Here is a 56,186-nt window from a genome sequence, read left to right as displayed (position 1 = left end):
TCTGGCCGCGATCCCGAACCGCCTCTGCGACCCGCTGTTGTCAAAGGGAAAATTTACGGGGGCCGGTTTGGTGTTTAACGTTCGCTTGACTACACTCCAGTTCCCCGGCGTTCGTTGCGCACGCGCGTGCCGCCGGAGCGCAGTCAACCTGTCGTAAGCCGTACCTCCCGCCTGAACTTTTTGCGGACCACCTGGCAATGGCCCTGCCATGCGATGCCAGTCGCCGTCGAGGCCGTCCGCGCTTGCTTGACATGGAGAGAAACGATGCTGAGTCCGCACGAATTCGCCACGTTGTTGCTCGTCAAGGACGCTCCGAATCAAGTCGACATGGAGCGAGAAGAACTCGACGCCCTCCTCGAACGTCAGCTCGTGCAACTGGAGCGGCTCGCCTCGGGCAACGAACAATGGCGTGTAACGGAATCCGGCGATAGCGCACTCCGAGCCATCAAACGTCTTTCCTGAGAACAACCCGCGCATCGTCGGGGCTTCATGCCAGCCGTGGCCGGCGCACGACTGACGGCAGTGCCGAGCCGCGCGCACGGCTGAGCTGCAAGCCTCCTGTATCCGAATGCTTGTTTCGAACGGGCGCCCTGGCGGCGCCCGCTTTCGTTGCGGGCGATCTGTAAATGCCCGCGGCGCTCCCCTTAGCGCCCTTGCCCCCTTAGCCGCTACGCAACGTCGGATCCACCGCGGCGCGCCAGCTAATCGCTCTCGCGCGCTGCTCGGTAAAGAACGCGACCCACTGATTGCGAACCTGCGGGTCGCCGCTCGTACCCTGGCTGGTATAGCGCTCGGCAATCGCCGTCTGGAACGCGCAGTATTCGTCCTTCGACAAGCGCCCGCGCCGGTTCGCCACATAAGCGTCGAAGAGCGTCGCATACACGCCTTGCGCGTCGTTGCCGTAGTCGACTGTCTGCGCACTGCACATCTGCTGCAATGAGACAAACGACGGCGCGCCCATCGTCCCGGTCAGGCTCGGCGAAGCGACACACCCCGCGAGCAGCGCAGCGGCGCCCGCCATGAAAAGTCCACGCATGAATTTCACCCTGAAATGGCCACCGCAAGAGTATCGTCCGTGGCCGCGCGGCGCGCCACACCTCTCGCCATCCGGCATAGGGCTCGCCCGGCGTCGCGAACTTTACTTTTTCGAATATGTTCATTAAAGTTCGAAAACGAACACTATCGGTTCGATAGCTTTTCAGACAGCTTCGCATATTCCGTCAACGACGCAGGAGACGCAGCAGGTGACGCAAGGCACGAAATACGATTTGCTCGTCGTGGGCGGCGGGATCAACGGCGCGGGCATTGCGCGCGACGCAGCCGGCCGCGGCCTGTCCGTGCTGCTGTGCGAACAGCACGACCTGGCCGCGCACACCTCGTCGGCGAGCACCAAGCTGATTCATGGCGGCTTGCGCTATCTGGAGTACCGCGAGTTCGGCCTCGTGCGCAAGGCGTTACAGGAGCGCGAAACCCTGCTGCGCGCCGCGCCGCACATCATGTGGCCGCTGCGCTTCGTGATGCCGCACATGCCCGACCTGCGCCCCGCATGGCTGATTCGCGCGGGGCTGTTCCTTTACGATCACCTTGCCCGGCGCGAACTGCTGCCCGGCTCGCGCGGCATTGTGATAAGCGATCATCCGGCCGGCGCACCGCTCGTCGAATCGATCAAGCGCGGCTTCGTGTACTCGGACGGCTGGGTCAACGACGCACGCCTCGTCGTGCTGAACGCGCTCGACGCTGCGGAACACGGCGCAACGGTCTTCACGCGTACCAAGCTGCTGAGCGCCGTGCGCGCCGGCGGCGAATGGCGCGCGCAACTCAGGCGGCCAGACGGCACGCTTCTCGACGTGCGGGCCGCCTCCATCGCGAACGCCGCCGGCCCGTGGGTCGGGCAACTGCTGCAAGGCGCGCTGGGCCGTCCGGCGTCGCACAGCGTGCGGCTCGTCAAAGGCAGCCACATCGTCACGCGGCGCCTGTTCGAGCACGACCACGCATACATCTTTCAGAACCCCGACAAGCGGATCATCTTTGCAATTCCGTACGAGCACGACTACACACTGATCGGCACGACGGACATCGAATATCGTGGCGACCCTGCGCAAGTCGCGATCAACGCCGACGAAACGCAGTATCTGTGCGATTCGATTAATCGCTACTTCAAGCAGAAAATCTCGCCGGCCGACGTGCGCTGGACGTACTCGGGCGTGCGGCCGCTGCTCGAGGAAGAAGGCGCCGACAACCCGTCCGCGGTCACGCGCGACTACTCGCTCGAACTGGACTCGCCGGCTGGCGAAGCGCCGCTGCTGTCGGTGTTCGGCGGCAAGATCACTACCTTTCGCAAGCTCGCGGAAGAAGCCGTCGACAAGCTCGCCGCCGCGCTCGGCAAGAGCGTGCCGTCCTGGACGTCGGGCGCGGCTTTGCCCGGCGGCGACATCGCGCAGGCCAATTTCGAGCGCTTTCTCGCCCAGTTGAGGCAGCAACACGCGTGGCTGCCCGCAGATCTCGCGCACCGCCTTGCCCGTGCTTACGGCACGCGCGTCAAAAACGTGATCGGCCGCGCGCAGTCGCTTGCCGATCTGGGCCGCGCTTTCGCGCCGGGTCTCTACGAAGCCGAACTCGTCTATCTGCGCGATACCGAATGGGCGCGCAGCGCGCAAGACGTGCTGTGGCGACGTTCCAAACTCGGCTTGCACGTCGAGCCGGGCACGCTCGATTCGATCACGCGCGACATCGACGCATGGTTCGCGCGCGAACCCGAGCGACAGAGCGCATAACAACAAGACCGCTTCACCCCTCGGCCCGCCCGGCCGGCCGCATTCGCCACCCCGGCTGCGGCCTGCCCGAAACGGCGAGCCGTTCCCGTCGCCGGTATGCTCTGCAGGCTGCACGGCGATTCATAACATGCATGGAGAAGAGACAATGCAGGACCAGTACATCCTCGCGCTTGACCAGGGCACCACCAGTTCACGTGCGATGCTGTTCGACCGCCTCGGCAATGTCGTGTCGACGGCACAAAAGGAGTTTGAGCAGATTTATCCGCATCCGGGCTGGGTCGAGCACGATCCGCAGGAAATCTGGTCCACGCAAGCCGGCGTGGCAGCAGAAGCGGTGACGCGCGCGGGCATGAACGGCACGTCGATTGCCGCGATCGGCATCACGAATCAGCGCGAAACCACCATCGTGTGGGATCGCGAAACCGGTCATCCCATCTACAACGCGATCGTCTGGCAGGACCGCCGCACCGCCGACTTTTGCGACCAGCTCAAGGCGCAAGGCCTCGAAGAGAAAGTGCGCGCGAAAACCGGCTTGCCGATCGACTCGTATTTCTCGGCCACCAAGATCCGGTGGATTCTCGACAACGTGGAGGGCGCGCGCGAAAAAGCCCGTCAGGGTCGCCTCGCGTTCGGCACGGTGGACAGCTGGCTCGTGTGGAATTTCACCAAGGGCGGCCTGCACGTCACCGACGTGACCAACGCATCGCGCACGATGCTCTTCAACATCCACACGCTGACGTGGGACGACGAACTGCTCGACGCGCTCGACATTCCGCGCAGCATGTTGCCGGAGGTCCGGCCTTCGTCGGAAGTGTATGGGCCGACCAAGACGACCGTGTTTGCGTCGAAGATTCCGCTCGCGGGCATTGCCGGCGATCAGCATGCCGCGCTCTTCGGCCAGATGTGCACGCAATCGGGCATGGTGAAGAACACCTACGGCACCGGCTGCTTTCTCGTGATGAACACCGGCGACAAGCCTATCGAATCGAAGAACAACCTCGTCACCACGATTGCGTGGCAGATCGGCGACCAGATCAATTACGCGCTGGAAGGCAGCATCTTCATTGGCGGTGCAGTGGTGCAATGGCTGCGCGACGGCCTCGGCATCATCAAGAACGCGGCTGAAATCGAAACCCTGGCGCGCGGCGTGCCGCATTGCGACGGCGTCTATCTCGTGCCCGCGTTTGCTGGGCTGGGCGCTCCGCACTGGAATGCGCGCGCTCGCGGCACGCTGTTCGGCGTCACGCGCGGCACCACGTCCGCGCATATTGCCCGCGCCGCGCTCGATTCGATCGCCTACCAGTCGCTCGACGTGCTCAAGGCAATGGAAGCCGACTCCGGCATTCGCATCGGCGAATTGCGCGTGGACGGCGGCGCCTGTGCGAACAACCTGTTGATGCAGTTCCAGGCCGACATTCTCGGCGTGGACGCGGTTCGCCCGAAGGTGTCGGAAACCACCGCGCTCGGCGCGGCGTATCTGGCGGGCCTTGCGGTGGGCTACTGGAAAGATGTCGACGAACTCCAGAGCCAGTGGAAGCTCGACCGGCGCTTCACGCCCGCGCTCGGGCAAGAGGACGTCAACGAATGTCTGAACGGCTGGAAGCGCGCGATTCGCGCCGCGAAAGCATGGGCCGACACGCCCTGAACTGCCGCGCCCGGACGTTCATGCACGAACGTCCGGCAGGGCTCGCACAAACCTGAGATAAACCGCAGGGAGGCGCCGCGTCGCGCGGCTTTCCCGACAACAATACTTTGGATACCAAACGATGTCTCCATACATTGCGGAATTCATCGGCACGGCACTCGTCGTGCTGCTTGGCGACGGCGCTGTCGCCAACGTGCTGCTCGCACGCACCAAGGGCAAGGGCGCGGATCTGATCGTGATCGTAATGGGCTGGGCGATGGCCGTGTTCATCGCTGTCTACGTCACCGCCTCGTTCAGCGGCGCGCACCTTAATCCGGTGGTGACGGTCAGCCTCGCGCTCGCCGGCAAGTTCGCATGGGCCAAGGTTCCCGGCTACGTGGCCGCACAAATGCTCGGCGGAATGGCGGGCGCGCTGCTGGTCTGGGTCGCGTATCGCCAGCACTTCGCGAAAGAAGGCGACGCCGACGTGAAGCTCGGCGTGTTCTGCACCGCGCCCGCTATTCGCAGCGTCCCGCACAATCTGCTTACCGAAATGATCGCCACGTTCGTGCTGATTCTCGGCGTGTTGTATCTGGCTGCGCCGCAAGTGGGCCTGGGCGCGCTGGACGCGCTGCCGGTCGGCCTGCTGGTGCTGGGCATCGGCATTTCGCTCGGCGGACCGACCGGTTACGCGATGAGTCCCGCGCGCGACCTGTCGCCGCGTCTGATGCACGCGCTGCTGCCGATTCCCGGCAAGCGCGACAGCGACTGGCGCTACGCATGGATTCCGGTTTGCGGGCCGCTGTTGGGCGGCGCGGTGGCGACGGGCCTTTATCTGTATCTGCACGCGCGCTGATAGCGCCCTACGGACGCGCGGCGGGGTCGCCCCACGCCGTCGCAAACCTAGTGCGTCCGAATCGACGGAAAGCGGCGCCGCGGCGCGCGCCGCGTCAAAGCACGTATCATGGCGCTTTCACGCGGCGCGCGTGAGCCGGCGATCGGTGGTTTTCATGGCCCTTCGCGGCCATTCACGGCCATTCGTGCTTGCACGCGCCCTCCGCTTTTCCGTTCCTTCAGGCATGATCGACCACCTCATCTGCGACTGCGACGGCGTGCTCGTCGACAGTGAAGTCATCGCCGACCGCGTCATGTTCGAGACGCTCTCGGCCACTTTTCCCGGCCTCGACTTCGAGCCTGTCGTCAAAACCGCGTTCGGCCAGCAAACGTCGCGCTTTCTCGAAGGCATAGAAAAAGCGTTCGACATCGCGCTGCCGTCCGATTTTCTCGACACGATCGAGCACAATGTCGAGCTCGCGCTCGCAGCCTCGCTCAGTCCCGTCAACGGCGTGCGCAACGCGCTGGAGCGCGTGACGCTGCCCGCCGCCGTGGTGTCGAACAGCCGCATGGCCCGCGTGGCGGCGTCGGTGCGACGCGCCGGCTTGCAGCAGATTTTCGGCGAGCGCGTATTCAGCGCCGAACAGGTCGCGCGGCCCAAGCCGTTTCCGGATGTATATCTGTTCGCCGCGCAAACGCTCGGCGTCGAACCGTCGCGATGCATCGTGGTGGAAGACAGCGTGGCGGGCCTGAACGCAGCGCGCGCGGCGGGCATGAAGACGATTGCGTTCGTCGGCGCGAGCCACATTCCCGATGGCTATGCAGATGCGCTGCGCAAGATGGGCATCACGCGCATCATGATGCATATGGACGAACTGCCCGCGTTGATCGAAGCGGGCGTGCGCGGCGAGTTCGGCAACGTGCAGTCGTAAGCGTTTCGAAAAGCGCCGCGCCTGTGAAAAAGGCCCGCTGCATGCAGCGGGCCTCGTGCTTCAAGCATCACCTGCCGCGTCGCGAACGCCTGTCAGGCGCCGCGCATGAGCAGCGCCTCGAACCGTGTTCTCAAGCCTCTTCGACGCATTCGCGCGCCTGCGCCAACGCCTGACGAAACTCCACCAGTTCCGCAATCGTTAGCATCGGCAAATTGTGTTGCGCGGCAAAGCGCTCGACATCGGCGCCGCGCGTCATGGTGCCGTCCGCGTTCATCAACTCGCACAGCACACCGGCGGGCTTGAGCCCCGCGAGAATCGCCAGATCCACCGTGCCTTCGGTGTGTCCGCGGCGCGCCAGCACGCCGCCGGGCATCGCGCGCAGCGGGAACACGTGGCCGGGCCTGACGATGTCCGCCGGTTTCGCCGTATCGGCAATCGCGGCTCGAATCGTCGTCACGCGGTCGAGAGCCGACACGCCAGTGGTCACGCCCTCGCGTGCCTCGATCGACACCGTGAACGCGGTGCCGTGACGGCTCTCGTTGTTGACTACCATCGGCGGAAGTTCGAGCGCGCGTATTTTCGCGTCCGGCAGGCACAGGCACACAATGCCGCTGCATTCGCGAATCAGCAGCGCCATGGTTTCGACGGAAAGCCGTTCGGCCGATACGATCAGATCGGCTTCGTTTTCACGGTCGTCATCGTCCTGCAGCACGACGGCGCGGCCCTCGCGCATGGCCTGCAGCGCAGCAGCGATACGCGGCGGCACGGGTTCGGTGGCGAGCAGCGGGAGATCGGCGAAAGCGTCGTCCGCAATCGTCGAAGGGGCAGGAAAAGTTGCAAAAGACATGGTTGAAACGCTCATCGCAAAAGTTGGGCGAGAAACGTTTCAGGGCATTGCAAACAGGCAAAGACGCGCCGTGAAGCGCCGCCTCGCGACGGAAGCGGCGTTCGCGCACCGCCCCGAACCGGCAGGCGATGCAACGGGAACGAATATGACTATCTGCACATCTTCTTCCATCCGGACTGTGACCGTCGGCTCTGGCTTCGCACCAGATCTGCTGACCCCGCGGCGGCTTTCGATTTGCAGAAAACCGCCTCACTGCGGGCGCTCGCGGGCTCGCCGGCCTGCGCTTTCGCGCTGCCGGCATACCGCCGGTGGGGAATTCCGCCCCGCCCTGAAGACGCACTGATTGCCGGACGAACCGGCGAGCCAAGCATACAACAGCGGCGCGCGAACCGCAGTGCAACCCCTACTGGCCGGACGGGATTGACACTCGCGCGCCCCCGTCGCGGCGAAACTGCCGCAGCCGATACGCTCAGACCGGTGCCGCTGCGCGCGCCGGGTCTTGCGGCGCGGGCACATCCCAGCGCGGCGGCGTCTCTGCCTTTAGCGTCACGCGAAACGCGCGAGCTTCGGTGTCGCCGGGATTGCGCAGGCTGTGCGGCTGATCGGCGTCGAAGACGATCGCATCGCCCGTTGCCAGCAACTGGCGCTGGTCGTGCACGCTGACTTCGAGCGTACCCTCGCTGACCACAAGGTTGACCGTCGTGCCCGGCGCGCGGCGCACGCCGGCTTCCGTATGCAACGGCGCAATGCGCAGTTCGTGGAATTCGGCGGCAGTGGGTTCGTTGTCCGGATAGAGCGGCCGGGCAGAATAGCGCCCGTTCGAACTGACGATGCGCGACGAGCGCTCCGCCGGCAAATGCTCGAAGCCGTTGGTCGCGTGGCGGCGCAGGAAGGCGGCAACCGAGACCCTCAGCGCGGCCGCTACCTTGCAGAGCACCTTGATGGACGGCACGCTGCGCGCCGACTCGATCTGCGCGAGCATCGCGCGCGATACGCCGGATGCTCGCGCAAGAGCGTCGAGCGACAACTGGCGCTCCGCGCGCAAACGCGCGAGGTTCACGCCAACCAGATGTTCGAGTGCATCGAAAGGTTCGGCGACACGCGGCGGCGCATCCGCATCAGCCGTAGGATCGCGAACCAGAGCAAGCGGGGAATGCATGATTGCCTCCAGAAGCGCCGGCAAGCGGCGCGCAAGCAGTGACTGGAAGCAAGATAGCATCGCACCCCGCTGCGCCCAACGAAGTTATCTTCACACTGTTATCAGCATTGCAGATGCCTTCCTGCGAGGCTCCGCATGCCGCTAGGCGCGCTCGCGCACTTGCACGTCACGCTGCGCGCTTGCCCGGCCGAGCGGTGTGTCCATGCGCGAGGCAAACCACGTCAGCAGCAAGGCGGCGACGCTTACCGCCGCGGCGACCCACGGCAACGTATCGAGCGAATGACCATGATCGATGACGAGCCCGCCGAGCCACGCGCCGCCCGCATTGCCCACGTTGAAGGCGCCGATGTTCAACGTCGACGCAAGATTGGGCGCCTTTGCCGCCTTCTCGACCACGCGCATCTGCAACGGCGGCACGGTAGCGAACGCGGCAATGCCCCACACGAAAACCGTCAGGGCCGCGGCAACCTGCGAATGGCTGGTGCGAGCGAAGAGCGCCATCACCACGGCGAGCGCGACGAGAATGCCCATCAGCGAAGGCATCAACGCGCGGTCCGCGAGCTTGCCGCCGACCGTGTTGCCGATCGTCAAGCCCACGCCGAACAGCACGAGAATGAGCGTAACGCCGCGCGGCGAGAAGCCGCTCACCTGCTCGAGAATCGGCGCGATATAGGTGAAGACGACGAACACGCCGCCGAAACCGAGCACCGTCATCGCGAGGGCGGTCCATACTTGGGGGTCCTTCAGCACGCGCACTTCGTGGCCGAGTCCGGCGGGACCGGCGTCGTGGCGGTTCGGCACGAGCGCCGTCACACCGGCAAGCGAGAGCACGCCGAACGCGCTGACAATCCAGAACGCGGTCCGCCAGCCGAACTCCTGGCCGACGAACGTACCGAACGGCACCCCGAGCACGTTGGCAAGCGTGAGCCCGGTGAACATCAGCGCAATCGCGCTCGCGCGTTTTTCCGCGGGCACGAGCGACGCGGCCACTACGGCGCCGATGCCGAAAAACGAGCCGTGCGCAAACGAGGTCACCACGCGCGCGACCATCAGCAGCGAATAGCTCGACGCGATCGCGCACAGCGTATTGCCGACGATGAACACTCCCATCAGCAACTGCAGCGCGAGCTTGCGCGGCATCCGGCTCGTGACGACTGCGAGCAGCGGCGCGCCGACCGCGACGCCGAGCGCATAGCCGCTCACCAGCAATCCCGCCGACGGAATCGACACCGCGAGATCGCGCGCGACCTCCGGCAACAGGCCCATGATCACGAACTCGGTGGTCCCGATAGCGAAGGCGCTGATCGCGAGCGCGAGTAATGGAATAGGCATGATGGTTCTCCAGGTTTTACGGTTGAGCGTGATGCAGCGCCGTCACGAATTCGACGACGACGCCCGGCGCCAGCGCGACAAAAATCTGCATGGCCGCCTCTTGCGGCCCCATCGGCGGCACTCGTGCTGTCTGGTAGCCGACGCCGCTCGCGTTCAGGCGGTCGAGCAGCGCCTGCCATTCGGCGGCGCTGTCCAGACGGAACGCGATGTGGTCGATGCGCGGCGCCGTGCGAAGCGACCCGCCTGCGGACGGCGCTGTCGCCTCGACCAGATGCACCACCGGCCGTCCGTCGGCATAAAGCCAGTACCCTGCGACCGAAAACGGCGGCCGCGCGCCCTCGGTCAAACCGGCGACATGGACGAAAAAGCGGCGGGCCGTCTCGAGATCCGCTGTCACTACGGTCGCGTGATCCAACTGCATGATTTCCGGCGGCTGTGGGGCCGCATCGTTTTTAAGAGCCGAATTGTGCGGGCGCGGCGAGCATTTGATAATTGGCGTAGCATTTGAAGCATTTTCAAATGCCGTTTGAAATTCGCTATGGATAACCTCGGCGACATCCGCCTTTTCGTGGAGGCTGCGCAGCAGGGCAGCCTGTCCGCCGCGGGCCGCAGGATGGGACTCACGCCCGCCGCCGCCAGCGCGCGCCTCGCCAAGCTCGAAGCCGGCCTGAAGGCGCGGCTATTCGAGCGCACCACCCGCCAGTTGCGGCTCACCGACGAAGGGCGGCTCTACCTGAACTGCTGCCGCCAGGCGCTGCAATCGCTCGATGACGCCAAAGCCGCACTGCAGGCCGGGCAAGGCGTGGTGCGCGGCAAGGTGCGAGTGTCGGCCACCTCGGACTTCGGGCGCAATCTGCTGATGCACTGGCTCGACGAATTCAACGCGCTGTACCCGGAAGTGACTTTTGCGTTGACGCTATCCGACTCGCTGACGAACCTCGTGCAGGAAGATATCGACCTTGCAATCCGCTTCGGCGTGCCGCAGGACAGCTCGCTCGTCGCCCGCAAGCTCGCGCGCAACCGGCGCGTGTTGTGCGCGTCGCCGGAATACATCGCGCGCAAGGGCGAGCCGAAAGACCCGAACGACCTCGCCAATTTCGATTGCATCGTGCTCAGCACCGGCTCTGGCCCCGTCAACGAATGGCGTTTTACGCGCGGCGACGAAGTGCAGCACTACACGGTGCCGCTCGAAACCGCGCGGCAGACCAACGACGGCGCCGTCGCGCGCGAATGGGCGCTGCGCGGCTACGGCATCGCGGTCAAGTCGATGTGGGATGTGGAGGCGGATTTGCGCTCCGACGGCCTGAAGATCCTGCTGCCCGACTGGCGCTATCCCGACGCGCCGCTGCACGCGCTCTACCACCGTAACCGCTTCATGGCGCCGCGCGTGCGCGTGCTGCTGGATTTTCTGAGCGAGCGCTTTGCGCACGTGTCAGACGAACTGGAGCGCCTGCTTGGCTTGCCGCCAGAGCCGCCTCGCGCGCAAGCGGTGGACGAAGCCTTCGGCGGTGAAGGGCTATAATATTGCGCTACACGGCAAGCGTGCGCGAGCAGCATCCGTTCACGGCCGGGCGGGCCGCCGCAATCGGCTGAAAGCGCGACTCAATGCGCCAGATGCCACACGAAGCAATCAAAGGCGGCCGGTGCGGGCCCGAGCGGACCCGGGCGGACCAAAATGGGCCCAAAATGGGCCGACGCAGGCCCGAAGCGGGCGCAAAACCAGCGGCGCACCAGCGCCCCGAAGCGCCGTCCCGCAGACATCCCGCACGCTCTCGCCTCTCCTTCACCCTTTTACCGCGCCCCCAGGTTAACCACTGCGACCGGCGAAATTCGATGACCAAGAAAGTTTATGTAAAGACCTTTGGCTGCCAGATGAACGAGTACGACTCCGACAAGATGGTCGACGTACTCGGCGCGGCGGAAGGCCTCGTGAAGACCGACACGCCCGAAGACGCGGACGTGATCCTGTTCAACACCTGCTCCGTGCGCGAGAAAGCACAGGAAAAAGTGTTCTCCGACCTTGGCCGCGTGCGCGAGCTCAAGGAAGCGAATCCCGATCTCATCATTGGCGTGGGCGGTTGCGTGGCGAGCCAGGAAGGCGCGTCGATCGTCGCGCGCGCGCCGTACGTCGATCTGGTATTCGGGCCGCAAACACTGCACCGTCTGCCGCAAATGATCGACAAGCGCCGCGCGAGCGGCCGCGCGCAGGTCGACATCACGTTTCCCGAGATCGAAAAGTTCGACCATCTGCCGCCTGCGCGCGTGGAAGGGCCGAGCGCGTTCGTCTCGATCATGGAAGGTTGCAGCAAGTACTGCAGCTATTGCGTAGTGCCGTACACGCGCGGCGAAGAAGTGTCGCGTCCGCTCGACGACGTGCTGACGGAAATCGCCGGCCTCGCCGATCAGGGCGTGCGGGAAGTGACGCTGCTGGGTCAGAACGTGAACGCGTTCCGTGGCGCGCTCACGCTTGGCTCGTCGGAAATCGCCGACTTTGCGACGCTGATCGAATACGTCGCCGAGATTCCGGGCATCGAGCGCATTCGCTACACCACGTCGCACCCGAAAGAATTCACGCAGCGCCTGATCGACACTTACGCGAAGGTGCCGAAGCTCGTGAGCCACCTGCATCTGCCGGTGCAGCACGGCTCCGACCGCATCCTGATGGCGATGAAGCGCGGTTACACGGTGCTCGAATACAAGTCGGTGATCCGCAAGCTGCGGGCAATTCGCCCGGACCTGTCCCTTTCCACGGACATGATCGTCGGATTCCCAGGCGAGACGGAAGAAGATTTCGACAAGATGATGGCGCTCGTACATGAGATGAAGTACGACACCAGCTTCTCGTTCATCTACAGTCCGCGTCCGGGCACGCCGGCTGCCAACCTGCCCGACGACACGCCGCGCGAGGTGAAGTTAAAGCGCCTTCAGCATCTGCAGGCGACCATCGAAGAAAACGTGCAGCGCATCAGCGATTCGATGGTCGGCAAGGTCGAGCGCATTCTGGTGGAACGCCCGGCGCGCAAGGATCCGAACGAGCTCGCGGGCCGCACGGAGAACAACCGCGTGGTCAACTTTCCGGCGCCGGTGGCCTCGCATGCACGGCTGATCGGTCAGATGGTCGACGTGAAAATCGTCAAGGCGTACCCACATTCGCTGCGTGGCGAGCTCGTGCTGGTGCACGACCATGCAGAGGACGGCGCGAGCGCCACCACCCACTGACTGCCCAACTCACATCGACGCAGGCGCGCGGCGCCGCGCAAAACGGCTCACAGGCCCGCGCCGCCGCCCGCGTACTGAAACCGACAGGATCGACTCATCGCCTTGAAAACCACTCAGCCGCATCTGGAATTCACCGCTCCGCGCGACGACAATGCGCGGCTTGCCAACCTCTGCGGACCGCTCGACGAAAACCTGCGGCAAATCGAGCAGGCGCTCGACGTGACGCTGCAACGCCGCGGACACCGCATTACCATCCGCGGGCGCGGCGCGAAACTCGCGCTCACGGCGCTCGAAAACTTCTACAACAACGCGCGCGATCCGCTGTCGGTCGACGACATTCAGCTTGCGCTCGTCGAAGTGCGGCACCCGGCGCGGCATCGCACGAACGGGAACGGCAATGGCGACGAAGCGGGCGAGCCGGGCTTTCCCGGCAATCCCGACCACCCATTCGACCAACCCGCCGACAGCGGCGACGACGACCTCGAGGAACTCGGCCCCAAGCTGTATACGCGGCGCGCCGATCTGCGCGGCCGCACCCCGGCGCAGCGCGAGTATCTGAAGCAGATCGTCTCGCACGACGTCACCTTCGGCGTGGGCCCCGCCGGCACCGGCAAGACCTATCTCGCGGTTGCCTGCGCGGTGGACGCGCTCGAGCGCGATCAGGTCAAGCGCATCGTGCTGACACGCCCGGCCGTTGAAGCCGGCGAACGGCTCGGCTTTTTGCCGGGCGATCTCGCGCAGAAAGTCGATCCGTACCTGCGTCCGCTGTATGACGCGCTGTACGATCTGCTCGGCTTCGACAAGACCGCGAAGATGTTCGAGCGGCAGATGATCGAAATCGCGCCGCTCGCGTACATGCGCGGCCGCACGCTGAACCACGCGTTCATCATTCTTGACGAGGCGCAAAACACCACGCCCGAACAGATGAAGATGTTCCTGACGCGCATCGGCTTCGGCTCGAAAGCGGTGGTGACCGGCGACACGACCCAGGTCGATCTGCCGCGCGGCCACAAGAGCGGGCTCATCGAAGCGCAGCAGGTGCTCTCGGACGTGCGCGGCATTGCGCTCACGCGCTTCACGAGCGCGGACGTGGTGCGGCATCCGCTCGTCGCGCGAATCGTGGAGGCGTACGACGCGCATTCGCAGAAAACCGCGAGCCCGGCGGATTCCCGGTGAATCCGCCTCGACCGTGGGCACCTGCCGCCGGACCACACTTCGCCTGAAACATCGAACAAGATGAGCCGCGCACCGAAACTGACGCTGAATCTGCAATTTCCCGCCGCCAAGGCGTGGCCTGAACACAAGGCGCTGCTGCCGCGCGCCACGGTGGCCGGCTGGATCAAGGCCGCGCTTTTCGCCGACGGCGAGCTGACCGTGCGTTTCGTCGACGCCGAAGAAGGCCGCACCTTGAACCGCACGTATCGCGGCAAGGATTATTCGACCAACGTGTTGACTTTCGCGTACGCGGAATCCGAAGACGATCCGGTGACGGGCGACCTGATTCTGTGCTGCCCGGTGGTGGAGAAGGAAGCCGCCGAGCAGGGCAAGCCGCTCGTCGCTCATTACGCGCATCTGCTGGTGCACGGCACGCTCCATGCACAAGGCTACGACCACGAAGCCGAAGAAGAAGCCGAGGAAATGGAAGCGCTCGAAACCGAGATTCTTGGCAAACTGGGCTTTGCCGACCCTTATCGCTAACCGCCGCCCGGACTGAACCGTGAGCACCTTTGCCTCCGACGACGATGGCCGAACCCCGTGCCCGGACTACCCGCCCGCACTCGGCGAGTCGCGGCTCCTGACGGACGAGGAACTGCGCGCGTCGCTCGAATGCACGCTGCGCGACTGGGACCGGCGCAGCGACTTGTGGCTGTTCGGCTATGGCTCGCTGATCTGGAATCCGGGCCTGCCTACTGTCGAAGCGATGCGCTCGAAAGTGCATGGATACCACCGCGGCCTGTACCTGTGGTCGCGCGTGAATCGCGGCACGCCCGAGGTGCCGGGGCTGGTGCTGGCGCTGGATCGCGGCGGCTCGTGCACGGGCATTGCGTTTCGCCTCGCGGCGCAAGGCGCGATGCCGCACCTCGAAGCGCTGTGGCGTCGCGAAATGGCGATGGGGTCATACCGGCCCGCGTGGCTGCCTTGCGTGCTCGCCGACGGCCGGCGCGTCGACGCGCTCGCGTTCGTGATGCGCCGCGACGTGCCGACCTACACCGGCAAGCTCGGCGACGACATCATTAGAACCGTGTTCGGCTGTGCGTGCGGCCGCTATGGCACCACGCTCGATTACGTGAGCCGCACGGTGCACGCGCTGCGCGAAAGCGGCATGCCCGACCGCGCGCTGGAGGCGCTGCTGGAGCGCTGCGGCGCAGGCCATCCCGACCCGGACACAGCCGGCGCCGCGCCGCCTGTCGCGCAGCCGCAAGCCAGCAAATAAACACGCTGTACCGCGGCAAAAGGGCCGCAGCAAGGCCCGCAGGCCGCATCTGGAACTCGGGTCGGATAGCGCCTCTTTTGCTTCGCCATTTTTTCCTGGCAACGCTTTTCACTGCGTAATCAGTTACGATTGACCCAAGGCCCGCGTCTTGCGGCGCTCCGGCGTCAGCCTTTTCATTCATCGCCCGGCCGGGTGGGACACGGTCCCGCCATGTGCCTGGTGTATCCTTAATGCTCCGCAACAGCGCGCCCAGTCTTGCCGGGCGCACTACCATGAACGACACGTATCCCAGTCGACGCCATACCGACAAACCTCACGAAAAACGCTCGCTGCTCGAGCGTCTGACCGATTTCATCTCGCCCGAGCCCGACTCGCGCGCCGAACTACTGGAAATCCTGCAGGACGCGCACGAGCGCAACCTGATCGACGCCGACTCGCTGTCGATGATCGAAGGCGTATTCCAGGTCTCCGAACTGAGCGCGCGCGACATCATGGTGCCGCGCGCGCAAATGGACGCGATCAACATTGCGGACAGTCCCGCCGAATTCATCCCCTACGTGCTGGAAAAAGCGCATTCGCGCTATCCGGTCTACGAAGGCAACCGCGACAACGTGATTGGCGTGCTGCTCGCGAAAGATCTGCTGCGCTACTACGCCGAAGAAGAGTTCGACGTGCGCGGCATGTTGCGGCCGGCCGTGTTCATCCCCGAGTCCAAGCGCCTGAACGTGCTGCTGCACGACTTTCGCGTGAACCGCAATCACCTCGCGGTGGTGGTCGACGAATACGGCGGCGTGGCCGGCCTGATTACGATCGAGGACGTGCTCGAGCAGATCGTCGGCGACATCGAGGACGAATACGATTTCGACGAGGAAAGCGGCAACATCATCGCCTCGCCGGACGGACGCTTCCGCGTGCGCGCGCTGACCGAAATCGAGCAGTTCAACGAGGCATTCGGCACGGAATATTCAGACGAAGAAGTGGATACCATCGGCGGACTCGTCACGCATCACTTCGGGCGCGTGCCGCACCGGGGCGAGAAGGTTCGTATCGACGATCTGATCTTCGAAATTCTGCGCGGCGACGCGCGCCAGATTCACATGCTGCTCGTGCGGCGCGATCCGCTTGCCGGTCAGCGCGAGCGCGAGGCGCAGCACGTGCAGAGCTGAGCGGCGCACCGCCGCAGGGCTTTGGCCCGAGTTTCTTCCACCCGCCACATCTCACGCCGACCGCGCAACAATGGCCGACCCGATTACTTCCTCTTCGCGCCGCGGCGTGAGCGCGTCCGCCGCGCAAGCCGCGCGCGCGCGTACTCTGCCTCGCTGGCATTACCTCGTCGCGCTGGCGGCGGGCGCGCTCAACACCTTGTCTTTTGCGCCCACGCCGCACGGCGGCTGGCTCGAGGTGGCCGTGTTCGTGTTCCTGTTCGCGTGGCTCATGCGCACCACCGGCTGGAAAAGCGCCGCGCTCACCGGCGGCGCGTTTGGCTTTGGCAACTTCGTGACCGGCGTGTGGTGGCTCTACGTGAGCATGCACTATTACGGCGGCATGCCCGCGCCGCTTGCCGGCACGGCGCTCGTGCTGTTTTCGTTGTATCTCGCGCTGTATCCCGCTTTGGCCGCCGGCGTCTGGTCGTTTTGCGCCGGTCACGCGCGCAACGGCAAGGCCACGGACGACCTGCCGTTTTCACCGACCTGGCATGGGGCGCTCGCGTTCGCGAGCGCGTGGGCGGTCGGCGAATGGCTGCGCGGCACGGTATTCACCGGCTTTCCGTGGCTCGCGAGCGGTTACGCGCAAGTGGACGGCCCATTCGCCGGGTTCGCGCCGCTTGCCGGCGTCTATGGCGTCGGCTGGGTGCTGGCGCTCGCGGCCGCGCTGCTCGTGCAGGCGCTGGTTCCGCTCGTCGGGACACTGCGCGGGTCGCGCGGATCCGCCGATACGGCGCCGAACGGCGCCGCGAAGCGTGGCCATGCTGCACAGGTTGCGCTGCCGGGCGGCATCGCGCTCGCACTGATCGCCGCCGGCCTGCTGCTGCCGCTCGCCACCTGGACGGTGCCGGCGAACGCGCCGCTCGCCGTGCGTCTCTTGCAAGGCGACGTCAAGCAGGAGATGAAGTTCGAGGAAGCAGGCGTGCGCGCCGCCATCGACCAGTATCAGCAGATGATCACGTCGAAACCGGCCGATCTGATCGTCACGCCCGAAACCGCCATTCCGGTGCTCGCGCAGCAGTTGCCGCTGCCGTTCGCGACTGCCGTGCGCAACTTCGCGGACTCGACGGGCAGCGCGATCCTGTTCGGCGCGATTGGCGGCTCGGTGACGCCCGAAGGCCGCGTGGTGGACTACACCAACAGCCTGTTTGGCGTCACGCCGGGCACGCGCGACGTGTACCGCTACGACAAGCATCACCTCGTGCCGTTCGGCGAATTCGTGCCGTGGGGCTTTCGCTGGTTCGTCAACCTGATGAACATTCCGCTCGGCGATTTCGCGCGCGGCGGCCCAGTGCAAAAGCCGTTCGTCGTGCATAACCAGCCGGTTGCGGTAGACATCTGCTACGAAGATATTTTCGGTGAGGAGATTGCGCGAACCCTGCGCGAAAGCGACACCCCGGCTGGCGTGCTGATCAACTCGACGAACCTCGCATGGTTCGGCGACACCATTGCGCTCGACCAGCATCTGCAGATCGCGCGCATGCGCTCGCTCGAAACCGGCCGCCCGATGCTGCGCGCGACCAACACCGGCATGACGGCAGCAATCGACGCCAACGGCAAAGTGCTCGGCAAGCTCACGCCGTACACCATCGGCTCGCTGGACGTCACCGTGCAAGGCACGGCCGGCCGCACGCCTTATGTGACGAGCGGCAATAACACGGTGCTCGCCGTTTCCCTGTTGCTGCTGGCCTTCGGCTTTGCATTCGGGCCCGGCATTACGCGTCGCAAAAACGGCAAAGCTGCAAACGGCGCTGAATAAACAGCACCAGGGCCGCAATGAAAAACGCGCGCTGCGGCGATAAACCGACAGCGCGCGTTCAGAAGCCAGATACTCGTTACTGATTCGACGCAATGCGTTGCTGAATATGCTGCGCACGCGCCGGCGACGCCGGATGCGAACTCAACATACTGGATTGGCCGCCATCCATTTGAGCGAGTTTGTTGAATGCCGTGACGAGGCCAGACGGGTCCAGGTTTTTCTTTTTCTGCAAATCGAACGAATAATCGTCAGCCGCGCTTTCCTGCGACTGCGAGAATTGCGCGTTAATCAGCTTCTCCGAAAATTCGCCCAATTGCGAACCGGACAGCGCGCCGGCAATACCGCCCGCGGAAGAGGTCACCGAGCGCACCGCCGAGGTTGCGTACGCCACCTGCATTGCCTTCTTCGTGTGGCCGAGCGCCACGTGGCCCATTTCATGGCCGACCACGCCGCGCACTTCGTTGTCGTTCATCATGTCCATCAGGCCGCTGTAGACTCGCACGCAGCCATTGGCCATGGCCCACGCATTGACTTCCTTGGTCATGTAGACCTTGTAATTCACCGGCGTGCCGTTAATGTTGTCGCCCAGTTGCGCGGCAATCTTGTTCAGGCGTTTCTGGTACTTGCTATTGGCGGGCGCCACGGTGTTTTCCTTGTCGAGCTGCGCGCAGGACTTGTCGCTGAGCGCGCGGACGTCCGAGTCCGACAGCATGGCGGCCTGCGTGGCCAGTTGGCCCGACTGGACCAGCGAGGACGGATCAAGGCTGCTGACATTGGAACATGCGGCGAACAGCGAGCACGCGGAAGCAGCAATAACAAAGCGATACGGTTTCATCGTGAAAGTCTCTTTGTGGTGTTATTCGTTCGACGGCGCGATCAACTCGCCGCCCATTCGCAATGGCCGCATTCGACGCTAAATCATGCCGGACAGTTTGACTGCATAACCATTGCCCCACATTGCGGGCGAAAAAAAAGCGCCTGTGGAAGGCGCTTTTTACCACAACTGAAAGCATTATTTCATGATTTCGTAATTACGATTAACGGTATTTTGCAAACTTGCCGTAATCTTCAGCGGCCCGGCTTGAGCCGCTCAGCCAGCCGGCACCGTGTCGATAAACGACTGGCGCAGCGAGAGCTTCTGAAAATGCTTGTCGAGATTCGGGTGCGCGTCGCGCCAGTTCAACTCCGGCATGCGGAAGTCCAGATAACCTAGCGCACAGCCCACTGCAATGTCGGCGAGCGTGTAGTGGTTGCCCGCGCACCAGGGCTTGGCGGCGAGGCCTTGTGACATGGCGAGCAGCGCTTCGTCTATCTTGCGCTGCTGGCGCGCGACCCACGCGTCGACGCGCTGCTCCGGCGCGCGCTGCGTGCTTTCCAGGCGAATCAGCACGGCGGCGTCGAGCAGGCCGTCGGCAAGCGCTTCCCAGCACCGCACCTCGATGCGCTCGCGCCCCGACTGCGGGATCAGCTTGCCGACCGGCGACAGCGTGTCCACGTACTCGCAGATCACGCGCGAGTCGAACACCGCTTCGCCGTCTTCCATCACGAGGCACGGCACCTTGCCGAGCGGATTGAAGGTATGGATGCGGGTATCCGGCGCCCAAACGTTCTCGGGCACCAGCTCGTAGTCGATCTTCTTGTCGGCCAGCACGATACGCGCCTTGCGCACGAACGGGCTGGCGAGCGAACCGATGAGTTTGATCATTGCCATCTGCCTTTTCCTGAATCCGGCGAAAGTATAAGTGCTTGGCGGCGTGCGCGAGAGCCGCGCGCGCTCTTCGCGAGCCAGTCGCGCGCCGGCTGTGGATGGATTGCAACATTGCCGTGCGGCGCGGGTGCTGTCCAGACGGCCGAATGGCCAGGGACGGTGGCGGGCGCGCGCCGCGTAGCCAGGCGCTGAGCGCGGCGACAGCCCCGCCCCACCCGAGCAAGCACCCAGCGCCAGACAAACCGCGCCCGCTGCTGCGTGCCCGCGCGAAATCCGCCGATGCATTGGGCGCTACAATCGCACGATGAACCAGCCGACCGAACCCACTATCGCCATCGACGTCTACCGCACGCGCCGCGAGCGCGTACTCGCCGCGCTGCGCGCTGCGGGAGGCGGCGTCGCCATCGTGCCGACCGCGCCCGAAGCGTTGCGTAACCGGGACGCCGATTACCCGTACCGGCACGACAGCTACTTCTACTATCTGACCGGCTTCACCGAGCCTGAGGCGCTGCTCGTGCTCGACGCCAGCGCGGCGCCGGGCGAACCCGCGTCGATCCTGTTCTGCCGCGAGAAAAACGTCGAGCGCGAAATCTGGGAGGGCTTTCGCTTCGGGCCCGACGGCGCGCGCGTCGCTTTCGGCTTCGACGCTGCATTCCCCTTCGGTGAAATCGACGCGCAGCTGCCGCGGCTTCTCGCCGACAAGCCCTCGCTGTACTACGCGCTCGGCGCGTCGGACAAGCTCGACGGCCAGGTGCGCGGCTGGCTGGAGGCGGTGCGCATGCAGGGCCGCGGCGGCGTCGCGGCGCCCACGGCGGCGCACGATCTGGTGCCGTTGCTCGACGACATGCGTCTCATCAAGGACGACCACGAGCTCGCCATCATGCGCCGCGCCGGGCAGATTTCGGCGCAGGCGCACCGCCGCGCAATGGCCGCGTGCCGGCCCGGCGTGCGCGAGTACGAGCTAGAAGCGGAACTGCTCTATACGTTCCGCAAGTTCGGTGCGCAGGCGCCGGCTTATACGTCGATCGTCGCGGCGGGCGCCAACGCGTGCGTGCTGCACTACCCGGCCGGCAACGCGATTGCGCAGGAAGGCGATCTGATTCTGATCGACGCGGCGTGCGAGCTGGACGGCTACGCGTCCGACATTACCCGCACTTTTCCCGCGAGCGGCCGCTTCACGGCGGCGCAGCGCGAACTCTACGACATCGTGCTGGCCGCGCAGCAGGCGGCGGTCGCCGCAACGCGCGCCGGCGCCAGCTTCGACGACCCGCACCAGGCGGCGCTGCGCGTGCTGTCGCAAGGCTTGCTCGACACGGGCATCGTCGAGCGGACGAAGTTCGCTTCTGCCGACGACGTGATCGCCGAGCGCGCCTATGCGCCCTTCTATATGCACCGCACGGGCCACTGGCTCGGCATGGACGTGCACGACGTGGGCGACTACCGCGAGCGCGGCGCGCCGCGCGACGAAGCGGGCGTGCTGCCGTGGCGCACGCTGCAGGCTTCGATGACGCTCACCATCGAGCCGGGCCTGTACATCCGTCCGGCGCAAGGCGTGCCCGAGCGCTACTGGAACATCGGCATTCGTATCGAAGACGACGCGATCGTCACGCCAACGGGCTGCGAGCTGATTACGCGCGACGTGCCGGTGGCCGCCGACGAAATCGAGGCGCTCATGCAGGAAGCTCGCACGGCTCACGAAACAAGGAAGTAATCCGCAATGAACGATGTTTCCCCGTCGACGGTCATTCTGAAGCCGCGCGCGCTGGAGCAGACCTTCGATTTCGACGTGACGATTGTCGGCGCCGGTCCGGTCGGACTCGCGCTTGCCGGTTGGCTCGCGCGGCGCAGCGTCACGCGCGAGCTGAAGATCGCGCTGATCGACGCCCGCGAGCCCGAGGATTCGGTTGCGGACCCGCGCGCGATTGCCGTGTCGCACGGCAGCCGCATGATTCTCGAACCGCTGCGCTGGCCCGCCGACGCCACCGCGATCCAGCGCATCCACGTGTCGCAGCGCGGACATTTCGGCCGCACGCTGATCGACCACAGCGAGCACGGCCTGCCCGCGCTCGGTTACGTGCTGCGCTATGGCTCGATCGTGCACGGTCTCGCCGAAGCGGTGCGCGCCACGCCGGTCCACTGGTTCCGTTCGACCTCCGCCGGAGCGCCGGTCCAGGAAGAAGACGGCGTGACGCTGCCGATCGAAACCGCGGGCGTCACGCGGCGGCTGCGCACGCGGATTCTGGTAAGTGCCGAAGGGGGTCTGTTCGGCGATCAGAAGGGCGACAGGCACCAAGGGCGGCACAGCGCAAAAGGCGGTGACGAGCACGCCGCACACGGCCCTGGCGCTGATGCCGCAGATGGCCCCGCCGCCGCGAGGGCCCAAGCTGCAGAGCCCGATACGCTGAACGCCCGCGCCGAAGAAGGCGACTTCGGCGCGCATGCACACAACGAAAGCGCGAATCACGGTAACGGCAAGCACGCCCGGCGCCGCGACAAATCCGGCACGCGCGACTACGGCCAGACGGCGCTGGTCGGCACGGTCAGCGTGTCGGCGCCGCAACCGCACGTCGCGTGGGAGCGCTTCACGCCGGAAGGCCCGATCGCCCTGCTGCCAATGGGCGGCGTGCGCGGCGCCGACTACGCGCTCGTCTGGTGCTGCGCGCCTGACGAAGCCGCGCGCCGCGCGCAACTTCCCGACGACGCATTCCTGCGCGAACTCGGCACCGCGTTCGGCACGCGCATGGGACGCTTCACGCACATCAAGGGACGCGCGTCGTTTCCGCTCGGGCTCAACGCGGTCGACACGCTGGTGAAGGGCCGCGTCGTCGCAATCGGCAATGCGGCGCAGACGCTGCATCCGGTGGCGGGCCAAGGCCTGAATCTCGGCTTGCGCGACGCGCATGCGCTCGTCGACGCATTGTCGGCCGAAGGTCCGACGCCGCTCGCGCTGGCTACCTTCGCACAGCGCCGCGCACTCGACCGACGCATGACGATTGGCGCCACCGACACGCTCGCGCGCCTGTTCACCGTCGACTTCGCACCGCTCGCGATCTTGCGCGGCCTTGCGCTGACCGCGCTGGAATTCGCGCCGCCGGTGAAAACCGCGCTGGCGCGGCAGATGATGTTCGGCCAACGCCGCTGAGCGTGGCGCGCTTCTCGAGTCATGCGGCCGGCGGCACATCGGTGTGGCCCGCCGGCCCGGCACCCGCCTGAGCCGCGGTAAAAAGCAGCGGGCGAATCCGCTTTCGGGCGCAAAGTAAAGCGCACCGCGCGAGCCCCCATTCTCTATGACGACGGCCACTTTCATAGGCAATTTAACGACTTACAGCACCCGTCACCGAAGTGCGGGCCATCCGTTAACGCTAAAATAGCGGTTTTCCCTCGCATTTCGCGAACGCTCCGATTGACACTTTGCGCAATCGGCACTGCGCGCGTCCACGTACGTCATGCCCACCATTGGCTCGCACAATCTGCGCAATAACCTGTTCGTCGCGCCCATGGCCGGCGTGACCGACCGTCCGTTCCGGCAGCTTTGCAAGCGGCTCGGCGCGGGCTATGCGGTGTCGGAAATGGTCGCGTCAAACGCGCAGTTGTGGAAGAGCGAGAAGACCATGCGCCGCGCGAACCACGCGGGCGAGGTCGAGCCGATCGCCGTGCAGATCGCCGGCGCCGACCCCGCAATGATGGCCGAAGCCGCACGCTACAACGTGGCGAACGGCGCGCAGATCATCGACATCAATATGGGCTGCCCAGCCAAGAAGGTGTGCAACGTGGCGGCGGGCTCGGCCCTGTTGCAGAACGAGCCGCTCGTGCAGCGCATCGTCGAGGCGGTGGTGGGCGCAGTGGGCGTCGGTCCCGACGCCGTGCCGGTCACGCTGAAAATTCGCACCGGCTGGAATCGCGAGAACCGCAACGCGCTGAACGTCGCGCGGCTCGCGGAGGCCGCCGGCATTTCCATGCTGACCGTGCATGGCCGCACGCGGGCCGACCTGTACCACGGCGAGGCCGAATACGAGACCATTGCCGCCGTGAAGGCCGCCGTGCGTATTCCGGTGGTGGCCAACGGCGACATAACGTCGCCGGAAAAGGCGCGCCACGTGCTCGCCGTGACCGGCGCGGACGCCATCATGATCGGCCGCGCGGCGCAGGGGCGCCCGTGGCTTTTCCGCGAGATCGAGCATTTCCTGCAAACGGGCGATCTGCTGCCGCCGCCGCGCATCGACGAAATCCAGCAGGTCATGAACGAGCACCTGGAAGATCACTACGCGTTCTACGGGGAATTTACAGGCGTTCGCACTGCGCGCAAGCACATCGGCTGGTACACTCGCGGCCTTTCTGGCGCCAACGTGTTCCGGCATCGCATGAATACGCTCGACACCACGCGCGAACAACTCCTCGCCGTCAACGAATTTTTCGACGCACAGAAGGCGATCTCCGAGCGCCTCGTCTACGTCGACGAAGCCGTTGGCAACCCGGAAGCGGGCGCGAGCGGCGAGGACCACACCGACCGACTAGCAGCATGAGCAAGAACAACATCGAACAATCTGTCCGCGACAGCCTGGGCATTTACTTCCAGGACCTCGACGGCTCCAATCCGCACGACGTCTATGACATGGTGATTTCGTGCGTGGAAAAACCCCTGCTCGAAGTGGTGCTCGAGCAGGCCGGCGGCAATCAGTCGCTGGCCGCCGAGTATCTCGGCATCAACCGCAATACGCTGCGCAAGAAGCTGCAACAGCACGGCCTGTTGTAGCGCAGGTAGTTTTCTCGCGCCCTGCCACGTTTCCCTTCGGCTTTTCGTCTTCATCATGATCAAGCAAGCGCTCATCTCCGTTTCCGACAAGTCCGGCATCGTCGACTTCGCCAGGTCGCTGTCGGACCTCGGCGTCAAGATCCTGTCGACCGGCGGCACCGCGAAACTGCTCGCGGACGCGGGCCTCTCCGTCACCGAAGTCGCCGACTACACGGGCTTCCCGGAAATGCTGGACGGGCGCGTGAAAACGCTGCATCCGAAGGTGCACGGCGGCATTCTGGCGCGCCGCGACCTGCCGGAACACATGGCCGCGCTCGAAAAGCACGACATTCCGACCATCGACCTGCTCGTCGTGAACCTGTACCCGTTCGTGCAGACGGTCTCGAAAGAAGAGTGCTCGCTTGAAGACGCTATCGAGAACATCGACATTGGCGGCCCGACCATGCTGCGCTCGGCCGCGAAGAATCATCGCGACGTGACCGTCGTGGTCGATCCGGCCGACTACGCGCTGGTGCTGGACGAAATGCGCGCGAGCAACAACAGCGTGTCGTACAAGACCAATTTCCGTCTCGCGACCAAGGTTTTCGCGCATACCGCGCAGTACGACGGCGCGATCACGAACTACCTGACGAGCCTCACCGAGGAATTGCAGCACACGTCGCGCAACACGTACCCGGCTACGTTCAACCTCGCCTTCAGCAAGGTGCAGGACTTGCGCTATGGCGAAAATCCGCATCAGAGCGCCGCGTTCTATCGCGATCTGTCGGTGCCGGCCGGCGCGCTCGCGAACTACAACCAGTTGCAGGGTAAGGAACTGTCGTACAACAACATCGCAGACTCCGACGCCGCATGGGAATGCGTGAAGACCTTCGACGTGCCGGCCTGCGTGATCGTCAAGCATGCGAATCCGTGTGGCGTGGCGGTGGGCGCCAACGCGAACGAAGCGTATTCGAAGGCGTTCCAGACCGACCCGACGTCGGCGTTCGGCGGGATCATCGCCTTCAATCGCGAAGTGGACGAAGCCGCGGCGCAAGCGGTGGCGAAGCAGTTCGTCGAAGTGCTGATCGCGCCGTCGTTCAGCAGCGAGGCGCGCCAGGTGTTCGCGGCCAAGCAGAACGTGCGGCTGCTGGAAATCGCATTGGGCGACGGCCATAACACATTCGATCTGAAGCGCGTGGGCGGCGGTCTGCTGGTTCAATCGCTGGATTCGAAGAATGTGCAGCCGCGCGAACTGCGCGTGGTCACGAAGCGTCACCCCACGCCGAAGGAAATGGACGACCTGTTGTTCGCATGGCGCGTCGCGAAGTACGTGAAGTCGAACGCAATCGTGTTCTGCGCCAACGGCATGACGCTCGGCGTCGGCGCGGGCCAGATGAGCCGTGTGGACTCGGCGCGCATCGCCAGCATCAAGGCGCAGAATGCCGGCTTGACGCTGGCGGGCTCGGCCGTGGCGTCGGACGCATTCTTCCCGTTCCGCGACGGCCTGGACGTGGTCGTGGCTGCGGGCGCGACCTGCGTGATCCAGCCGGGCGGCTCGATGCGCGACGACGAAGTGGTGAGCGCCGCCGATGAGCACAACATCGCGATGGTGCTGACGGGCGTGCGTCACTTCCGGCATTGAGTTTCGCTTGAATTGAGGTTCGCTTGAACGGGGGCTGGCTGGTGCAGCCGCTGTAAGAGACATTGGAACGGCCTGGCGGGAATTTCCGCTGGGCCGTTCTGTTTTTGTGGGGGTTGGCGGCGGCGGACGCAAGTCCGCAACACGTGCTCGCGGCATCAATCCGGCGGGTCCTTGCGCTCGTAATGGTCCCTCACTTCGGGATGCTGGCTGATGTAGGTGCCGAGGCCCTCGCCCCGCTTCGCGAGTCGCTTGAGCGCCGCGACATGTGTTTCGCCGACGCTGCTTTCGGAGTACCAGTACGTCGTGCCCGAGTTGAAGCGAGCGGCGACGAAGTTGTCGCCGATCTCATACGCGACGACGCCTGACTTCCCACTTCTGTTTCCATAGCGCTGCATACGCAATCACCTCCGGCTGACAGCACCAGCAGTTTTTATTCCGCTTGCGCCACGCTTTGCGGGCCGCCGGGCGGCGTGTCTGTTGTAGTATCGCAGGCACTTGGCCTTAACCGCATATGCGGCATTTCATGAGAATTCTCGGCATCGACCCCGGCTTGCGCGTCACCGGCTTCGGCGTGATCGACCAGAGCGGACACACGCTCAGCTATGTGGCGAGCGGCGTCATCAAAACTGCCGACGCCGACCTGCCGTCGCGGCTCGGCACTATTTTCGACGGCATTTCGACACTGATCCGCCAGCACTCGCCGGATCAAGCGGCGATCGAAAAAGTCTTCGTCAACGTCAACCCACAGTCCACCTTGCTGCTCGGCCAGGCGCGCGGCGCGGCGATTTGCGGCCTCGTCGCGGGCGGCGTGCCGGTTGCCGAATACACCGCTTTGCAGTTGAAGCAGGCCGTGGTCGGCTACGGCCGCGCGACCAAGGAGCAGATGCAGCAGATGGTCGTGCGGCTATTGAGCCTGTCCGGCGTGCCGGGCACCGACGCCGCCGACGCGCTCGGCATGGCGATCTGTCACGCGCACGGCGGCACGACCTTGGGCACGCTCGGCGGGATCGCACCGTCGCTGGCGAAAAAAGGATTGCGCGTCAGACGCGGGCGCCTCGTCGGATAATCTCGCGGCGTCTTCTCACGAAGCGCCGCCGCGCGCATGCGGCAAGCGTTTTTTCGCGTGGTGCATGCCGCCGCGATCGGCGGCGCGCACGCGCTGCGCTACACTCGCCCTTTCTCACAAGTTCGAACTCGCCATGATCGGTCGCATTGCCGGCGTTCTGCTGGAAAAAAACCCGCCGCATCTGCTCGTCGACTGCAACGGCGTCGGTTATGAAGTCGATGTACCGATGAGCACGTTCTACAACCTGCCGTCCACCGGCGAGCGGGTCGTGCTGCTCACGCAAATGATCGTGCGCGAAGACGCGCATCTGCTGTACGGCTTCGGCACCGCCGAGGAACGTTCCACCTTCCGCGAGCTGCTGAAGATTTCCGGCATTGGCGCCCGCATGGCGCTCGCCGTGCTCTCCGGCATGAGCGTGCACGAACTCTCGCAGACGGTCACGCTGCAGGACGCCGCGCGCCTCACGCGCGTGCCCGGCATCGGCAAGAAGACCGCCGAGCGGCTGCTGCTCGAACTGAAGGGCAAGCTCGGCGCGGACCTCGGTGCAATGGCCGGCGCCGTGTCGGCGTCCGACCACGCGTCCGACATTCTCAACGCGCTGCTCGCGTTGGGTTACTCGGAGAAGGAAGCCCTTGCCGCGATCAAGAACGTGCCGGCCGGAACCGGCGTGTCGGACGGAATCAAGCTTGCGTTGAAGGCTTTGTCCAAGGCGTGAGCGTTGGGCGGGCGGGAGCCGTGAGCAATCTGCGCCCCTAGCGCATCCTGGCCATTCGGCCGATTTCGCGCCGCGCCTCGCGCGGTACAATGACCGCATGATCGAAACCGACAAACTCGCCGCCGAGCGCATCATCGCGGCCACGCCCGTCTCGCCGAACGAGGAAGCGTTCGAACGCGCGTTGCGCCCGCGCCAGCTCGAAGAATATGTCGGGCAGGAGAAAGTGCGCGGCCAGCTGGAAATCTTTATCGAGGCCGCCCGCCGGCGCTCGGAGTCGCTTGACCACGTGTTGCTGTTCGGGCCGCCGGGGTTGGGCAAGACCACGCTCGCGCACATTATTGCGCGCGAAATGGGCGTGAACCTGCGGCAAACCTCCGGGCCGGTGCTCGAGCGTGCCGGCGACCTCGCCGCGCTGCTGACCAATCTCGAAGCGAACGACGTACTGTTCATCGACGAAATTCACCGGCTCTCGCCGGTCGTCGAGGAAATTCTGTACCCCGCGCTCGAGGATTATCAGATCGACATCATGATCGGCGAAGGGCCGGCCGCGCGCAGCGTGAAGCTGGACCTGCAGCCGTTCACACTGGTGGGCGCGACCACCCGCGCGGGCATGCTCACCAATCCGCTGCGCGATCGCTTCGGCATCGTCGCGCGGCTCGAGTTCTATAACGCGGAAGAGCTTGCGCGTATCGTCACGCGTTCAGCTTCGCTGCTCAATGCACAGATTCATCCTGACGGCGCGTTTGAAATCGCGAGGCGCGCGCGCGGCACGCCCCGTATTGCCAACCGGCTGCTGCGGCGCGTGCGCGATTTCGCCGAAGTCAAGGCCGACGGCAACATCACCGCGCAGGTGGCGGATGCGGCGCTGAGCATGCTTGACGTCGACCCGGTCGGCTTCGACCTGATGGACCGCAAGCTGCTCGAAGCGATCCTGCACAAGTTCGACGGCGGACCTGTCGGCGTCGACAATCTGGCGGCCGCAATCGGCGAAGAGCGGGACACCATCGAAGATGTCCTTGAGCCGTACCTGATCCAGCAAGGCTTCCTGCAGCGCACGCCGCGCGGCCGCGTCGCCACGCTGCTCACGTACCGGCACTTCGGGCTCGCGGCGCCGGACTCGTCGAGCTCCCTGCCGGGCCTCTGGGACTCGCCTGCGACCTGAGCGCGGCCTGACTCCCACCCGCAGCGCGCGCGCCGGGGCTGCGAGGCAATGCAAGAAGTCTCGAATGAAACGAGAGAGGGCCGCTCTTGCGGCACACTTGCACAAGCGCCCAGCGGCAGGTCGCGCATGAGCTGCCGATGCGCCGTGCGGCGACCTGGCCCGGAGTGCGCCTCGTTGCGACTGTGGTCCGACTACCGTGTTGACGGGAATGTCAGGGCGAGCGCACCGCCGCATGGCCGCTGTGCGCAAAGCGGATTCGCGCACAGCAACGCGCAACAAGCCCGTCGCGATTAACGGCCCGGTTCCGGGACCTTTCTGAAACTATCGTCGGCGCCCGGCGCGTCGAGATGCGATACATCGCCCCACGAGACTATCGTCGCGCGGCCGTCGTCGAAATTCACCACGTTCACGCTCGTATTCAGCAACGCGTAGTCGCGCGGCGCATCGAGCGGCAAACCGCATGCGAAGCGGCGCACGCAGTCGAGCACGCCGCCATGCGCAACGCAGGCAATCCGGCCGCCAGGATGCGCGGCAACCAGCGGCTCGATGGCATGCAGCACCCGGTGATAGAACGCGCGCTGCGACTCGCCCTCGGGCGGCGCGAAGCCGGGGTCGCGGGTCTGCCAGTGCGCATATTCATCCGGAAAACGCGCGGCGATTTCATCGCTGTCGTGGCCCTGGAATGCGCCGTAGGAGCGCTCGCGCAAACCCTCGCGCAATTGCACCGGCAAGCCAAGCGCATCCGCGACCGGCTGCGCGGTTTGCCGCGCGCGTTGCAGGTCGCTCGAATAGATCGCATCCAGCCGCGCGCCGCGCTTCGCTTCGTCCGCGATACGGCGGGCAAGATGTTGCGCCTGCTCGAGGCCGACCGCCGCGAGCGGAATGTCGATATGCCCTTGAATGCGCTTGATGCGGTTCCACTCGGTCTCGCCGTGCCGGATAAACAGGATCTGCGTGGTCATGGGTGAAGGTGGCGCTGTTCGCCGGTGGTGTCGAGCCGCTATTGTCGCAAGAACCGCGCGCAACTCAGGCGTGGGTCTGCAGCCACAAGGTGACGGGACCGTCGTTGACGAGCGAAACCTGCATCTCGGCGCCGAATTCGCCGGTCTCGACGATCGGATGTCTGGCGCGCGCCGCGGCAACGAAATAGTCGAAGAGGCGCTTGCCTTCGTCCGGCGGGGCGGCTGGCGTGAAGCTCGGCCGCAGGCCGCTGTTGGTGTCCGCGGCCAGCGTGAACTGCGAGACCAGCAACAAGCCGCCCGCGCGGCCCGCTCCGTCCACGTTCTGCACCGACAGGTTCATCTTGCCGGCGGCGTCGCTGAACACGCGGTAGCCGAGCACCTTGGCAAGCAGCCGGTCGGCGGCCGCTTCGGTGTCGCCGCGCTCCGCACACACGAGTGCGAGCAGGCCAGCGTCGATTGCGCCGGTCACGCGTTCGCTTTGCCCTTCCACGACGCGCACCTCGGCGCGCCGCACGCGCTGGATCAACGCGATCATCGTGCCGACTCCGGCTTCGCAGTTCGATGCATGGCTCGCAAGCTCAGGCTGTTAGCGAAACGCGAGCAAAGCGGCGCTTGCCCACCTGCACGACGTACTCGCCGGCCTCGACTTTCAGGCCCTTGTCGGACACGGTCGCACCGTCGATTTTCACGCCGCCCTGCTCGATATTGCGCAGCGCTTCGCTCGTCGACGGCACGAGGTTCGCCTGCTTCAGCAACTGGCCGATGGCAAGCGGCGCGCCGCTGAGCGCGACTGCGGGAATATCGTCCGGCACGCCGCCCTTCGCGCGGTGGTTGAAGTCTTCCAGCGCACGCTCGGCGTCGGCCTGCGAATGGAAGCGTGCCACGATTTCCTGGCCCAGCATGACCTTGAAATCGCGCGGATTGCGCCCGGCCTCGGCCTCTTTCCTGAACGCCGCGATTTCGTCCATCGGACGGAACGACAGCAGTTCGAAGTAACGCCACATCAGCGTGTCGGAAATGCTCATCAGCTTGCCGAACATGTCTGTCGGCTTTTCGCTGATGCCGATGTAGTTGTTCTTCGACTTCGACATTTTTTCCACGCCGTCGAGCCCTTCGAGTAGCGGCATGGTCAGAATGCACTGTTGTTCCTGGCCATACTGCTTCTGCAATTCGCGGCCGACCAGCAGGTTGAACTTCTGGTCGGTGCCGCCGAGTTCCAGGTCTGCATTGAGCGCGACGGAGTCGTAGCCCTGCATGAGCGGGTACAGAAATTCGTGGATCGAAATGGGAACGCCGCTCTGGAAACGCTTGGTAAAGTCCTCGCGCTCGAGAATGCGCGCCACCGTGTAGCGCGACGCGAGCTTGATCATGCCGTCGGCGCCGAGCGGCATCGACCATTCGCTGTTGTAGCGGATTTCGGTCTTCTCGCGGTCGAGCACCAGCGCGGCCTGCTCGAAATACGTCTTTGCGTTCGATTCGATCTGTTCGCGCGTGAGCGGCGGGCGCGTGGCGTTGCGGCCCGACGGATCGCCGATCAGCGAGGTGAAATCGCCGATCAGGAAAATCACCGTGTGACCCAGGTCCTGCAACTGGCGCATCTTGTTGAGCACCACCGTGTGGCCGATGTGAATGTCGGGCGCGGTCGGATCGAGCCCGAGCTTGATGCGCAGCGGCGTGCCGGTTGCCGCGCTTCTCGCGAGTTTTTGCGCGAATTCGTCCTCGATCAGCAATTCGTCGACGCCCCGCTTGGTGACGGCGAGCGCGTGACGGACTTCGTCGGTGATCGGAAAGGCGGGGGCGGGGTTCGGCTTGTTGGACTCGGTGCTCATGCTGGAAACGTGAAGTCGCGAAAAAAACAGATTGTCCCATAGATGCGCGCCGCCGCGCCCTCCAAAGCCGTGGCGAGCGCGGGCGGGCGACGAGAAATCCGCAGCCGGCCGTGCGCGCAAACAAGGCGGGCGCTTCATATTGAACCGCGCTTGCGTCGATAATCTGCTACAACCTTGGCAGACAAGCGATCAGGACGCAGCAGTGAACCCGCAACGAAAAACCATCGACAGGAGCAGCAACGTGGCGCAAGACTCCGCAGACGGCGTCTACTTTGGATTGATGTCCGGCACCAGCATGGACGGCGTGGATGGGGTAGCCGTACGCTTCGCCGAGGGCGAGCCGCCTGTGGTGCTGGCCGAGGCGTTCGTCGGTTTCGCGGCGGGCTTGCGTGAGGCGCTGTTCGCGCTGCAACAGCCCGGCGAGAACGAAATAGAACGCGAGGCGCTTGCCGCCAACGCGCTCGCCACGCGGTATACGGTGTGCTGTCACGAACTGCTGCGCGAGTGCCACGTGCCAGCCGCCGAAGTGCGCGCGATCGGCGTGCACGGGCAGACGGTGCGGCACCGGCCGGAAAAGGGCTATACGCGGCAGATCAACAATCCGGCGCTGCTCGCCGAGATGATGCATATCGACGTGGTCGCCGATTTCCGCAGCCGCGACGTCGCGGCGGGCGGCCAGGGCGCGCCGCTCGTGCCGGCGTTTCACGCGACGGTGTTCGGCGCGAAAGACGAGACGCGCGTGGTTTGCAACCTTGGCGGCATCAGCAACATTACGATTTTGCATGCGACCGGCAACGTGCGCGGCTTCGATTGCGGCCCGGCGAACGCGCTCCTCGACGAGTGGGCGCAACGCCACCTCGGCAAACCGTTCGACGAAAACGGGCACTTCGCGGCCGCCGGCCAGGTGGACCGCTCGCTACTGAGTGCGTTGCTCGACGAGCCGTACTTTGCGCAGCAGCCGCCCAAAAGCACGGGGCGCGATCTGTTCAACACCGAGTGGCTCGACGCGAAGCTAAAGCCGTTTGCCTCGCTCGCGCCCGCGGACGTCCAGGCAACGCTCGTCGCATTGACTGCAGTGACGATTGCAAGGGAAATCGAGCGACACGCTTCGGACGCGAAAGCAGTCTATGTGTGCGGGGGAGGCGCGCGTAATCCGGAGGTGATGAAGGCGCTGCAACAGGCGCTGGAAGACAGCGGCGTGCGCGGCGTGCCCGTCATGACCACCGACGCGCTCGGCGTGCCGCCCAGCCAGGTCGAGCCGCTTGCGTTCGCGTGGCTTGCCATGCGCTGCGTCGCGCGCCTGCCGGGCAATCTGTCGGCGGTCACGGGCGCCAGCGCGCCGCGGGTGCTTGGCGCGATTTATCCGCGCTGACGGCTGCGCCTCGGCGTTTGCGCGTTGACGCGTTGGCGGGCGCGCATGGCGTTGGATTCGGGGCGAATGCGGGCCGCGCTTTTCGGTGCGCGGCAGGCAACAAAAACGGGGCCGTAGCCCCGTTTCTGGCAATGTGCTGCCTGAGCGGCTTTTAAACCGAGAACGACGAGCCGCAACCGCAAGTCGTGGTTGCGTTCGGATTCTTGATGACGAATTGCGCGCCGTTAATGTCGTCCTTGTAGTCGATCTCGGCGCCAACCAGATACTGGTAGCTCATCGAGTCGATCAACAATTGCACGCCGCTCTTGTTCATGACGGTGTCGTCTTCGTTCACGGCTTCGTCGAACGTAAAACCGTATTGAAAGCCCGAGCAGCCGCCGCCCTGCACGAAAACGCGCAGTTTCAGGTCCGCATTGCCTTCTTCTTCGATCAGTTGCTTGACCTTGTCAGCCGCTGCGTCGGTAAAAACGAAGGGGGCCGGCATCTCGGTCACGGGTGTTTCGGTGACTGCGTTCATTCGAACTCTCCAGAAAGCTTCTAACCGCTATTGTAGGGCTGATCTCGATATCGTGCCGAAGCCCACAAAATCAATGGGTTCTTACAGAAATCCGGTTTGACGGCCGGCGCGCAAGTGCGTTCGCGCGGCGAGTGGAAAAGGCGGCGCGGCGGCGTCGAACTTGCTGCCTGGATGGAGCGCGGCCGCGCAAACGCAGACGGCCAGGAACTGCCGCGCCGTAAAAGCCGGATCGCCATCGCTGCATGGCTGCTCCCGCAGGGAATAAAAAAAGCCGCCTTCGCGACAGCGTTGGCGGCTTTTGCTGCGTTCCGGCGAGGGGCCGGTTCGCACACGAAACGGATTAACGCTTCGAGAATTGCTTCCGGCGACGTGCCTTGTGGAAACCGACCTTCTTACGTTCCACTTCGCGAGCGTCACGCGTAACGAAGCCAGCCTTCGACAGTTCCGGCTTCAGCGTTGCGTCGTAGTCCATCAGCGCGCGGGTGATGCCGTGGCGAACCGCACCGGCCTGACCCGTTTCACCGCCACCCGTCACGTTGACCTTGATGTCGAACGTGGCAGCGTGGTTCGTGAGTTCCAGCGGCTGACGCACGATCATCAGCGACGTTTCGCGCGAGAAGTAATCGGCGATAGGCTTGCCGTTCACAACGATGTCGCCCTTGCCTGCCTTGATGAACACGCGTGCGACGGCGCTCTTGCGGCGGCCCGTGCCGTAATTCCAGTTACCGATCATGTGGGCTCCCCTTAGATCTCGAGCGCCTTCGGCTGTTGCGCCGAATGCGGATGCGTTGCGTCAGCGTAGACCTTCAGCTTCTTGATCATCGCGTAGCCGAGCGGGCCCTTCGGCAGCATGCCTTTGACCGCCTTCTCGAGCGCGCGGCCCGGGAAGCGTTCCTGCATCTTGCCGAACGTCGTTTCGTAAATACCGCCCGGGTAGCCCGAGTGACGGTAGTACTTCTTGTCAGTGGTCTTGTTGCCCGTGACCTTCAGCTTGCCGGCGTTGATAACGATGATGAAATCACCCGTGTCGACGTGCGGAGTGAATTCAGGCTTGTGCTTGCCGCGAAGACGGTGTGCCACTTCGCTGGCGACACGCCCGAGAACCTTATCCGTCGCGTCAATCACGTACCATTCGCGCGCCACCTCATGGGCTTTTGCGGAAAACGTCTTCATGATCGATCCAAAAAAATTGCTGCGCCCAATGTGTTTTTTCCTGCTTGTAGTGTGCGCATCGAGGCGCGTGCAGGCTCTCCCTGTTCTTCCTCCGCGGGCGCGGATGCGGAAAAGCCCTGAATTATAAAGGAATTTGCAACGTCAAGTCAAAATGTACGGGACTCGACGCGAAAGACGCGTTGAGCGCGCCTCGCGGCGCCTTGCCGCAACCGCGGAATAAGGGCGAAAAAAAACCCGAACAAGTGGTTCGGGTTTAATCCACCAAAGGAGGAGGTGGAGGAGACAGCGGAGGTTGCGCACTGCTGCAACCGATGGGGCAATTATATGAAGCATTCTTGTGCGACGCAAGAACATTTGCATCGCGAAATTGAATTTCATAATGTGGATTGTGGACATGCGCCGGATACTGGTCCCAATGCCCGCAAAATTCGGGGGTCTGGCCTGTAGCCGGCACGAGGCACCGCCCGCACCTAGAGTAAAACCCTAAATTGCGACCCACTCGCCGGCGCCGACCGAACATGCCGCGTCGCAACAAGCAAGCCACGATTGCGCATAATTTGGCGCCAAAGTCGCCCCGGGCGCACACGGAGAGGCCGGGCTACAATGCCGTTTCGATATAGCGAAGCGCGGTGGAGTACAGCATGGAATGCAAAGTAAGCTGGATGGGACAGGACGGAATGGCGTTCGCGGCCGAGACCGGCAGCGGCCACCTGGTCGCGATGGACGGCGCGCCGGAAGGCGGCGGCCGCAATCTCGCGCCGCGTCCCATGGAAATGGTCCTGCTCGGCACGGGCGGCTGCACCGCCTACGACGTCGTCATGATCCTGAAGAAAAGCCGCCAGGAAATCGCCGGCTGCTCGGTCACGCTGAAGGCGGAGCGCGCCAGCGAAGACCCGAAAGTGTTCACGAAAATCCACTTCCACTTCACGGTGACGGGCAAGAACCTCAACCCGGCAACCGTGGAACGCGCAATCAACCTGTCGCACGACAAATATTGCTCGGCGTCGATCATGATCGCGAAGACGGCGGAACTGACTCATTCGTTCGACATCGTGGCGAACTGAGCGCTGCGCACGGCACTGAGCGTGGCGGGCTGCAAGGCGCCGTTTAAAAGCCGCGGCTGAGGCTTTCCGGCCCACCAATGAAAATGCCGGCGTCCAAAAGACGCCGGCATTTTTTGTGAGGTGGCAAAGCACGCCGATAAGCCGGATTCTGTGCACGCGCAACGTCCGAAAACGCGACGCGCGTGGCAGCCATTCCTCTAGGCGCGCCATTACTGACGCGCTCAAGCTTCCTACCCGCAGACGAGACGGGGGCCCCGCCCTGCATCTCGAAGATGCGCGCCTGCCTACTTGGAATTGCTCCGGGTGGAGGTTACCGTGCCGGTCTGCCTTGCAGCAGCCGCGGTGCGCTCTTACCGCACCGTTTCACCCTTACCTGATCCCGGCTTGCGCCGGGCCATCGGCGGTTTGCTTTCTGTTGCCCTGTTCCGCGTGTCGCCACGGATGGCCGTTAGCCATCACCCTGCCCTGTGGAGTCCGGACTTTCCTCGCCCTCGTTGGCTTCAACTCGTGAAACCGCCGAGGCCGCGACTGCCTGGCCTGCTTTGCTGGCGCCGATTCTAGCATCTGCGCGCCGGCCCGCGCGGAACACCGACTTGTCGTCGTAGAAAGCGGGCTCTTCGTTTGCCGGCCACCAGCCGGGAATACCCAGCACCGGAAGCGGCGCGAACGCCCGGCTGGTCAGAGCTTCGGTGCCTAGCAAAGCCGCGCTGACGGCATCATCCAGCCATGCGTCGCGCGCGGCGGCGTCCCATCCGAAATAGGCGGGCGGCACATGGACGATCCACGCGTGTCCCGTGCAGGCCTTGAACGGCGCGATCAGCTTCTCAAGCAGCGCGTGGCCGAAGCAGCGCACTTCGCAACTGACGCCCCACGCGTCGCGCCGCTCCAGCAACAGCGTGCGCCAATCGAAGCCGCGCAGCGCAGCACTCAGCGCCGGGTCGGCGCACGCGAACAACAGCGCGTTTTCGTCGAACAGCGTCAGCGCATCGCGCACGCCGCCGCGCGTTGGGCCAACGCCGAGCAGGTCGATAGCTGCAGACTGCCGCGCGTTGAGCGCCGCCTTGATGCGCGGAAAGGCAAACCACATCGACGCGTTGAAGAAGTCATGCAGATTGTGGCGCGTCGGCACGCAGCCCGTGGAGGCGATGTGCGCCTCATAGGCGGAGCCGGGCGGCAAGTCGTCCTGCGCGATGAAGGCGAGCCGCTCGCCGCGGCCTGTCAGCTGCCCGGTTTGCGCGGCGTCGGCGTTCATTTCGGCGAGCAGCGCCGCGTAGCTGGTGAGCGCGGCGCGCTGCCAGCGCTGGCCGCGCACCGCGAACTGGGCAAACCACGGCTTGGACCAGTCGATTGCAGCAAACCCGGGCTGCGCGCTTGGGGACAGCGTGGCGGATGGTGTGGGCCTGCTGCCGCGGGAGCTTGCGGCGCACGCGTTGCCTCCCGTGGATTCCTCCACGCTCCCCCGCCCCGCCTCGCGCTGCGGCATCTCAGTCGCGCCTCAGACCAGCCGCCAACCGATCGATTCGCCGCCGCGCAGCGGCACCACCGGTGTATCGCCGACCGGCAACTCCGCCGGCAGCGTCCACTCCTCGCGGCGCAGCGTGACTTTGCCGGCATTGCGCGGCAGACCGTAAAAGTCGGCACCGTAGAAGCTCGCAAAGCCTTCGAGCTTGTCGAGCGCCCCGGCTTTGTCGAAAGCCTCGGTGTACAACTCGAGCGCGTGCAGCGCCGTATAGCAGCCCGCGCAGCCGCACGCGTGCTCCTTCAGACCCTTCGGATGCGGCGCGCTGTCGGTGCCGAGGAAAAAGCGCGGATTGCCCGAGGTTGCCGCTTCGACCAGCGCGAGGCGATGCGTTTCGCGCTTCAACACCGGCAGGCAATAGTAATGCGGGCGGATGCCGCCCTGGAAAATCGCATTGCGGTTGTAGAGCAGATGGTGCGCGGTAATCGTCGCGCCCAATAGGTTGGCCGGCGCGCCGGCTTCGCGGATGTAGTCCACCGCGTCTTTCGTCGTGATGTGCTCGAACACCACTTTCAGCGCCGGGAAGTCGCGGCGCAGCGGCGTCATCACCCGGTCGATAAAAACCTTCTCGCGGTCGAACAGATCGATCGACGAGTCGGTCACCTCGCCGTGCACGAGCAGCGGCATGCCGGTTTCCTGCATCGTTTCCAGCGTTTTCGCGCACTTCATGATGTCGGTTACGCCCGCGTCCGAGTTCGTGGTTGCGCCCGCCGGATACAGTTTCACGCCATGCACGATGCCGCTTTGACGCGCGCGGCGAATCTCGTCGGGCGGTGTGTTGTCGGTCAGGTACAGCGTCATGAGCGGCTCGAACTGCGCACCCGCCGGAATGGCGGCGACAATCCGCTCGCGGTACGCCTGCGCCATCGCCGTCGTGGTGACCGGCGGTTTCAGATTCGGCATGATGATCGCGCGGCCGAACTGGCGCGCGGTATCCGGCAACACCGCCGCCAGCATGGCGCCGTCGCGCACGTGCAGGTGCCAGTCATCCGGGCGGGCTAGCGTGATGGAATCGGGGGAAGCGTGGGGAGCGGTCATGGCGAGTGAAGAACGAAAGCGGAACGGAAACTGATTGGAAACCAAATGGAAACTGCGGCAGATGGAAACTGCGGCGAATGAACAACGCCCGCAAAGTGCCGTCGACGAGTTCAAACCGTCGTGTTGCGGCCTGAATACACGTCAATTTTGCTATTTGGCGCTTCTGGCTCGGTGATATGCTTGGAAAATCATCATTGTAACGGCTCGCCCCGTTCACAGGCTCACCCGCAACATGTGCCAACTTCTCGGAATGAACTGCGCCGCGCCGACGGACGTCACGTTTTCGTTCACCGGCTTCGCGGCGCGCGGCGGCGTCACCGACCACCATGCCGACGGCTGGGGCATCGCCTTCTTCGAAGACAAAGCGTGTCGCCTGTTCATCGACCATCAGTCGTCGGCGACCTCGCCGATCGCGGAAATGGTCAAGCGCTATCCGATCAAATCGAAGAACACCATCGCGCATATCCGCAAGGCGACGCAGGGGCACATCCTTCTGGAAAACTGCCACCCGTTCATGCGTGAGCTGTGGGGGCGGCATTGGATCTTCGCGCACAACGGCGACCTGAAGGACTATTCGCCGGTGCTGTCGGGTGTCTATCAGCCGGTGGGCACGACCGACAGCGAACTCGCCTTCTGCGCGCTGCTGGAAGGTCTGCGCAAGACCTTTCCCGGCGCGCAGCAACCGCCGCTCAACGAACTCTTCGCCGCACTGCAAACGCTCACGCGCGAGATCACGCAGTTCGGCGTGTTCAACTTCCTCATGTCGAACGGCCAGGCGCTGTTCGCGCATTGTTCGACGCATCTGCATTACATCGTGCGGCGCTGGCCCTTTTCCACCGCGCATCTTGTCGATGCAGACGTGTCGATCGACTTCGCCAAGTACACCACGCCCGAAGATCGCGTCGCGGTGATCGCCACCCAGCCGCTCACCGACAACGAGGTGTGGACCGCGTTTGCGCCCGGCGATCTGCTGATGTTCCAGCACGGCGACGTGATCGGCCGTGTGAATGTGCCGGTGCCGGCCTCGGTTCTGGAGAAGCTGCGCAATCCGGCTCTCGACGCGTCTGCTTCGGCAAGCACGATTGCCGCTTCCGCGGCGGCCACGCCTGCTGTGGCCGAACTCGAAGTGGATCTCGAAGCGGCAGACGACGCGGCGGCGTTCGAGTCGTGAACAAGGCCGTGGCCGCCACGGCGCATCTATAGCCGATAGTAAAAAAGCCGCTCTCCCGAGCGGCTTTTTTGTCTGACGCGCCGGCTGCCGCGCACGGCACGCAGCGGCAGCGGCAGCCCCAACCTCAGTGCAGGATTTTCGCCAGAAAGTCCTTCGCGCGGTCGGATTTCGGGTTGGCGAAGAAGTCTTCCTTGCGGTCGTCTTCGACGATCAAGCCCTTGTCCATAAAAATCACGCGGTGCGCGACCTTCTTCGCGAAGCCCATTTCGTGCGTCACGCACATCATGGTCATGCCTTCCTGCGCGAGTTCGACCATTACGTCGAGCACCTCGTTGATCATTTCCGGATCGAGCGCCGACGTGGGTTCGTCGAACAGCATGGCGATCGGGTCCATCGAGAGCGCGCGGGCAATCGCCACGCGCTGCTGCTGACCGCCGGACAACTGCCCCGGAAATTTGTCCGCATGCGCGCGCAAACCGACGCGGTCGAGCAACTTCAGACCCTTCGCCGCCGCTTCGTCCTTCGAGCGGCCAAGCACCTTGATCTGCGCGAGCGTGAGGTTCTGCACGATCGACAGATGCGGGAACAGCTCGAAGTGCTGAAACACCATGCCGACCTTCGAGCGCAGTTTCGACAGATTGGTTTTCTTATCCGTCAGCGACTGGCCGTTGATGACGATCTCGCCCTTCTGGAACGGCTCGAGGCCGTTCACCGTTTTGATGAGCGTGGATTTGCCCGAACCGGACGGCCCGCACACCACGACCACTTCACCCTTTTTGACTTCCGTCGTGCAGTCGGTCAGCACCTGAAACTGGCCGTACCACTTCGAAACATTCTTGATAGAGATCATCTTGCGACCTTTTTCTGAAGACCTTTGACGAGGCTCGACGCAATCACGCAGATCACGAAGTAACACGCGCCCGCGAACAGTACCATTTCGACATTCGTGCCGTCACGGTCGCCAATATTCGTGGCGGTGCGGAAGAAGTCGGCGAGACTGATCACGTAGACGAGCGACGTGTCCTGAAACAGCACGATGCCCTGCGTGAGCAGCAAGGGCACCATTGCGCGGAACGCCTGCGGCAGCACGATCAGGCGCATGGCCTGTCCGTAACCCATGCCGAGCGCGTACGCCGCATTGACCTGACCGCGCGGCACGGCCTGAATGCCCGCGCGAATGATCTCGGAGTAATACGCCGCCTCGAACAGCGAGAAAGCTACCATGGCCGAGGCGAGACGAATGTCGATGTCCGCCGACAGACCGAGCACGTTCTGCAACACTTGCGGCACGATCAGGAAGAACCACAGCAGGACCATCACCAGCGGGATCGAACGGAAGATCGTCACATAGCCCTTCGCGAACCACTCGAAAGGCTTGAACGACGACAGCCGCAACATTGCGAGCACCGTGCCCCAGATAATGCCGATCACAATCGCGATCAGCGTAATCTTGAAAGTGACGATGGCGCCGGTCCACAGCGTAGGCATTGCGCCCGGAATACCGCTCCAGTCGAAATGGTGCATTACTTGCCTCCGATATAGCCGGGCAACCGGGTCTTCGCTTCGACCCAGCGCATCAGTTGCATCACGACCAGATTGATCAACACGTACGCGAGCGTGACGGCAATAAACGACTCATACGTTTGCGACGTGTAGTCGACGAGCTGGCGCGCCTGCGCGGACAGATCGAGCAGACCGATGGTCGAGGCGACCGCCGAGTTCTTGAAGATGTTCAGAAACTCGGACGTGAGCGGCGGCACGATGATCCGGTAGGCAACCGGCAGCAGCACATAGCGGTACGTCTGCCATTGCGTGAAGCCCATTGCAAGGCCCGCGGCGCGCTGGCCGCGCGGCAACGCGTTGATGCCCGAGCGCACCTGCTCGCACACGCGCGCGCCGGTGAAAAGCCCCAGACAGATGATCGACGCGGAGAAGAACTGCGCGCCCGGCGGCAGTTGCTTGAACCAGGTGCCGATGGATACCGGCAGCAACTCCGGTATCACGAGATACCAGGTGAAGAACTGCACGATCAGCGGAATATTGCGGAAAATCGCGACGTAGACCGTGCCGACGCCCGACGCCCACTTGTTCGGCACCGTGCGCAGCACGCCGAAAAACGAACCGACGATCAGCGCGATCACCCATGCCGACAGCGACACGGTAATCGTCACCCAGAAGCCCGACAGCAGCCAGCCGAGGTAAGTGGTCGGCTCGCCGGTGGAGACGGGACTCAGCAGAATGCCCCAGTTCCAGTGATATGACATGACCAAGACTCCAGCAAAAAGAAACGGAAGAAGCGCGCGCCCCTTCCGTTTCATTCAGCATTTCAAAAAAACAGCTAAGGTTTAATCGATTGCCTTGTCATTCGGGCTCTTGTAGAGCGCCTTGATGTCGTCGCTTGCCGGGAAGTTGAGGTTCAGGCCCTTCGGCGGGATCGGCGATTCAAACCACTTCTTGTAGATCTTGTCGGCTTCGCCCGACGTTTCGAGCTTCGCGATTGCATCGTCGACGACCTTCTTGAACTCCGGATCGTTCTTGCGCAGCATGCAGCCGTAAGCTTCATGCGACTGCGGCGCGCCGACGATCACGAAGTCGCCAGGATTGTTCGACTTGGCGCGCTCGCCCGCGAGCAGCGCGTCGTCCATCATGAACGCAGCGGCGCGGCCGGTGGAGAGCGTCAGGAACGACTCGCCGTGATCCTTCGCGCTGATGATGTTCATGCCCATGTTCTTGTCCTGATTCATCTTGCGAAGCAGGCGCTCGGACGTGGTGCCGGCGGTGGTGACTACCGTCTTGCCCTTCAGGTCGGCCCAGTCCTTGATGCCGGAATCTTTCTTGGTCATCAGACGCGTGCCGATCACGAAGATCGTGTTCGAGAACGCCACCTGTTGCTGGCGCTCAGCGTTATTCGTGGTGGAGCCGCACTCCATGTCGACCGTGCCGTTCTGCACGAGCGGAATACGGTTTTGCGACGTGACCGGAATCAGCTTCACTTTCAGGTTCGGCGCATTCAGCTTCTGCTTGACGGCCTCAACGACCTTCAGCGCGAATTCCTGCGAATAGCCGATGACATTCTGCTTGTCGTCGTAGTAAGAAAACGGAATCGACGATTCGCGATGGCCCAGCGAGATGACGCCCGTGTCCTTGATTTTTTTCAGCGTGCCGGCGTCTTGCGCGTGCGCGCCAACCGTAAACAGTCCGAGAGTCGCGAGCAGCAGCGCAGCTTTTTTAACCTTCATGTTTGATCTCCTTGGCAAGAACCGGCGCCAGTTTAGCAAAGTAATTATTCTGAAAGTATGGCTATAAACCATTGTTGTTGCGCGCACGCCGCTATTCAGAGGCGGCGGCTTCGCGCAGTCGGTCAACCTTTCCGGACATGCAAAAGCGGGCGGCATCGTCGCGATGCCGCCCGCCGGGCACAACACGCGCTCTTGTAAAGCGCGTTCAGACATGCGCATTCACGTGGAATGCGCGGCGCGTCCGCGAGGTAGCAGACCCGCCGTTCGCTGCATTTTGCAATGCCCGATATCAAGGATACAGGCCGCGCATTTCGCGCGCTTGCAGAATCCGCTTACACGCAACGATAAACGCTGCCGTACGCACCGAAACGTTCTGCTCGCTCGACACCTGCCAGACCGCGGCAAACGCTTCGCGCATCACGCGCTCGAGGCGCTGGTTGATCTCGTCTTCGGTCCAGAAGAAGCTGGAGAAGTCCTGCACCCATTCGAAGTACGACACGGTCACGCCGCCCGCGTTGGCGACCACGTCCGGAATCACGAGGATCCCGCGATCGCGCAGGATGTCGTCGGCAGCCGTGGTGGTCGGGCCGTTTGCGCCTTCCACGACGATCTTCGTCTTGATCTTGCCGGCGTTCTTTTCGGTGATCTGGTTTTCCAGCGCGGCCGGAATCAGAATGTCCGACTCCACCGTCCAGAATTCCTCGTTGGTCACCGCGTCGGCTTCCGGGAATCCGCCCACGCCGCCCGTCTTCGCCACATGGTCCAGCAGCGCGACTGCGTCGATGCCGGTCGACTTGTACAGCGAACCCGTGTGATCCTGCACTGCGACGACCTTCGCGCCCGCTTCCTGGAACAGACGCGCGGCAATCCCGCCGACGTTACCGAAACCTTGCACGGCAATGCGCGCACCTTCGATATCGAAGCCGATGCGGCGCGCCGCTTCGCAGCCGACCACGAACACGCCGCGGCCCGTGGCTTCGCGGCGGCCGAGCGAACCGCCGAGCGTGATCGGCTTGCCGGTCACGACGCCGGTTGCCGTTTGGCCCTGGTTCATCGAGTACGTGTCCATCATCCACGCCATGATCTGCTCGTTCGTGTTCACGTCCGGCGCGGGAATGTCGGTGTTCGGTCCGATGATGATGCCGATTTCGCTCGTGTAGCGGCGCGTCACGCGCTCCAGTTCGCCACGCGAGAGCTTGCGCGGATCGAGGCGGATGCCGCCCTTCGCGCCGCCGTAAGGAACGTTCACAGCAGCGTTCTTCACCGACATCCACGCGGACAGCGCCATCACTTCCGACAGCGTCACGTCCTGGTGATACCGCACGCCGCCCTTGCCCGGACCACGCGACACGTTGTGCTGCACGCGGTAGCCCTCGAAGTGCGCGACCGTGCCGTTATCCAGCTCGATAGGCACGTCGACAATCAGAATACGCTTCGGGCGCTTGAGGGTTTCGAGCCAGCGGGACAGCGAGCCGAGGTACGGCGCGACGCGGTCGACCTGGCGCAGGTAGTTGCCCCAGGGGCCGAGGTCTTCGCTGTTGAGGTAGGAGGGAACGGATTGCAACGTTGAGGCAGATTCGGCTACTTGCTGCTGGGAAGACATGAACGCTCCGGCGTTGATCGAATAGCAGCATTGTCGAAAAAGGCCGTTTTGAAATCCAATGCCGTTTCCTTATTCGATTATGTTTTTTTTGCATAACGATCAGGAAGCTGCAATCGCGCGTCGCGGGTGCGCAGGTTCGGGCGGCCTGGCGAGTTGGCGGTCCGACGCCCTGGCCCGTCAGGTGCCGCCGTGCGCAAGTTCCTCCGACACTACGTCCCACAACTGGCGCACCAGAATCTGGCGCGCGTCGTCGCTCTTCGCAGCCAGCTTGTCGCGATACAGGCGAATCTCCATAGTCAGCGTGAGCTGCCCTTCGGGGGTGCCGCGCGTTGCGCGGTCGAGCCGGATCAGTTTGCCGTCCGCAACCGCATCTTCCACCGCGCTATGCGGCAGGAAAGCGATGCCGTGGCCCGCCAGCGCCATTGCCTTCAGACCTTCTGCCATATCGGTTTCGTAAAGCCGGTCCAGATACAGGCGCTCTGGCGCGTTTGCGAGAATCACCTCGGTCATGCGGCCCAGATACGCATTGGGCGTATACGACAGATAAGGCGTGGGCGAGCCGGCCGTGCCCGGCAAAGTGTGGCGCGGGCGGCTCGCCCGTCCCGGCGCCGAGAACGGACTGATCGGCTCGTTGCCGAGCGTCAACATGTCGTAGCGGCCCGGATCGAGCGCCACCGGATGGCTCGGATGGTGATAGCCCATCATCAGATCGCAGCCGCCTTCCACCAGCGAAAGCGCCGCGTCGTGCACGTTCAGCGCACGCAGCCGCGTATGGATCGGGCCCATCTGCGCTTCAATGCGTTGCAGCCAGCGCGGGAAGTACGTGAGCGACAGCGTGTGCGGCACGGCGAATTCAATGGTCGCCTGCGGCGTCGCCGTATGGCCGCGCAGCAGCGCGCGCGCCTCATGGAACTGGGAGAGCATGGCAAGCGCCTGCTCGTTGAATACCTGACCGGCCGGCGTGAGACGCGTCGGATAAACCGAGCGGTCGATGAGCTCCGTGCCGAGCCACGCCTCGAGCGCCTGAATGCGCCGCGAGAAAGCCGGCTGCGTGACATGCCGCAGTTCAGCGGAACGGCTGAAACTGCGCGTTTCCGCGAGCGAAACGAAGTCTTCGAGCCATTTCAGTTCCATGCGAAGCCTGCTGCCGGCGAGAAAGAAGAAGTCAGCATTTTAGTGGCTTCGTCGGTACGCGCCGTTCTGATAGACGGTCGCCCTCGGGACGCATCCTTCGCCGCGGATCGCGTCCGGCGCGCGTCTTCCGGGCGCATCGAGCCGTAGTGGTAAAATTCGCGGTTCCCCCCGTTTCCGATCCGCTCGCTGCGACTTTGCATACAGCGGGCGCTCAACGCTTAGACCAGCCGCCATCATGTCCGACACCCGCCCCGACACCCTGTTCGCGCTGAATGCGCTCTCTCCGCTCGACGGCCGTTATGCGTCGAAAACCGAAGCCCTGCGCGACTGGCTCTCGGAAGCCGCGTTCATGCGCAATCGCGTGACGGTCGAAATTCATTGGCTGATCGCGCTTTCGCGCGCCGGCTTCGCCGAAGTGCCGCGCTTTTCGGAGGCAGCCGAACAATTCCTGCTGCAACTGGCCGAGCGCTTCACCGCGCACGACGCCGCGCGCATCAAGGAAATCGAGCGCGTGACGAACCACGACGTGAAAGCCGTCGAATACTGGCTGAAGGAGTCGGTCAAAGGCCAGCAGGAACTGGAGCGCGCGAGCGAATTCATCCACTTTGCGTGCACTTCGGAAGACATCAACAACACGTCGCATGGCCTGATGCTCGCGGGTGCCCGCGAGCACGTCATTCTGCCCGCGCTGCGCACCGTGCATCAGAAACTGGTCGCGCTGGCTCACGCGCACGCCGCGCAGCCCATGCTGTCGCGTACGCACGGCCAGCCGGCCAGCCCGACCACGCTCGGCAAGGAGATTGCCAACGTGGCCGCGCGTCTGCAACGCGCCATCGAGCGTATCGCGAAGGTCGAACTGCTCGGCAAGATGAACGGCGCAGTCGGCAACTTCAACGCGCATCTGTCGGCATATCCGGAATTCGACTGGGAAGCGTTCTCGCGCGAAGTGGTTGAGCAGCGTCTGAAGCTCACGTTCAATCCGTACACGATCCAGATCGAACCGCACGACTACATGGCCGAACTGTTCGACGCGGTCGCGCGTGCCAACACCATCCTGCTCGACCTCGACCGCGACGTGTGGGGCTATATTTCTGTCGGCTATTTCAAGCAGCGCACGAAAGCCGGCGAAATCGGTTCGTCGACGATGCCGCACAAGGTCAACCCGATCGACTTCGAAAACTCCGAAGGCAACCTGGGCCTCGCGAACGCAACGCTGCGCCACCTCGCCGACAAACTGCCGGTGTCGCGCTGGCAGCGCGACCTGACCGACTCAACGGTGCTGCGCAACATGGGCGTCGCATTCGGCTACTCGCTGCTCGCGTACGACTCGCTGATACGCGGTCTGGACAAGCTCGAAGTGAACGCGCAGCGTCTGAACGAAGACCTCGACAACTGCTGGGAAGTGCTGGCTGAGCCGGTGCAAACGGTAATGCGCCGCTACGGCATCGAAAATCCGTACGAGCAGTTGAAGGAGCTGACGCGCGGCAAGGGCATCACGCGTGAGGCACTGCAAACCTTCGTGAGCGCCCTTGATATTCCGCAAGACGCGAAAGACCGCCTGCTCGCGATGACGCCCGCTTCGTATATCGGCAAGGCAGTGGGACTGGCGAAGCGCATCGGCTAACGCCTGCGTTGTTCTTTGGTGGGCCTTGCCGGCAGTTGCCGGTCGAGGCAAAAGAAAAGCCGCTCCGAGGAGCGGCTTTTTTACATCTGCGCGACTAATTGCACGACTAGTTGCACGACGAACTATGCGACAACTGCGCGACAACTGCGCGCAAGGCGCCTAGCGCTTGTCGATCTGCTTTAACACGTCCTCGACGATCTGTTCGGGCGACAGTTCTATGCTCACCGTCACGGCCTCGTCCGCGCCCGGTTCCTCGAGCGTATCGAGCTGACTTTGCAGCAGCGACGGGTCGAAGAAATGGCCGGTACGCGTGGTCAGACGCTCTTGCAGTACTTCGCGCGAGCCCTTCAGGTAGACGAAGCACACGTCTTTGTCGCCGTCGCGCAGAATGTCGCGATAGGAGCGCTTCAGCGACGAACACGTGAACACGGCCGTCTCGCCCGCCTTCTGCTTTTCTTCGATCGCGGCGCGGATAGTTTTGAGCCACGGCCACCGGTCTTCGTCGGTAAGCGGAATACCGTGGTGCATCTTCTCCTTGTTCGCGGCGCTATGAAACGCGTCGCCGTCGGTGAACGCGCAATGCAGGCGCTCCGCCAGCATCTCGCCAATTCTCGTCTTGCCGGCGCCCGACACGCCCATTGCGATCAGAATCATCAAAAACTCCTTACAGGACCGCCGCTAGCGCGAAGGTCAACAACAAACCCATCAACGAAATGATGGTTTCGAGAAGCGACCATGTCTTGAAGGTCTGCCCCACCGTCATACCGAAGTATTCCTTGATCAGCCAGAAACCGCCGTCGTTCACGTGCGAGAAGATCAGCGAGCCCGAGCCCGTTGCCAGCACCAGCAACTCCGGCTTCACCTGAATCGCGCTGGCCGCGGCGATAGGCGCGACGATGCCGCAGGCCGTGGTCATCGCGACGGTGGCCGAACCTGTTGCGAGACGGATCAGCGCCGCGACGAGCCAGCCGAACAGCAGCGGCGACAAATGCGCCGAAGTTGCAGCCGCAACGATTTCCTTCGAAATGCCGCTATCCATCAGCACGCGTCCAAAACCGCCGCCCGCGCCGACGATCAGCGTAATGCCCGCGATCGGCGCGAGACATTCGCCGCAGAACTTCTGGATCTGGTCGCGATTGAAGCCGCGGCTCGCGCCAAAAGTCCAGAAGCTGACTAGCACGGCGATCAACAGCGCCACGTCCGAGTTGCCGACGAAGCGCAGCAAATCGTTCGGCAAGGTCTTCGGCGTGAACACGAGATCGGCCCAGCTGCCGACCAGCATCAGGATCACCGGCAGCAAAACCGTGAAGAGCGTAATGCCGAAGCCCGGCAGTTCACGCCTGGGCGCAGAATTCGTGCCGCCGGGCGTGCCCGACGAGGCGATTTCATCCTTGTTGAGGAACTGCGCGGCAAGCGCGTTCTGTTCCGGCAGCTTCACATAGCGGTTGATCATGAGCGCAAACAGCGGACCCGCGACGATAGCCGTCGGCACGCCGACGATCAGGCCATATGCAATCGTCTTGCCGATGTCCGCGTGATACTGCTGCACCGCGAGCATCGCGGCCGGGTGCGGCGGAATCAGCCCGTGCACGACAGACAGGCCCGCGACCATCGGCAGGCCGACCAGCAGCAGCGATTTGTTGGTGCGCTTGGCGACGTTGAAGGCGATCGGAATGAGCAGCACGAAGCCCACTTCGAAGAACACCGGCAAACCGACAATGATCGCGACGACCATCATTGCCCAATGAATGTTCTTCTCGCCGAACCAGTCGATGAGAGTGGTAGCAATGCGCTCGGCGCCGCCGGACTCGGCCATCATCTTGCCGAGCATCGTGCCAAGGCCGACCACCACCGCAATGTGCCCGAGCGTGTTGCCATTGCCGGTTTCGAATGACTTGACGATGGTCGCCATCGGCATGCCGGACACAAGCCCCAGCAGCAGTGAGACGATGATCAGCACAAGGAACGGATAGACCTTGTAGCGGGTGATCATCAGGATCAGCAGGGCGATGGCGATCACCCCGTAAACCAGCAGCATGCTGCCGTGAACAGCTTCCATGAAGCTCCTCCTTTGCGTTATTGATTGTGGTGCGGACGACGGCAGCCACCAGATCTCATGGCGACCGGCGCGCCTTGAAGGCTACGAACCGCGCGGTCGCTGAATTTTACTGTCTGTTGTCTTGAAAAGCCCGCGAAAACAGCATGCATATCTGCAACGAAGCCTCGCCGCGGCAGCCGAACCGGCTGTATCGACGAGGCTTTGTATTGCCTGACTTGCTGACTGACTTGTATCAGGCGGATTCCGGCTAATGAGCAGGCGCGGCCAACTGGCTGGCGGCGCGGGCGAGGCGCGTGACTTCGTCCCAGTTCTGCGCGGCAAGCGCGGCCTTAGGCGTGAGCCACGAACCGCCCACGCAAACCACGTTCGGCAGCGACAGGAAATGCGTGGCCGTTTCGGCAGTAATGCCGCCGGTCGGGCAGAACTTCAGCGTCGGAAACGGGCCGTGAAAAGCTTGCAGCATCGGTACGCCGCCGGCTTGCTGCGCCGGGAAGAACTTCACGATCTCGTAGCCGAGTTCGAGCGCGGTGATGATGTCGGTCGGTGTCATCACGCCGGGCAAAAGCGGCAGGCCGGCGTCCTGCGCGGCCTTGTGCATGTCTTTGGTGAGGCCCGGCGAGACGCCGAACTGCGCGCCCGCTTTCTTCGCCTGTGCACAGTGCTCGGGCTTCGTGATCGTGCCCACGCCGACCACGATGTCTTCGGCCAGCTGGCTCGCGCGCTCGATCGCCGCGAGCCCGGCCGGCGTGCGCAGGGTGATCTCGAGCACCTTCACGCCGCCTGCATGCAAGGCGCGCGACACGTGTTCGCCCTGCTCGACCGAATCGAACGCAAGCACCGGAATCACGGGACCGAGGCGGACTATCTCGCTTACTGTTTTCGACGTCATAGTGAAACTCCTTGTTTCTGCCAGTTGCCAGTTGGATCGCGACGACTGGCTTGTTTGGGCTGCCCGGTTGACCGGCTGCGCAGGCTTGTTGTCTGCAAGATGCCGCTAGCCGGCGTGAGTGGTGCTGCTTCGCGTTTCGCCGTGCTGAACGGCAGGCGCTGCCGCGGATGCCGCATGCTCGCCGTGCGACGCGGCACGCTCGCCGACCATCGGCCCGAACACCGACGCGCCCTGCTCCGCAGGCGCCGCGGCCGCGCGGAACACGCCGAACAGCTCGCGGCCAAAGCCTACTTCATTCTCGGCCTGATGCAGCGGCTGGGCGCCGGGCCGCGCGGCCCATTCCTCTGCGTCGACTTCGACATCGAGCACGCCCGCTTCTGCGTCGATGACCAGCATGTCGCCGGTGCGGACCTTGCCGATCGGGCCTTGCAGCAGCGCTTCCGGCGACAGGTGAATCACCGCGGGCACCTTGCCCGACGCGCCCGACATGCGGCCGTCCGTGACCAATGCGACGTGAAAGCCCTGATCCTGCAACACACCGAGCAGCGGCGTCAAACGATGCAGCTCAGGCATGCCGTTTGCCCGCGCGCCCTGGAAGCGCACGACGGCCACGAAGTCGCGCTTCAGCTCGCCGTTGTCGAACGCTTCCTGCACGGCTTCCTGCGAATCGAACACGATGGCCGGCGCCCTCACCTTGCGATGCTGCGGCGCGACCGCCGAAATCTTGATGACGCCGCGACCCAGCTTGCCTTGCATCAGACGCAAACCGCCGTCCGGCTGGAACGGCTCCTTGATGCCGCGCAACACCGCGGTGTCTTCGCTCGCCTGAGCGCCAGGCACCCATTGCAGCTTGCCGTCGATCAGCTTCGGTTCTTCCGTGTAATGCTGCAGCCCCTTGCCTGCGACGGTGTTCACGTCTTCATGCAGCAAACCGCCTTCCAGCAGATTGCGCACGAGGAAGGCGACGCCGCCCGCCGCGTGGAAATGGTTCACGTCGGCCTTGCCGTTCGGATAGATCTTGGCGAGCAAAGGCACGGCTTGCGACAGCGCGTCGAAGTCGTCCCAGTCGATCACGATGCCCGCCGCGCGCGCAATCGCCACGAGGTGCAGCGTGTGATTGGTCGAGCCGCCCGTCGCCAGCAACGCGACGATCCCGTTGACGATCGCCTTTTCGTCGATCACGTGGCCGATCGGCATGTAATTGCCGCGCTCGACGGTCAAGTCGAGCACGCGCCGCGCCGCTTGCGCCGTGAGCGCGTCGCGCAAAGGCGTATGCGGGTGCACGAAGGCGGAGCCAGGCAGATGCAGACCCATGATCTCCATCAGCATCTGGTTGCTGTTTGCGGTGCCGTAAAACGTGCAGGTGCCGTGGCCGTGATAGGCGGCGGCTTCTGCTTCGAGCAGCGCCTCGCGGCCGCATTGGCCGGTCGCGAACTGCTGGCGCGTCTTCGCTTTGTCGTCGTTGGAAAGACCGCTCGTCATTGGACCGGCCGGCACGAAGATGGTCGGCAGGTGACCGAACTGCAGCGCGCCAATCAGAAGGCCCGGCACGATCTTGTCGCAAATGCCGAGGCACAGGGCCGCGTCGAACATGTTATGGGTGAGCGCGACCGCCGTGCTCATTGCGATCACTTCGCGCGAGAACAGCGACAGCTCCATGCCCGCGTTGCCTTGCGTGATGCCGTCGCACATGGCCGGCACACCGCCCGCGAATTGCGCGACGCCGCCGTTCTCGCGCGCGGCCTGCTTGATGATGTCCGGGTAGTTTTTGTACGGCGCGTGAGCCGACAGCATCTCGTTGTACGAAGAGACGATGCCGATGTTCGGCTGGCGGATCTGCTTGATGACGAGCTTGTCGTTGCCCTCGAGGCCCGCAAAACCATGAGCGAGATTAGCGCAGGAAAGCGCGCCGCGCGCCGGGAACTTGCCCTGCGCCTGATGAATGCGGGCGAGATATGCCTCGCGAGTCGGCTTGCTGCGTTCGATCACGCGCTGCGTGACCTTCAACAATTGCGAATGCGGGGAAACCATCTGAGCTCCTTCGTCGCTGGCGGCAGGCGCGTGGCGCTGTGCCAGGTGAGTGTCGCGGGGAATCGGTACAACCAACGACGGCCATGCTAGTAGAAAAACTACACGACCGCAACCTGATTCCCTGCTGCACGGCGACAAGCGCTATTTGACCGAAAGCGCCAACCGGCTTGCCATTGGCAGTTTTAAGCATGGAACCTGGGGATTACACCTAGCACAGTATGTAGTATTTGTACCTTTCTCTCGATCAGCTATAGTCCACGCATCATTCAGCATAGTGTGAGTTTTCCAATGTTGCTGTCCCAGGTCGAAGAAATGCGCGAGCAGTTGCGTCCGTCCGAGCGCAAGCTGGCCGACTACGTGATCGAGGCGCCGCGTGAAGTCGTCGATCTCTCGATGACGGAAGTCGCCGCGCGTGCAGGCGTGAGCCAGCCGACCATCGCGCGCTTCTGTCATGCGCTCGGCTTCTCAGGGTTCCGCGAATTCAAGATCCGGCTGGCACAGTGGATTGCGACGGAGGTGCCCGCCGTCTATCGCGATGTGCGGCCCGACGAAGGCGCGCCGGGCCTCATCGCCAAGGTATTCGACCGGACTATCGGCACGTTGATCAATGTGCGCAACAACCTCTCGCCGGACAGCGTCGAGGCGGCCGTGGAACTACTGACGAACGCGTCGCGCATCGAGTTCTACGGCGCGGGCGGCTCGGGCATCGCCGCGCAGGACATGCAGCACAAATTTTTCCGGCTCGGCATGCCTAGCGTCGCGTACTCCGATCCGCACACTTATTCGATGTCAGCGGCGTTGCTCGGACCCGGCGACGCCGTGGTGGCCATCTCCAACACGGGTCGAACCCGAGACATCATCGAAGCAGCGCATTCGGCGCTCGCTCGCGGCGCGAACGTGATTGCGATCACGCATGGGAGTTCGCCGCTGGCGAAGGTGGCGTCGATCTGCCTGTTCTCGAACGTGGTAGAGGAGAACGACGTCTTTTCGCCGATGACATCGCGCATGTCGCATCTGGCGATCGGCGACATCCTGGCGGTCGGCGTGGCGCTCAGGCGCGGGCCAGAACTCGTCGAGCGCGTGGGACAGGCGAAAGGCGTGATCGGGCGACTGAGAATCAACGGCGAAGCTTGACGAACCGCAGTGGAAAAAAGGCCTGCGCGATGGCAAGCCTTAGTGTTGGAGTCGTGCGCGGTCGTGCTTATCCCGCGATCACGCGAACGTCGACGCGGCGGTTCTGCGCGCGGCCCTCGGCGGTTGCATTCGAGGTAACGGGAGCAGCACTGCCCAAGCCACGGGCGAGTAACTGATCTGCCTTGAGGCCACCCTCGCGCAGATAATGCACGACAGCCTCAGCACGCGCTTGCGACAGTTTCAGATTGTGCACCTCGGAACCTGTATTGTCGGTATAACCCGTCACCGTCACGCGATGCAGATCGACGCCCCTGTTGACCATCATGAAGTGATCGAGACTTTCTTTTGCTACCGCGCTGAGCGTGGCGCTATCCGTCGCGAAGTTAGCATTGCCTTGGAGGAGTAAGTGAACCTGCGGCGCGACCGGGACTACTGGCGGCCGTGAAGCAGGCTGCTGAGCTGGCTCCTGTACCGGTTGTTGCACGGCAGGCTTGCCGCACATGAAATTCATTCGACGCGGATTCTTCACCGGTTCGGACTGGCGCACGCCGTCAAGCGTTTCCAGCCAGGTCACCGGCTGATCATGACAGGTTTCTTCCGCCACGCGGACGCAGCTATTCGAGCTTTCGAAGAGTCCCTGGCAGCTCACCTCGTAGATGGGGGCGGTATGGTTGGGCACGCTGACCGCGCGAAGCGTATAGGTCGGGCCCGATTGCGTGGTACATGCAGCAAACAATGTCAGGACTGCGCAGAGTAGCGGCGCGCGGAGATATCGAAAGAGAGTTGTGTTCATTCACACGGTTCAGTTATTGAAGCAGCGCTCCTGCCACGTGCGGACAGAAGCGCGCTTACAGGAAATCAAGGCCATTCCCGCTGACGGACAGGGCTCGCGCCCCGTCCGTCACGGCACTTACCACTGGTAGGAAGCACCCACACCCACCGTCATGCCTTGCGAGCTGGTACCCGCGCCAGCCTTCATCTTCAGGTTCTCGGTGATGCGTGCCGAGACGCCGAGTGCAACGGCCTGTTGGCCCTTGTACGTGCCGCCGCCGATACCGACGGCGATCGTCTTGTCACGATCGACGTCGGGGATCATCGTCAGCGCCGTCGTGGCTGCAATACCTGCGTAGGCGCCCTTCGCGACCTCGTTGACGGTGTTCTGCACCGAATTTATCTGCTGATCGGTGTAGCTCTTCGCCGTCATGCCCGCGGGCAGATCACCCACCGCCGCGCTGATCGAGGCGTTCAACTGGCCTACGTTGACCGCGTCGGTCGTTGCCGTACCGGCCGCGACGTTGGTGATCTGGCGTTCGTTACCCGCCGAACCGACCGACACCGTGTTCGCACGATCGGCCACCGAGTTCGCACCCAGCGCCACCGAGTTGGCCGCGCTTGCGCTGGCATTCGCACCCATTGCCGTCGAGTGCGTGCCGCTGGCCGATGCTGCCTCCGTGTCACGGTTGCCGTCCGCAGCGAACATCGGGTTGCTTGCCGCTTGCGCGATGTTAGTGACAGTGGAGATCGCCGCGTTCATCTGGCTGACGTTGACCGCATCATCGGCGGCCGTGCCTGCGGCCACGTTATGGATCGTCGTACCGCCCGCCACGCCGTTACCCATGGTGACGCTGTTGTAGTTGGTCGTACCATTCGCGTTGTTGTCGTACGTGACTGCCGCGTTGGTCGTCCCGTTCGCGTTGATGATGCCCGACGCCCTCAACTGCGCGACGTTCACCGCATCCGTGTCCGCCGTACCGGCCGCGACGTTGGTGATCTGGCGTTCGTTACCCGCCGAACCGACCGACACCGTGTTCGCACGATTCGCCACCGAGTTCGAACCGATCGCTACCGAGTTCGCAGCGGTGGACTGTGCGTTTCCGCCGATCGCCACCGACTCCGCGCCCGTCGCTTGCGAATCGGCCAGCGTCGAGTTGGCGTGGAAGTAGGTGATGCCGCCGCCGCTGCTGATGTTATTCAGCGTGTTGTTGATGTTGCTGATGTCCGTCGTGTTTTGTGTCACGCGGCCGTCGATGTTCGTGATCGCATCGCCAACGTTGTTCACCGTCGTGCCGCCCACCACGTAGGACGGCAGCGTGATCGTCCCGTCCGGATTCACCGTCGAACCGCCGCCGAGCGCATTAGCCGTCGAGCCGGCCAGTGCATACAGCTGCGAGCCGTTCACCGCGTCCACGCTCGTCGCATTCACCGCTCCCGCCGAGACACCCGTGAGCGTGCGTGTGCCCGCCTTGCCGGTGAAGTCCACCACCGTGCCGTCGGTGCCCTGCGCCACCGTGATGTTGCGCGTGGCCGCATCCTGCTGCACCAGCCCCACCGTACCGCTGTTGATGTTGTTCGTCAGGTTCGTGATGTCCGTCGTGTTTTGCGTCACGCGGCCGTCGATGTTCGTGATCGCATCGCCCACGTTGTTCACCGTCGTGCCGCCCACCGAATATGTCGGGTTCGTGATCGCGCCCGTCGTCGTGTTGTACGTCGAACCGCCACCCAGCGCTGCAGCCGTCGCCGCTCCTTGGTTGTTCACCTTCGCGTCTTCCGACTGCAACTGGCTCACGTTCACCGCGTCAGTCGCCGCCGAGCCGGCTGCCACGTTCGTGATGCGACGCTCTGCACCCGCCGAGCCCACCGACACTTCGCCGTTCGCCGCCGAAGCAGCACCCGACAGCGTACCG

Annotated in this window: 52 protein-coding genes, 1 other RNA gene, 1 pseudogene and 1 riboswitch; of the genes and pseudogenes, 25 read left to right on the top strand and 29 right to left on the bottom strand. The window is 63.9% G+C overall.

Annotated features, from left to right (window positions below; translation table 11 throughout):
- Positions 1–264 precede the first annotated feature (264 nt).
- Positions 265–462 (top strand): hypothetical protein, encoded by a 198-nt coding sequence (locus tag JNB89_RS06430; RefSeq protein ID WP_006049938.1) that lies wholly within the window; start codon positions 265–267, stop codon positions 460–462.
- A gap of 199 nt (positions 463–661) precedes the next feature.
- On the opposite strand, the gene JNB89_RS06425 is transcribed toward JNB89_RS06430, so the two are convergent.
- A complete protein-coding gene (locus JNB89_RS06425) occupies positions 662–1,036 on the bottom strand; it encodes a hypothetical protein (protein WP_220361687.1) in 375 nt (124 codons plus the stop codon).
- A gap of 208 nt (positions 1,037–1,244) precedes the next feature.
- Between JNB89_RS06425 and glpD the strand changes: the two genes are divergently transcribed.
- From glpD to JNB89_RS06405, 4 genes are all read left to right on the top strand, one after another.
- A complete protein-coding gene (gene glpD / locus JNB89_RS06420; protein WP_220361686.1) occupies positions 1,245–2,774 on the top strand; it encodes a glycerol-3-phosphate dehydrogenase in 1,530 nt (509 codons plus the stop codon).
- Positions 2,775–2,919: 145 nt separating this feature from the next.
- Positions 2,920–4,419 (top strand): glycerol kinase GlpK, encoded by a 1,500-nt coding sequence (glpK, locus tag JNB89_RS06415; RefSeq protein WP_013340435.1) that lies wholly within the window; start codon positions 2,920–2,922, stop codon positions 4,417–4,419.
- Positions 4,420–4,540: 121 nt separating this feature from the next.
- On the top strand, positions 4,541–5,254 hold the full coding sequence (locus JNB89_RS06410) for an MIP/aquaporin family protein (protein WP_013340436.1): 714 nt from the start codon (positions 4,541–4,543) through the stop codon (positions 5,252–5,254).
- A gap of 223 nt (positions 5,255–5,477) precedes the next feature.
- Positions 5,478–6,164, top strand: coding sequence for an HAD family hydrolase (locus JNB89_RS06405; RefSeq protein WP_220361685.1), 687 nt, complete (start codon positions 5,478–5,480; stop codon positions 6,162–6,164).
- Positions 6,165–6,294: 130 nt separating this feature from the next.
- Here JNB89_RS06405 and ribB read toward each other — a convergent pair whose 3' ends face one another.
- The 4 genes from ribB to JNB89_RS06385 all read right to left on the bottom strand — a co-directional run bounded on the left by ribB (position 6,295) and on the right by JNB89_RS06385 (position 9,923).
- Positions 6,295–7,011: a 3,4-dihydroxy-2-butanone-4-phosphate synthase gene (gene ribB, locus JNB89_RS06400; protein ID WP_220361684.1), complete on the bottom strand. Its 717-nt coding sequence runs from the start codon at positions 7,009–7,011 to the stop codon at positions 6,295–6,297.
- A gap of 155 nt (positions 7,012–7,166) precedes the next feature.
- Positions 7,167–7,351: riboswitch (FMN riboswitch) on the bottom strand.
- 129 nt (positions 7,352–7,480) lie between these two features.
- Positions 7,481–8,170, bottom strand: coding sequence for a helix-turn-helix domain-containing protein (locus JNB89_RS06395; RefSeq protein ID WP_220361683.1), 690 nt, complete (start codon positions 8,168–8,170; stop codon positions 7,481–7,483).
- Positions 8,171–8,311: 141 nt separating this feature from the next.
- On the bottom strand, positions 8,312–9,502 hold the full coding sequence (locus JNB89_RS06390; RefSeq protein ID WP_220361682.1) for an MFS transporter: 1,191 nt from the start codon (positions 9,500–9,502) through the stop codon (positions 8,312–8,314).
- 16 nt (positions 9,503–9,518) lie between these two features.
- Complete coding sequence (locus tag JNB89_RS06385) at positions 9,519–9,923, bottom strand: VOC family protein (protein WP_220361681.1); 405 nt, start codon at positions 9,921–9,923, stop codon at positions 9,519–9,521.
- A 117-nt stretch (positions 9,924–10,040) separates the two neighbouring features.
- Between JNB89_RS06385 and JNB89_RS06380 the strand changes: the two genes are divergently transcribed.
- From JNB89_RS06380 to lnt, 7 genes are all read left to right on the top strand, one after another.
- Positions 10,041–11,024: a LysR family transcriptional regulator gene (locus tag JNB89_RS06380; RefSeq protein WP_220361680.1), complete on the top strand. Its 984-nt coding sequence runs from the start codon at positions 10,041–10,043 to the stop codon at positions 11,022–11,024.
- Positions 11,025–11,335: 311 nt separating this feature from the next.
- A complete protein-coding gene (gene miaB, locus JNB89_RS06375) occupies positions 11,336–12,721 on the top strand; it encodes a tRNA (N6-isopentenyl adenosine(37)-C2)-methylthiotransferase MiaB (RefSeq protein ID WP_220361679.1) in 1,386 nt (461 codons plus the stop codon).
- Between the two features lie 102 nt (positions 12,722–12,823).
- Positions 12,824–13,897, top strand: a complete 1,074-nt coding sequence (locus tag JNB89_RS06370; protein WP_013340444.1) for a PhoH family protein — start codon at positions 12,824–12,826, stop codon at positions 13,895–13,897.
- 60 nt (positions 13,898–13,957) lie between these two features.
- Complete coding sequence (gene ybeY / locus JNB89_RS06365) at positions 13,958–14,419, top strand: rRNA maturation RNase YbeY (protein ID WP_013340445.1); 462 nt, start codon at positions 13,958–13,960, stop codon at positions 14,417–14,419.
- Between the two features lie 19 nt (positions 14,420–14,438).
- Positions 14,439–15,155 (top strand): gamma-glutamylcyclotransferase, encoded by a 717-nt coding sequence (locus JNB89_RS06360; RefSeq protein WP_220361678.1) that lies wholly within the window; start codon positions 14,439–14,441, stop codon positions 15,153–15,155.
- A gap of 272 nt (positions 15,156–15,427) precedes the next feature.
- Entirely contained in the window at positions 15,428–16,321 is an 894-nt protein-coding gene (locus tag JNB89_RS06355) for an HlyC/CorC family transporter (RefSeq protein ID WP_013340447.1), read from the top strand.
- 70 nt (positions 16,322–16,391) lie between these two features.
- On the top strand, positions 16,392–18,119 hold the full coding sequence (lnt, locus tag JNB89_RS06350; RefSeq protein WP_220361677.1) for an apolipoprotein N-acyltransferase: 1,728 nt from the start codon (positions 16,392–16,394) through the stop codon (positions 18,117–18,119).
- 76 nt (positions 18,120–18,195) lie between these two features.
- Here the strand turns inward: lnt and JNB89_RS06345 are convergent, their stop codons facing one another.
- Together JNB89_RS06345 and JNB89_RS06340 are read right to left on the bottom strand one after the other, a co-directional pair.
- Complete coding sequence (locus tag JNB89_RS06345; protein WP_220361676.1) at positions 18,196–18,954, bottom strand: M48 family metallopeptidase; 759 nt, start codon at positions 18,952–18,954, stop codon at positions 18,196–18,198.
- Between the two features lie 255 nt (positions 18,955–19,209).
- Complete coding sequence (locus tag JNB89_RS06340) at positions 19,210–19,824, bottom strand: glutathione S-transferase C-terminal domain-containing protein (RefSeq protein ID WP_198139990.1); 615 nt, start codon at positions 19,822–19,824, stop codon at positions 19,210–19,212.
- Between the two features lie 307 nt (positions 19,825–20,131).
- Here JNB89_RS06340 and JNB89_RS06335 point away from each other — a divergent pair, with 307 nt between their 5' ends.
- The 5 genes from JNB89_RS06335 to purH all read left to right on the top strand — a co-directional run bounded on the left by JNB89_RS06335 (position 20,132) and on the right by purH (position 26,201).
- Positions 20,132–21,538 (top strand): aminopeptidase P N-terminal domain-containing protein, encoded by a 1,407-nt coding sequence (locus JNB89_RS06335; RefSeq protein ID WP_220361675.1) that lies wholly within the window; start codon positions 20,132–20,134, stop codon positions 21,536–21,538.
- Between the two features lie 6 nt (positions 21,539–21,544).
- A complete protein-coding gene (locus JNB89_RS06330) occupies positions 21,545–22,969 on the top strand; it encodes a UbiH/UbiF/VisC/COQ6 family ubiquinone biosynthesis hydroxylase (RefSeq protein ID WP_220361674.1) in 1,425 nt (474 codons plus the stop codon).
- Positions 22,970–23,273: 304 nt separating this feature from the next.
- The gene (dusB, locus tag JNB89_RS06325; protein ID WP_220361673.1) at positions 23,274–24,350 is read left to right on the top strand and encodes a tRNA dihydrouridine synthase DusB; all 1,077 of its coding nucleotides are present in this window, start codon (positions 23,274–23,276) and stop codon (positions 24,348–24,350) included.
- Positions 24,347–24,580: a Fis family transcriptional regulator gene (locus tag JNB89_RS06320; RefSeq protein ID WP_006049915.1), complete on the top strand. Its 234-nt coding sequence runs from the start codon at positions 24,347–24,349 to the stop codon at positions 24,578–24,580. Before dusB ends, JNB89_RS06320 begins: the two co-directional genes overlap by 4 nt.
- A gap of 55 nt (positions 24,581–24,635) precedes the next feature.
- Positions 24,636–26,201 (top strand): bifunctional phosphoribosylaminoimidazolecarboxamide formyltransferase/IMP cyclohydrolase, encoded by a 1,566-nt coding sequence (gene purH, locus JNB89_RS06315; protein ID WP_135893023.1) that lies wholly within the window; start codon positions 24,636–24,638, stop codon positions 26,199–26,201.
- 155 nt (positions 26,202–26,356) lie between these two features.
- Here purH and JNB89_RS06310 read toward each other — a convergent pair whose 3' ends face one another.
- Positions 26,357–26,596 (bottom strand): hypothetical protein, encoded by a 240-nt coding sequence (locus JNB89_RS06310; protein ID WP_013340455.1) that lies wholly within the window; start codon positions 26,594–26,596, stop codon positions 26,357–26,359.
- Between the two features lie 128 nt (positions 26,597–26,724).
- Between JNB89_RS06310 and ruvC the strand changes: the two genes are divergently transcribed.
- The 3 genes from ruvC to ruvB all read left to right on the top strand — a co-directional run bounded on the left by ruvC (position 26,725) and on the right by ruvB (position 29,144).
- A complete protein-coding gene (gene ruvC / locus JNB89_RS06305) occupies positions 26,725–27,267 on the top strand; it encodes a crossover junction endodeoxyribonuclease RuvC (protein WP_013340456.1) in 543 nt (180 codons plus the stop codon).
- A gap of 133 nt (positions 27,268–27,400) precedes the next feature.
- Positions 27,401–27,982, top strand: coding sequence for a Holliday junction branch migration protein RuvA (gene ruvA / locus JNB89_RS06300; RefSeq protein ID WP_013340457.1), 582 nt, complete (start codon positions 27,401–27,403; stop codon positions 27,980–27,982).
- A gap of 97 nt (positions 27,983–28,079) precedes the next feature.
- On the top strand, positions 28,080–29,144 hold the full coding sequence (gene ruvB / locus JNB89_RS06295; RefSeq protein ID WP_013340458.1) for a Holliday junction branch migration DNA helicase RuvB: 1,065 nt from the start codon (positions 28,080–28,082) through the stop codon (positions 29,142–29,144).
- Between the two features lie 290 nt (positions 29,145–29,434).
- Here the strand turns inward: ruvB and JNB89_RS06290 are convergent, their stop codons facing one another.
- From JNB89_RS06290 to tyrS, 3 genes are all read right to left on the bottom strand, one after another.
- On the bottom strand, positions 29,435–30,106 hold the full coding sequence (locus JNB89_RS06290) for a histidine phosphatase family protein (protein ID WP_013340459.1): 672 nt from the start codon (positions 30,104–30,106) through the stop codon (positions 29,435–29,437).
- A gap of 64 nt (positions 30,107–30,170) precedes the next feature.
- A complete protein-coding gene (gene dtd / locus JNB89_RS06285) occupies positions 30,171–30,641 on the bottom strand; it encodes a D-aminoacyl-tRNA deacylase (protein ID WP_220361672.1) in 471 nt (156 codons plus the stop codon).
- A gap of 43 nt (positions 30,642–30,684) precedes the next feature.
- Positions 30,685–31,935: a tyrosine--tRNA ligase gene (tyrS, locus tag JNB89_RS06280; protein WP_013340461.1), complete on the bottom strand. Its 1,251-nt coding sequence runs from the start codon at positions 31,933–31,935 to the stop codon at positions 30,685–30,687.
- Positions 31,936–32,176: 241 nt separating this feature from the next.
- On the opposite strand from tyrS, the gene JNB89_RS06275 reads away from it, so the two are divergent.
- Positions 32,177–33,307, top strand: a complete 1,131-nt coding sequence (locus JNB89_RS06275) for an anhydro-N-acetylmuramic acid kinase (protein ID WP_220361834.1) — start codon at positions 32,177–32,179, stop codon at positions 33,305–33,307.
- Positions 33,308–33,458: 151 nt separating this feature from the next.
- On the opposite strand, the gene erpA is transcribed toward JNB89_RS06275, so the two are convergent.
- The 3 genes from erpA to rplM all read right to left on the bottom strand — a co-directional run bounded on the left by erpA (position 33,459) and on the right by rplM (position 34,997).
- Complete coding sequence (gene erpA, locus JNB89_RS06270) at positions 33,459–33,824, bottom strand: iron-sulfur cluster insertion protein ErpA (RefSeq protein ID WP_013340463.1); 366 nt, start codon at positions 33,822–33,824, stop codon at positions 33,459–33,461.
- A 340-nt stretch (positions 33,825–34,164) separates the two neighbouring features.
- Positions 34,165–34,557, bottom strand: a complete 393-nt coding sequence (gene rpsI, locus JNB89_RS06265) for a 30S ribosomal protein S9 (protein ID WP_013340464.1) — start codon at positions 34,555–34,557, stop codon at positions 34,165–34,167.
- Positions 34,558–34,568: 11 nt separating this feature from the next.
- Positions 34,569–34,997 carry a 50S ribosomal protein L13 gene (gene rplM / locus JNB89_RS06260; RefSeq protein ID WP_013340465.1) on the bottom strand — a complete coding sequence of 143 codons (429 nt, stop codon included), beginning with the start codon at positions 34,995–34,997 and terminating at the stop codon, positions 34,569–34,571.
- Positions 34,998–35,638: 641 nt separating this feature from the next.
- Between rplM and JNB89_RS06255 the strand changes: the two genes are divergently transcribed.
- A complete protein-coding gene (locus tag JNB89_RS06255) occupies positions 35,639–36,061 on the top strand; it encodes an OsmC family protein (RefSeq protein ID WP_025602559.1) in 423 nt (140 codons plus the stop codon).
- 121 nt (positions 36,062–36,182) lie between these two features.
- Here the strand turns inward: JNB89_RS06255 and rnpB are convergent.
- From rnpB to pyrC, 3 genes and pseudogenes are all read right to left on the bottom strand, one after another.
- Positions 36,183–36,605, bottom strand: an RNA gene (gene rnpB, locus JNB89_RS06250) — RNase P RNA component class A.
- A gap of 21 nt (positions 36,606–36,626) precedes the next feature.
- Positions 36,627–37,544: pseudogene (locus tag JNB89_RS06245) on the bottom strand (DUF3025 domain-containing protein); the annotation flags it as partial.
- Between the two features lie 12 nt (positions 37,545–37,556).
- Positions 37,557–38,618: a dihydroorotase gene (gene pyrC / locus JNB89_RS06240; protein ID WP_220361671.1), complete on the bottom strand. Its 1,062-nt coding sequence runs from the start codon at positions 38,616–38,618 to the stop codon at positions 37,557–37,559.
- A 232-nt stretch (positions 38,619–38,850) separates the two neighbouring features.
- Between pyrC and JNB89_RS06235 the strand changes: the two genes are divergently transcribed.
- Positions 38,851–39,789, top strand: coding sequence for a class II glutamine amidotransferase (locus tag JNB89_RS06235; RefSeq protein ID WP_135893029.1), 939 nt, complete (start codon positions 38,851–38,853; stop codon positions 39,787–39,789).
- Between the two features lie 124 nt (positions 39,790–39,913).
- Here the strand turns inward: JNB89_RS06235 and JNB89_RS06230 are convergent, their stop codons facing one another.
- From JNB89_RS06230 to JNB89_RS06205, 6 genes are all read right to left on the bottom strand, one after another.
- The gene (locus JNB89_RS06230; RefSeq protein WP_013340469.1) at positions 39,914–40,639 is read right to left on the bottom strand and encodes an amino acid ABC transporter ATP-binding protein; all 726 of its coding nucleotides are present in this window, start codon (positions 40,637–40,639) and stop codon (positions 39,914–39,916) included.
- Positions 40,636–41,313 (bottom strand): glutamate/aspartate ABC transporter permease GltK, encoded by a 678-nt coding sequence (gene gltK, locus JNB89_RS06225; protein WP_013340470.1) that lies wholly within the window; start codon positions 41,311–41,313, stop codon positions 40,636–40,638. Before gltK ends, JNB89_RS06230 begins: the two co-directional genes overlap by 4 nt.
- Positions 41,313–42,053 carry an amino acid ABC transporter permease gene (locus JNB89_RS06220; protein WP_013340471.1) on the bottom strand — a complete coding sequence of 247 codons (741 nt, stop codon included), beginning with the start codon at positions 42,051–42,053 and terminating at the stop codon, positions 41,313–41,315. The genes gltK and JNB89_RS06220 overlap by 1 nt, the downstream gene beginning before the upstream one ends.
- An 81-nt stretch (positions 42,054–42,134) precedes the next feature.
- A complete protein-coding gene (locus tag JNB89_RS06215; RefSeq protein ID WP_013340472.1) occupies positions 42,135–43,028 on the bottom strand; it encodes a glutamate/aspartate ABC transporter substrate-binding protein in 894 nt (297 codons plus the stop codon).
- A 289-nt stretch (positions 43,029–43,317) separates the two neighbouring features.
- A complete protein-coding gene (locus tag JNB89_RS06210) occupies positions 43,318–44,631 on the bottom strand; it encodes a Glu/Leu/Phe/Val family dehydrogenase (protein ID WP_013340473.1) in 1,314 nt (437 codons plus the stop codon).
- Between the two features lie 177 nt (positions 44,632–44,808).
- Entirely contained in the window at positions 44,809–45,765 is a 957-nt protein-coding gene (locus tag JNB89_RS06205) for a LysR family transcriptional regulator (RefSeq protein ID WP_220361670.1), read from the bottom strand.
- A 235-nt stretch (positions 45,766–46,000) separates the two neighbouring features.
- Between JNB89_RS06205 and purB the strand changes: the two genes are divergently transcribed.
- Entirely contained in the window at positions 46,001–47,389 is a 1,389-nt protein-coding gene (gene purB / locus JNB89_RS06200; RefSeq protein ID WP_220361669.1) for an adenylosuccinate lyase, read from the top strand.
- A 159-nt stretch (positions 47,390–47,548) separates the two neighbouring features.
- Here the strand turns inward: purB and JNB89_RS06195 are convergent, their stop codons facing one another.
- From JNB89_RS06195 to edd, 4 genes are all read right to left on the bottom strand, one after another.
- Complete coding sequence (locus JNB89_RS06195) at positions 47,549–48,043, bottom strand: gluconokinase (RefSeq protein WP_013340476.1); 495 nt, start codon at positions 48,041–48,043, stop codon at positions 47,549–47,551.
- A 10-nt stretch (positions 48,044–48,053) separates the two neighbouring features.
- Complete coding sequence (locus tag JNB89_RS06190; RefSeq protein WP_220361668.1) at positions 48,054–49,448, bottom strand: GntP family permease; 1,395 nt, start codon at positions 49,446–49,448, stop codon at positions 48,054–48,056.
- Between the two features lie 247 nt (positions 49,449–49,695).
- A complete protein-coding gene (eda, locus tag JNB89_RS06185) occupies positions 49,696–50,337 on the bottom strand; it encodes a bifunctional 4-hydroxy-2-oxoglutarate aldolase/2-dehydro-3-deoxy-phosphogluconate aldolase (RefSeq protein WP_013340478.1) in 642 nt (213 codons plus the stop codon).
- A gap of 105 nt (positions 50,338–50,442) precedes the next feature.
- A complete protein-coding gene (gene edd / locus JNB89_RS06180) occupies positions 50,443–52,368 on the bottom strand; it encodes a phosphogluconate dehydratase (protein WP_220361667.1) in 1,926 nt (641 codons plus the stop codon).
- Positions 52,369–52,656: 288 nt separating this feature from the next.
- Between edd and JNB89_RS06175 the strand changes: the two genes are divergently transcribed.
- Positions 52,657–53,502, top strand: coding sequence for a MurR/RpiR family transcriptional regulator (locus JNB89_RS06175; RefSeq protein ID WP_220361666.1), 846 nt, complete (start codon positions 52,657–52,659; stop codon positions 53,500–53,502).
- A 67-nt stretch (positions 53,503–53,569) separates the two neighbouring features.
- On the opposite strand, the gene JNB89_RS06170 is transcribed toward JNB89_RS06175, so the two are convergent.
- Together JNB89_RS06170 and JNB89_RS06165 are read right to left on the bottom strand one after the other, a co-directional pair.
- Positions 53,570–54,295, bottom strand: a complete 726-nt coding sequence (locus JNB89_RS06170) for an OmpA family protein (protein ID WP_220361665.1) — start codon at positions 54,293–54,295, stop codon at positions 53,570–53,572.
- Positions 54,296–54,412: 117 nt separating this feature from the next.
- The coding region (locus JNB89_RS06165) for a YadA family autotransporter adhesin (protein ID WP_220361664.1) at positions 54,413–56,186 on the bottom strand (1,774 nt) is incomplete at its 5' end.

This window comes from Paraburkholderia phenoliruptrix (assembly GCF_019511605.1).
Taxonomy (GTDB): domain Bacteria; phylum Pseudomonadota; class Gammaproteobacteria; order Burkholderiales; family Burkholderiaceae; genus Paraburkholderia; species Paraburkholderia phenoliruptrix_A.
This window is presented reverse-complemented; position numbering and strand designations above follow the sequence as displayed.

Excerpts from the sequence above, each read along its gene's own strand:
- JNB89_RS06430 (WP_006049938.1), top strand. The coding sequence starts at position 265 with ATGCTGAGTCCGCACGAATTCGCCACGTTGTTGCTCGTCAAGGACGCT.
- JNB89_RS06425 (WP_220361687.1), bottom strand. The coding sequence starts at position 1,036 with ATGCGTGGACTTTTCATGGCGGGCGCCGCTGCGCTGCTCGCGGGGTGT.
- glpK (WP_013340435.1), top strand. The coding sequence starts at position 2,920 with ATGCAGGACCAGTACATCCTCGCGCTTGACCAGGGCACCACCAGTTCA.
- JNB89_RS06410 (WP_013340436.1), top strand. The coding sequence starts at position 4,541 with ATGTCTCCATACATTGCGGAATTCATCGGCACGGCACTCGTCGTGCTG.
- JNB89_RS06405 (WP_220361685.1), top strand. The coding sequence starts at position 5,478 with ATGATCGACCACCTCATCTGCGACTGCGACGGCGTGCTCGTCGACAGT.
- ribB (WP_220361684.1), bottom strand. The coding sequence starts at position 7,011 with ATGTCTTTTGCAACTTTTCCTGCCCCTTCGACGATTGCGGACGACGCT.
- JNB89_RS06395 (WP_220361683.1), bottom strand. The coding sequence starts at position 8,170 with ATGCATTCCCCGCTTGCTCTGGTTCGCGATCCTACGGCTGATGCGGAT.
- JNB89_RS06390 (WP_220361682.1), bottom strand. The coding sequence starts at position 9,502 with ATGCCTATTCCATTACTCGCGCTCGCGATCAGCGCCTTCGCTATCGGG.
- JNB89_RS06385 (WP_220361681.1), bottom strand. The coding sequence starts at position 9,923 with ATGCAGTTGGATCACGCGACCGTAGTGACAGCGGATCTCGAGACGGCC.
- JNB89_RS06380 (WP_220361680.1), top strand. The coding sequence starts at position 10,041 with ATGGATAACCTCGGCGACATCCGCCTTTTCGTGGAGGCTGCGCAGCAG.
- miaB (WP_220361679.1), top strand. The coding sequence starts at position 11,336 with ATGACCAAGAAAGTTTATGTAAAGACCTTTGGCTGCCAGATGAACGAG.
- ybeY (WP_013340445.1), top strand. The coding sequence starts at position 13,958 with ATGAGCCGCGCACCGAAACTGACGCTGAATCTGCAATTTCCCGCCGCC.
- JNB89_RS06355 (WP_013340447.1), top strand. The coding sequence starts at position 15,428 with ATGAACGACACGTATCCCAGTCGACGCCATACCGACAAACCTCACGAA.
- lnt (WP_220361677.1), top strand. The coding sequence starts at position 16,392 with ATGGCCGACCCGATTACTTCCTCTTCGCGCCGCGGCGTGAGCGCGTCC.
- JNB89_RS06345 (WP_220361676.1), bottom strand. The coding sequence starts at position 18,954 with ATGAAACCGTATCGCTTTGTTATTGCTGCTTCCGCGTGCTCGCTGTTC.
- JNB89_RS06340 (WP_198139990.1), bottom strand. The coding sequence starts at position 19,824 with ATGATCAAACTCATCGGTTCGCTCGCCAGCCCGTTCGTGCGCAAGGCG.
- JNB89_RS06335 (WP_220361675.1), top strand. The coding sequence starts at position 20,132 with ATGAACCAGCCGACCGAACCCACTATCGCCATCGACGTCTACCGCACG.
- JNB89_RS06330 (WP_220361674.1), top strand. The coding sequence starts at position 21,545 with ATGAACGATGTTTCCCCGTCGACGGTCATTCTGAAGCCGCGCGCGCTG.
- dusB (WP_220361673.1), top strand. The coding sequence starts at position 23,274 with ATGCCCACCATTGGCTCGCACAATCTGCGCAATAACCTGTTCGTCGCG.
- JNB89_RS06320 (WP_006049915.1), top strand. The coding sequence starts at position 24,347 with ATGAGCAAGAACAACATCGAACAATCTGTCCGCGACAGCCTGGGCATT.
- purH (WP_135893023.1), top strand. The coding sequence starts at position 24,636 with ATGATCAAGCAAGCGCTCATCTCCGTTTCCGACAAGTCCGGCATCGTC.
- JNB89_RS06310 (WP_013340455.1), bottom strand. The coding sequence starts at position 26,596 with ATGCAGCGCTATGGAAACAGAAGTGGGAAGTCAGGCGTCGTCGCGTAT.
- ruvC (WP_013340456.1), top strand. The coding sequence starts at position 26,725 with ATGAGAATTCTCGGCATCGACCCCGGCTTGCGCGTCACCGGCTTCGGC.
- ruvA (WP_013340457.1), top strand. The coding sequence starts at position 27,401 with ATGATCGGTCGCATTGCCGGCGTTCTGCTGGAAAAAAACCCGCCGCAT.
- ruvB (WP_013340458.1), top strand. The coding sequence starts at position 28,080 with ATGATCGAAACCGACAAACTCGCCGCCGAGCGCATCATCGCGGCCACG.
- JNB89_RS06290 (WP_013340459.1), bottom strand. The coding sequence starts at position 30,106 with ATGACCACGCAGATCCTGTTTATCCGGCACGGCGAGACCGAGTGGAAC.
- dtd (WP_220361672.1), bottom strand. The coding sequence starts at position 30,641 with ATGATCGCGTTGATCCAGCGCGTGCGGCGCGCCGAGGTGCGCGTCGTG.
- tyrS (WP_013340461.1), bottom strand. The coding sequence starts at position 31,935 with ATGAGCACCGAGTCCAACAAGCCGAACCCCGCCCCCGCCTTTCCGATC.
- erpA (WP_013340463.1), bottom strand. The coding sequence starts at position 33,824 with ATGAACGCAGTCACCGAAACACCCGTGACCGAGATGCCGGCCCCCTTC.
- rpsI (WP_013340464.1), bottom strand. The coding sequence starts at position 34,557 with ATGATCGGTAACTGGAATTACGGCACGGGCCGCCGCAAGAGCGCCGTC.
- rplM (WP_013340465.1), bottom strand. The coding sequence starts at position 34,997 with ATGAAGACGTTTTCCGCAAAAGCCCATGAGGTGGCGCGCGAATGGTAC.
- JNB89_RS06255 (WP_025602559.1), top strand. The coding sequence starts at position 35,639 with ATGGAATGCAAAGTAAGCTGGATGGGACAGGACGGAATGGCGTTCGCG.
- pyrC (WP_220361671.1), bottom strand. The coding sequence starts at position 38,618 with ATGACCGCTCCCCACGCTTCCCCCGATTCCATCACGCTAGCCCGCCCG.
- JNB89_RS06235 (WP_135893029.1), top strand. The coding sequence starts at position 38,851 with ATGTGCCAACTTCTCGGAATGAACTGCGCCGCGCCGACGGACGTCACG.
- JNB89_RS06230 (WP_013340469.1), bottom strand. The coding sequence starts at position 40,639 with ATGATCTCTATCAAGAATGTTTCGAAGTGGTACGGCCAGTTTCAGGTG.
- gltK (WP_013340470.1), bottom strand. The coding sequence starts at position 41,313 with ATGCACCATTTCGACTGGAGCGGTATTCCGGGCGCAATGCCTACGCTG.
- JNB89_RS06220 (WP_013340471.1), bottom strand. The coding sequence starts at position 42,053 with ATGTCATATCACTGGAACTGGGGCATTCTGCTGAGTCCCGTCTCCACC.
- JNB89_RS06215 (WP_013340472.1), bottom strand. The coding sequence starts at position 43,028 with ATGAAGGTTAAAAAAGCTGCGCTGCTGCTCGCGACTCTCGGACTGTTT.
- JNB89_RS06210 (WP_013340473.1), bottom strand. The coding sequence starts at position 44,631 with ATGTCTTCCCAGCAGCAAGTAGCCGAATCTGCCTCAACGTTGCAATCC.
- JNB89_RS06205 (WP_220361670.1), bottom strand. The coding sequence starts at position 45,765 with ATGGAACTGAAATGGCTCGAAGACTTCGTTTCGCTCGCGGAAACGCGC.
- purB (WP_220361669.1), top strand. The coding sequence starts at position 46,001 with ATGTCCGACACCCGCCCCGACACCCTGTTCGCGCTGAATGCGCTCTCT.
- JNB89_RS06195 (WP_013340476.1), bottom strand. The coding sequence starts at position 48,043 with ATGATTCTGATCGCAATGGGCGTGTCGGGCGCCGGCAAGACGAGAATT.
- JNB89_RS06190 (WP_220361668.1), bottom strand. The coding sequence starts at position 49,448 with ATGGAAGCTGTTCACGGCAGCATGCTGCTGGTTTACGGGGTGATCGCC.
- eda (WP_013340478.1), bottom strand. The coding sequence starts at position 50,337 with ATGACGTCGAAAACAGTAAGCGAGATAGTCCGCCTCGGTCCCGTGATT.
- edd (WP_220361667.1), bottom strand. The coding sequence starts at position 52,368 with ATGGTTTCCCCGCATTCGCAATTGTTGAAGGTCACGCAGCGCGTGATC.
- JNB89_RS06175 (WP_220361666.1), top strand. The coding sequence starts at position 52,657 with ATGTTGCTGTCCCAGGTCGAAGAAATGCGCGAGCAGTTGCGTCCGTCC.
- JNB89_RS06170 (WP_220361665.1), bottom strand. The coding sequence starts at position 54,295 with ATGAACACAACTCTCTTTCGATATCTCCGCGCGCCGCTACTCTGCGCA.